This window comes from Dyadobacter sp., from assembly GCF_017744695.1.
Classification (GTDB): domain Bacteria; phylum Bacteroidota; class Bacteroidia; order Cytophagales; family Spirosomataceae; genus Dyadobacter.
In genome coordinates this window covers 1-57,671 of the sequence record NZ_JAGIAS010000002.1, presented here as the reverse complement: position 1 = coordinate 57,671, position 57,671 = coordinate 1, and the positions used below count along the sequence as shown (strand labels likewise).

42 protein-coding genes and 1 tRNA gene (1 of these 43 running past the window's edge) are annotated in these 57,671 nt (G+C 49.4%); 15 read left to right on the top strand and 28 right to left on the bottom strand.

Annotated elements, in window-relative coordinates:
• The 8 genes from J7619_RS07860 to J7619_RS07825 all read left to right on the top strand — a co-directional run.
• Positions 1-2,994 carry the 3' portion of a TonB-dependent receptor gene (locus J7619_RS07860; RefSeq protein WP_291196668.1) on the top strand. It extends 165 nt beyond the left edge of the window, so only the last 2,994 of its 3,159 coding nucleotides appear in the window; its start codon lies off the left edge, out of view; it ends in the stop codon at positions 2,992-2,994.
• 382 nt (positions 2,995-3,376) lie between these two features.
• Positions 3,377-4,009 carry a TspO/MBR family protein gene (locus tag J7619_RS07855; protein ID WP_291196666.1) on the top strand — a complete coding sequence of 211 codons (633 nt, stop codon included), beginning with the start codon at positions 3,377-3,379 and terminating at the stop codon, positions 4,007-4,009.
• Between the two features lie 400 nt (positions 4,010-4,409).
• Positions 4,410-4,826 carry a hypothetical protein gene (locus tag J7619_RS07850; RefSeq protein WP_291196664.1) on the top strand — a complete coding sequence of 139 codons (417 nt, stop codon included), beginning with the start codon at positions 4,410-4,412 and terminating at the stop codon, positions 4,824-4,826.
• A 155-nt stretch (positions 4,827-4,981) separates the two neighbouring features.
• Positions 4,982-6,067 (top strand): efflux RND transporter periplasmic adaptor subunit, encoded by a 1,086-nt coding sequence (locus J7619_RS07845; RefSeq protein ID WP_291196662.1) that lies wholly within the window; start codon positions 4,982-4,984, stop codon positions 6,065-6,067.
• 21 nt (positions 6,068-6,088) lie between these two features.
• Positions 6,089-9,295, top strand: a complete 3,207-nt coding sequence (locus J7619_RS07840; protein WP_291196660.1) for an efflux RND transporter permease subunit — start codon at positions 6,089-6,091, stop codon at positions 9,293-9,295.
• Positions 9,285-10,718 carry a TolC family protein gene (locus J7619_RS07835; protein ID WP_291196658.1) on the top strand — a complete coding sequence of 478 codons (1,434 nt, stop codon included), beginning with the start codon at positions 9,285-9,287 and terminating at the stop codon, positions 10,716-10,718. The genes J7619_RS07840 and J7619_RS07835 overlap by 11 nt, the downstream gene beginning before the upstream one ends.
• 146 nt (positions 10,719-10,864) lie before the next feature.
• The gene (locus J7619_RS07830) at positions 10,865-12,364 is read left to right on the top strand and encodes a glycoside hydrolase family 28 protein (protein WP_291196655.1); all 1,500 of its coding nucleotides are present in this window, start codon (positions 10,865-10,867) and stop codon (positions 12,362-12,364) included.
• Positions 12,361-13,218: a ThuA domain-containing protein gene (locus J7619_RS07825; protein WP_291196652.1), complete on the top strand. Its 858-nt coding sequence runs from the start codon at positions 12,361-12,363 to the stop codon at positions 13,216-13,218. Before J7619_RS07830 ends, J7619_RS07825 begins: the two co-directional genes overlap by 4 nt.
• A gap of 6 nt (positions 13,219-13,224) precedes the next feature.
• Here the strand turns inward: J7619_RS07825 and J7619_RS07820 are convergent, their stop codons facing one another.
• The 3 genes from J7619_RS07820 to J7619_RS07810 are packed head-to-tail and all read right to left on the bottom strand — an operon-like array spanning position 13,225 to position 16,852.
• Entirely contained in the window at positions 13,225-14,121 is an 897-nt protein-coding gene (locus tag J7619_RS07820) for a lysylphosphatidylglycerol synthase transmembrane domain-containing protein (protein ID WP_291196650.1), read from the bottom strand.
• A gap of 3 nt (positions 14,122-14,124) precedes the next feature.
• Positions 14,125-15,852, bottom strand: coding sequence for a glycosyltransferase family 39 protein (locus J7619_RS07815; RefSeq protein ID WP_291196647.1), 1,728 nt, complete (start codon positions 15,850-15,852; stop codon positions 14,125-14,127).
• A complete protein-coding gene (locus J7619_RS07810; protein WP_291196644.1) occupies positions 15,800-16,852 on the bottom strand; it encodes a glycosyltransferase family 2 protein in 1,053 nt (350 codons plus the stop codon). Before J7619_RS07810 ends, J7619_RS07815 begins: the two co-directional genes overlap by 53 nt.
• A 295-nt stretch (positions 16,853-17,147) precedes the next feature.
• Here J7619_RS07810 and J7619_RS07805 point away from each other — a divergent pair, with 295 nt between their 5' ends.
• A complete protein-coding gene (locus J7619_RS07805; RefSeq protein WP_291196640.1) occupies positions 17,148-21,365 on the top strand; it encodes a M4 family metallopeptidase in 4,218 nt (1,405 codons plus the stop codon).
• Positions 21,366-21,370: 5 nt separating this feature from the next.
• Here J7619_RS07805 and J7619_RS07800 read toward each other — a convergent pair whose 3' ends face one another.
• From J7619_RS07800 to J7619_RS07775, 6 genes are all read right to left on the bottom strand, one after another.
• Complete coding sequence (locus J7619_RS07800; protein WP_291196637.1) at positions 21,371-21,910, bottom strand: hypothetical protein; 540 nt, start codon at positions 21,908-21,910, stop codon at positions 21,371-21,373.
• A gap of 102 nt (positions 21,911-22,012) precedes the next feature.
• Positions 22,013-23,512, bottom strand: a complete 1,500-nt coding sequence (locus J7619_RS07795; RefSeq protein WP_291196634.1) for a RagB/SusD family nutrient uptake outer membrane protein — start codon at positions 23,510-23,512, stop codon at positions 22,013-22,015.
• 9 nt (positions 23,513-23,521) lie between these two features.
• Positions 23,522-26,626, bottom strand: coding sequence for a TonB-dependent receptor (locus J7619_RS07790; protein WP_291196631.1), 3,105 nt, complete (start codon positions 26,624-26,626; stop codon positions 23,522-23,524).
• 275 nt (positions 26,627-26,901) lie between these two features.
• Positions 26,902-27,348, bottom strand: coding sequence for a hypothetical protein (locus J7619_RS07785; RefSeq protein ID WP_291196628.1), 447 nt, complete (start codon positions 27,346-27,348; stop codon positions 26,902-26,904).
• Positions 27,349-27,453: 105 nt separating this feature from the next.
• Positions 27,454-28,062 carry an alpha-ketoglutarate-dependent dioxygenase AlkB gene (locus tag J7619_RS07780; RefSeq protein ID WP_291196625.1) on the bottom strand — a complete coding sequence of 203 codons (609 nt, stop codon included), beginning with the start codon at positions 28,060-28,062 and terminating at the stop codon, positions 27,454-27,456.
• A gap of 67 nt (positions 28,063-28,129) precedes the next feature.
• A complete protein-coding gene (locus tag J7619_RS07775; RefSeq protein ID WP_291196622.1) occupies positions 28,130-28,885 on the bottom strand; it encodes an MBL fold metallo-hydrolase in 756 nt (251 codons plus the stop codon).
• Positions 28,886-28,961: 76 nt separating this feature from the next.
• Here J7619_RS07775 and J7619_RS07770 point away from each other — a divergent pair, with 76 nt between their 5' ends.
• Positions 28,962-29,882, top strand: coding sequence for a LysR family transcriptional regulator (locus J7619_RS07770; RefSeq protein WP_291196619.1), 921 nt, complete (start codon positions 28,962-28,964; stop codon positions 29,880-29,882).
• A 2-nt stretch (positions 29,883-29,884) separates the two neighbouring features.
• Here J7619_RS07770 and J7619_RS07765 read toward each other — a convergent pair whose 3' ends face one another.
• The 6 genes from J7619_RS07765 to J7619_RS07740 all read right to left on the bottom strand — a co-directional run bounded on the left by J7619_RS07765 (position 29,885) and on the right by J7619_RS07740 (position 37,382).
• Positions 29,885-30,469, bottom strand: coding sequence for an RNA polymerase sigma factor (locus J7619_RS07765; RefSeq protein ID WP_291196616.1), 585 nt, complete (start codon positions 30,467-30,469; stop codon positions 29,885-29,887).
• Between the two features lie 155 nt (positions 30,470-30,624).
• Positions 30,625-33,045, bottom strand: coding sequence for a TonB-dependent receptor (locus J7619_RS07760; protein WP_291196613.1), 2,421 nt, complete (start codon positions 33,043-33,045; stop codon positions 30,625-30,627).
• Between the two features lie 113 nt (positions 33,046-33,158).
• A complete protein-coding gene (locus J7619_RS07755; protein ID WP_291196610.1) occupies positions 33,159-33,965 on the bottom strand; it encodes a LytTR family DNA-binding domain-containing protein in 807 nt (268 codons plus the stop codon).
• Positions 33,966-33,968: 3 nt separating this feature from the next.
• Entirely contained in the window at positions 33,969-36,998 is a 3,030-nt protein-coding gene (locus tag J7619_RS07750) for a two-component regulator propeller domain-containing protein (protein WP_291196608.1), read from the bottom strand.
• Positions 36,999-37,052: 54 nt separating this feature from the next.
• Positions 37,053-37,217, bottom strand: coding sequence for a hypothetical protein (locus tag J7619_RS07745; RefSeq protein ID WP_291196606.1), 165 nt, complete (start codon positions 37,215-37,217; stop codon positions 37,053-37,055).
• Between the two features lie 21 nt (positions 37,218-37,238).
• On the bottom strand, positions 37,239-37,382 hold the full coding sequence (locus J7619_RS07740; RefSeq protein ID WP_291196604.1) for a hypothetical protein: 144 nt from the start codon (positions 37,380-37,382) through the stop codon (positions 37,239-37,241).
• Positions 37,383-37,847: 465 nt separating this feature from the next.
• Here J7619_RS07740 and J7619_RS07735 point away from each other — a divergent pair.
• The 3 genes from J7619_RS07735 (at position 37,848) to J7619_RS07725 (ending at position 39,439) form a co-directional block, all read left to right on the top strand.
• Positions 37,848-37,920: transfer RNA gene (locus J7619_RS07735), tRNA-Lys, on the top strand.
• A gap of 227 nt (positions 37,921-38,147) precedes the next feature.
• Positions 38,148-38,345 (top strand): Arm DNA-binding domain-containing protein, encoded by a 198-nt coding sequence (locus tag J7619_RS07730; RefSeq protein ID WP_291196602.1) that lies wholly within the window; start codon positions 38,148-38,150, stop codon positions 38,343-38,345.
• Positions 38,342-39,439: a site-specific integrase gene (locus tag J7619_RS07725; RefSeq protein WP_291196600.1), complete on the top strand. Its 1,098-nt coding sequence runs from the start codon at positions 38,342-38,344 to the stop codon at positions 39,437-39,439. The genes J7619_RS07730 and J7619_RS07725 overlap by 4 nt, the downstream gene beginning before the upstream one ends.
• 335 nt (positions 39,440-39,774) lie before the next feature.
• On the opposite strand, the gene J7619_RS07720 is transcribed toward J7619_RS07725, so the two are convergent.
• Together J7619_RS07720 and J7619_RS07715 are read right to left on the bottom strand one after the other, a co-directional pair.
• Entirely contained in the window at positions 39,775-40,137 is a 363-nt protein-coding gene (locus J7619_RS07720) for a hypothetical protein (RefSeq protein ID WP_291196598.1), read from the bottom strand.
• Positions 40,138-40,986: 849 nt separating this feature from the next.
• The gene (locus tag J7619_RS07715; RefSeq protein ID WP_291196595.1) at positions 40,987-41,313 is read right to left on the bottom strand and encodes a helix-turn-helix domain-containing protein; all 327 of its coding nucleotides are present in this window, start codon (positions 41,311-41,313) and stop codon (positions 40,987-40,989) included.
• A gap of 251 nt (positions 41,314-41,564) precedes the next feature.
• Here J7619_RS07715 and J7619_RS07710 point away from each other — a divergent pair, with 251 nt between their 5' ends.
• Positions 41,565-42,572, top strand: a complete 1,008-nt coding sequence (locus tag J7619_RS07710; RefSeq protein WP_291196593.1) for a hypothetical protein — start codon at positions 41,565-41,567, stop codon at positions 42,570-42,572.
• A gap of 138 nt (positions 42,573-42,710) precedes the next feature.
• Here the strand turns inward: J7619_RS07710 and J7619_RS07705 are convergent, their stop codons facing one another.
• The 4 genes from J7619_RS07705 to J7619_RS07690 form a co-directional block, all read right to left on the bottom strand.
• Positions 42,711-43,622, bottom strand: a complete 912-nt coding sequence (locus tag J7619_RS07705; RefSeq protein ID WP_291196589.1) for a zeta toxin family protein — start codon at positions 43,620-43,622, stop codon at positions 42,711-42,713.
• Positions 43,619-43,999, bottom strand: a complete 381-nt coding sequence (locus J7619_RS07700; RefSeq protein ID WP_291196586.1) for a hypothetical protein — start codon at positions 43,997-43,999, stop codon at positions 43,619-43,621. The genes J7619_RS07705 and J7619_RS07700 overlap by 4 nt, the downstream gene beginning before the upstream one ends.
• 196 nt (positions 44,000-44,195) lie before the next feature.
• Positions 44,196-45,314 carry an AAA family ATPase gene (locus J7619_RS07695; protein WP_291196583.1) on the bottom strand — a complete coding sequence of 373 codons (1,119 nt, stop codon included), beginning with the start codon at positions 45,312-45,314 and terminating at the stop codon, positions 44,196-44,198.
• A 10-nt stretch (positions 45,315-45,324) separates the two neighbouring features.
• On the bottom strand, positions 45,325-46,011 hold the full coding sequence (locus J7619_RS07690; RefSeq protein WP_291196580.1) for an RNA ligase family protein: 687 nt from the start codon (positions 46,009-46,011) through the stop codon (positions 45,325-45,327).
• Between the two features lie 332 nt (positions 46,012-46,343).
• Here J7619_RS07690 and J7619_RS07685 point away from each other — a divergent pair, with 332 nt between their 5' ends.
• Positions 46,344-47,099, top strand: a complete 756-nt coding sequence (locus J7619_RS07685) for a hypothetical protein (RefSeq protein WP_291196577.1) — start codon at positions 46,344-46,346, stop codon at positions 47,097-47,099.
• Between the two features lie 975 nt (positions 47,100-48,074).
• On the opposite strand, the gene J7619_RS07680 is transcribed toward J7619_RS07685, so the two are convergent.
• The 7 genes from J7619_RS07680 to J7619_RS07650 all read right to left on the bottom strand — a co-directional run bounded on the left by J7619_RS07680 (position 48,075) and on the right by J7619_RS07650 (position 57,191).
• The gene (locus tag J7619_RS07680; RefSeq protein WP_291196574.1) at positions 48,075-50,486 is read right to left on the bottom strand and encodes an ABC transporter permease; all 2,412 of its coding nucleotides are present in this window, start codon (positions 50,484-50,486) and stop codon (positions 48,075-48,077) included.
• Positions 50,487-51,243: 757 nt separating this feature from the next.
• Positions 51,244-51,684, bottom strand: a complete 441-nt coding sequence (locus J7619_RS07675; protein WP_291196571.1) for a hypothetical protein — start codon at positions 51,682-51,684, stop codon at positions 51,244-51,246.
• A gap of 741 nt (positions 51,685-52,425) precedes the next feature.
• The gene (locus J7619_RS07670; protein ID WP_291196568.1) at positions 52,426-52,863 is read right to left on the bottom strand and encodes a hypothetical protein; all 438 of its coding nucleotides are present in this window, start codon (positions 52,861-52,863) and stop codon (positions 52,426-52,428) included.
• 262 nt (positions 52,864-53,125) lie between these two features.
• Entirely contained in the window at positions 53,126-54,340 is a 1,215-nt protein-coding gene (locus tag J7619_RS07665) for a PQQ-binding-like beta-propeller repeat protein (RefSeq protein WP_291196565.1), read from the bottom strand.
• Positions 54,341-54,346: 6 nt separating this feature from the next.
• Positions 54,347-55,588: a hypothetical protein gene (locus J7619_RS07660; RefSeq protein ID WP_291196561.1), complete on the bottom strand. Its 1,242-nt coding sequence runs from the start codon at positions 55,586-55,588 to the stop codon at positions 54,347-54,349.
• On the bottom strand, positions 55,563-56,159 hold the full coding sequence (locus tag J7619_RS07655; RefSeq protein WP_291196558.1) for an RNA polymerase sigma factor: 597 nt from the start codon (positions 56,157-56,159) through the stop codon (positions 55,563-55,565). The genes J7619_RS07660 and J7619_RS07655 overlap by 26 nt, the downstream gene beginning before the upstream one ends.
• Before the next feature lie 87 nt (positions 56,160-56,246).
• Positions 56,247-57,191, bottom strand: coding sequence for a hypothetical protein (locus J7619_RS07650; RefSeq protein ID WP_291196555.1), 945 nt, complete (start codon positions 57,189-57,191; stop codon positions 56,247-56,249).
• Positions 57,192-57,671: the final 480 nt, after the last annotated feature.

Below are 57,671 nucleotides of genomic sequence, written 5' to 3'. Positions count from 1 at the left end.
GGTTTCAGCACGGGTACGGTCACGGATGCCAATGGTGACTACATTATCAAACAGTTGCCGCTCGGGTCGCCTTACTCCATCACCGTTTCGTTTATCGGTTATGGTGAGCAAAAAAAGACCGGATATTCATTGAACCAGGGCGATCAGCTCCGGCTGAACTTCGCGCTGGAAGCTGCTTCGAACGAGCTTAAAGCCATCGATGTCGTCGCAAACTCACTGAAAAATACCGTAGTAACATTGGGTGCTTCTACACCCGTTACGGCACGCGACATCGCTCGCCTACCCGTGAACGGCCGAAACTTTTCGACGCTCATCGACCTTTCACCATTAAGCAACGGTAACAGCCTTGGCGGCCAGCTTGGGTCTTCAACCAATTACAGTATCGACGGGATGACCTCGCGCGGTACCATCGCGGGCGGCAGTACATCGGGTGCCTACTCGATTTCGATGGAAGCCATCCGCGAATTCAAAGTGGTAACCAACGAATATGATGTGACGATGGGCCGTGCAGGCGGCGGTACGATCAGCACCGTAACCAAGTCAGGTACCAACCAGCTTTCGGGTAGCGCATTCGCCTTCATGCGTAACGACCAGCTTTCGAGCAAATACGATCTCCGCGGTAACAAACGCACGCAGGAGTTTTCAACTTACCAGTATGGATTTTCACTCGGAGGCCCAATCATCAAGGATAAGGCGCATTTCTTCGTGGCTTGGGACCACCAGGCCGATTCCCGTCCACTTTACATTGCCAACATCCTCAGCCCTGCCGACGAGGCTGCCAACCGGGTTACCAATGCCACCCTGGAACGTTTCGTTGGCATTGCACGCGATAAATACGGTGTATCGGGCAACCCGCAGTATGGCGCATTCGACAAAGCCAAAGGTACCGACGCCATTTTTGCCCGCATCGACTGGCAGCTCAACGCCAGGAACCTCCTTACGATCCGCAATAACATGGTGATCGAAAACGACGCGCTTTCGGAAGGCGACAATTCGGGTATCAACTTCTATGAGTCGTACATCGACAGGAAAAAGTTCGACAACAGCCTCATGGCTTCGCTCCGCACGACCCTGAATCCGCGCGTGATCAATGAACTGAAAGTGCAGCATTTCTACGAGGATGTTCAGGTACTTCCCAGTTCAGAGCTTCCTTCGGCAGGTATTCCGCGTGCGATTGTCGAGAACGTAGAATCCACTTCCGGAACAGCCAATTACCTGACTTCGATCCAGATCGGCGGTCAGCGCTTCTCGCCCGAATGGTTTAAAGGAACGGTCGTTCAGGCTGTTGACAACCTGTATTACAATACCGGAAAGATCAACTTCACATTCGGTATCGACATGATGTACAACCTCATGCACTCGCGTTACGGGAGTGAAATGAACGGCCGGTTCTATTTCACGGGTATCGATAATTTCAACAACCTGAAACCTTACCGCTACGCCCGCGAGATTTATCTGAATGAAGACCAGAGCAATAAAGTAAAATCTTTGAGCACCGGTTTGTACGCACAGATGGATACCAAGCTGGGCTTCGGCCTCGACATGACGGCTGGTTTGCGCCTCGATAACACCGTGTATCTCAATCGTGCGAATTTCAGCCAGGTGGTGTTCGATGAGCTGGGTATCAAAACCAACAACCGCATTAATACCATTCAGTTACAGCCGCGCGTGCAATTTACCTGGGACGTAAACGAGCAGAGCAGGGACGTGATCCGTCTCGGTGCAGGGGTATTCGGTTCCGCATTGAACCCTTATTCGATGGTGAACAATATGCTGTTCGACGGTTCGAAAGTGGCTTCGGTAGAAATACAGGGCGACCTTGTTCCTTCGCCTAACTTCCCGCTCTACCGCCAGGACCCCAGCAAAGCACCCGGTGCAGAGTTGTTCAATATCCCGGGTATCGAGCGCCTGGTGACAATCAATACCAACAGCCCCGACGCCAAGGTTCCGGTTTTGTATAAAACCAATATCTCATACAACCACTTTTTCAGCGATCGTTTGCGTATTGGTGTGACCGGATATGCGTCATGGGCACGTAATAACTACATGTACATCGACCGCAACATGGTGGACGAGCCGTTCTTCCGCATTGCCGCCGAGGCCAACCGCGGCGTGTACGTGCCTGCCGAGAGTATCAATAAAACCAATGGTGCTACCAACTGGCTCAACAGCCGTAGGACAAAGCAAGTGGGCCGCGTGCTCGAACTCGTGAGCGACGGTAAGAAAAATCAGTATGCATTGGTGATTGACGGTACTTACAAGTATTTCAAAGACGGACAAATCACCGCATCCTACACCTGGAACGATTCGAAGGACAACACGTCCTACAACGGAAATGTAGCGAATACCGCTACCCTCGACCAGATGGTGGTAGACGATCCCCGCGACCTGAGCCGCATGAGCTATGCCAACAATCATTTCCGCAATAAAATCGTCGTGTACGGTAGCTCTCCTACCCTCTGGGGCTTCTCGCTCGGTGTACGTTACTCGGGCATTGGTGGTACCCGCTACTCGCTGGCGGTAAGCGGCAACATGAACGGTGACTTCGTTTCCTCCAACGACTTGCCATACATATATGACCACAACAGCGCAGCAACGCCGGAATACATCCGTACAGGCTTGAAAGCGATCCTCGACAACCCTGAGGCGGAAGAGAGCATCAAAGAATTTATCCGCAGGGACTCGGGCAAAATGGCCGAGCGTAATGGGGGTGTGAACGGCTTCTATGGCGTGTTCGATGTACGCCTTGGCAAGAAGTTCAAAATCTATAAGAAACACGCCATCGAGGCTTCCATCGATGTGTTCAACTTCGCCAACCTGCTCAACAAAGACTGGGGCGTGGGTACCAACCTTGGCAAGCAAAACCTGTACACAATCAGAAGCTTCGATAAGGCTAAAAACGAGTTTGTATACAATGTCAATAAAGGTGCGGGTGTATCCAGCCTGAACGGTAGCCCCTACCAGATCCAGGTCGGCCTTCGCTACTCATTCTGATCTATTTTGAATGAATACAAAAACCGGCTCCCCGCGCGTGCAAGCATCCGAATGCCGCGCTGGCGCTTGCGCCGAAACTTCTCGTCGGCCGACGGCAACGTCTACCCGGATTGCTCACCAAAGATTAGCATTTAGGTTTGTAAGATAGATAAGAAACAATCGGAAAGGGCGTCGCTGATAAGTGGCGTCCTTTTTTGTTTGCTCAAAGGCATAATTTTTGTCGGCGATAGTACAAAGCTCCGGCTTTGTACATACTATTCGCAGGCCTCTGGCCGGTCAGATGTGTACTGCCGCCTTGCGGTAAAGACCGGCCGGAGGCCTGCGAATAATAGGCACGAAGCCGGAGCTTCGCGCCATAACAATAAAAGAAACTTCAAAAACGATGAAAAGGACGTTGCAAATAGCCAACATCATTGCATTGATCGTGACCGTGGTGGTCAACTACCTCTCGAATACCGGTATTTTCAACAATAGTACCATGGCCAGCGTCTCGGCACAGTACCAGAATTTCTTCACGCCATCGGGTTATGCATTCTCCATCTGGGGCGTGATTTACCTGTTGCTGACGGCATTCGTGATTTACCAGACGCGCGGTGTTTCCGGCTACCGGGAAGCGCCTGCAGTGGTGGAAAAGATCGGCTGGCTGTTTGTGATCTCCTGTGCCGCCAACTCGGCCTGGGTACTGGCCTGGTTGTATGATTTCACCGGTTTATCGGTATTTATAATGGTCGGGCTACTCGCTTCGTTGTGGCTGATCATCGTCCATACCCGCATGGGAACGGACGTCATACCGATAAAAAAAAATCGACTAAGATGGTACGAAGGTGACCTTCGTGCGCGCTACTCGCAGGCCTCTGGCCGGCCAATTATGCGATGCAGCTTTTCGGTACTGACCGGCCAGAGGCCTGCGAATGGAGCGTGCAAAGCAGGAGCTTTGCACCGGCGTATCCGGGCTTTCCTTTTTCAGCTTCATCAAAGCCGCATTGAATTCCCGGAATTTCGTAGCAGTAAGTGAATTTTTCTGAAATGCATGGCTTGATCAGGTTGTCGTAGCTTCACACCATCCTCCCCTTCCTCCATTCTCCTTTTCCCTAAATGTAACCAATAATATAACAATTACAGGAATATTTTATCCAAAACATTCCTACCTCAACGCCGCAGAATCACGCGCGACAACTATTCCAAGATTTTAATCCCTTTTTAACCTCCTTTTAACATAGAGTTAAGGATGAAGTGCGGTTTTTGTATGCGTATAAGAGCCGCACACCTACGAAAAGAACAATTTGCAAACCCCGCGCCATATAAACAGCGCCTAAACGCATGCTCATTTTCAAAGACTTGGAATAATAACACCCATTAAGGCCGCTCCCGTGCGGCTTCAAATTATACAAAAGACTCAATAGCGACACGTTAAGATGATCAAAGAATTGCTGAAATATCTCCTGCCCCTGTGCATTCTCCTGGTGGACGGATACAGCAATATGTATGCGGGTTCGCAGGAGGCTTGCAATTCCCCTATTCAGATCCTCGCGCAATCGGAACACCCGAATTTTGTACAGGCTTTCGATGACAGCAAGCCGGCATTTCGTCTGCCGGATGCAGCCCGGAAGTTTGCCGAATTCGTTCGGACGATTTCCGAAGAAAAGGAAGAAGATTCCAGCGAGTCGTTCTCTCTGAAAAAATCACCACGCGCCGGCGGCATTCTTGCAGCCGCATTTGCTTCGCGCCAGCTTTTCCCCTTTTACAGCATCGCCACGGCCCAACCTATCCGACGGTTCGGGTCATTTAATTCCTCTCGCCGATATCTGAGGCTTCGCGTACTCAGAATTTGATCCCGCTCAACGGCAGGCTATCTACGGCCTGTCCATACGGTCGTCGTGGCGCCCATCTCCCCCGGTAGCTCACGGCTGCTTGCAATGTGCCTCAGGCACGCCCATAACGAACAGTAACTATCAAAAATTCAAATTAGCTAACTCCAAAAATCATCATGAAAAGAATTCTCATGCTCGTGAGCTTGGGTGCATTGTTGTATCAGACAGGCTGTACATCCAAACACGAAGAAGAAAAAGAAGAAGCGGTTAACTATTCAGTAACAAGCCCCTTACAAAAAGACACCACCATCACAAAAGAGTATGTGAGCCAGATCCGGGCGATCAGCCACATCGAGCTTCGTGCATTGGAAAGAGGTTATTTGCAAAAAATATATGTGGATGAAGGTCAGTTGGTGAAAAAAGGCCAGCTCATGTTCCAGATCATGCCACTGGTGTACCAGGCCGAGCAACAAAAGGCACAAGCGGAAGCCAACTTCGCCGAAATCGAATACAAAAACACCAAGGCGCTGGCCGATAGCAATGTAGTTTCCAAAAACGAGCTCGCATTGGCCAAAGCCAAACTCGACAAAGCGAAAGCGGAACTGGGACTCGCGCAAACCCACCTTGGATTTACCGAAATCCGCGCACCGTTCAGTGGTATCATGGACCATTTCCAGGTACGGCTCGGTAGCCTCGTCGACGAAGGTGATCTGCTCACAACCCTGTCCGACAACAGTGAAATGTGGGTTTACTTCAACGTTCCGGAAGCCGAATACCTGAACTACAAATCGGGTGAAGATAGCGGTAACCTGCTGAAAGTAAAACTCAAAATGGCCAACGAAAAGATCTTCGATCATACCGGAGCAGTGAAAACCATCGAGGCCGATTTCAACAACGAAACAGGTAACATCGCATTCCGTGCCACATTCCCGAATCCGAAAGGCTTGCTGCGCCACGGCGAAACAGGTAACGTACAGATCAGCGTGCCGCTTAAAAATGCGTTGCTGATCCCGCAGAAAGCGACTTTCGAGGTTTTGGAAAAGAAATACTGCTACGTGATCGACAAAGATGGCAAAGTACAGTCACGCGAGATCACGATCGGTGCCGAATTGCCGCACATTTTCGCGGTTTCTCACGGTCTTCAAAAGGACGACAAAATATTGCTGGAAGGATTGCGCCAGGTACGCGAAAACCAGAAGATCAGCTACAAGTTCCAGAAGCCCGATTCGGTTATCTCTCACCTAAGCCTGTACGCGGAATAATCAGGTCCGAAAGCAAAAGATATGTTTAATCAATTCATACGACGACCTGTATTCGCGATTGTGATATCGGTCATGATAGTCTTTATCGGTATACTGGCTATCAAGAAACTGCCTATCTCGCAGTTCCCGGACATTGCTCCTACCACTGTTAACATCTTTATCGCCTACCCGGGATCAAGTGCCGACGTGTTGGTAAAATCCACGCTCATTACCCTGGAACAGGCTATTAACGGTGTTCAGGATATGCGTTATATTGCTACCGACGCCACCAGTGCGGGAGAAGCTACACTAAGGATCATCTTCGAGCCCGGTACCGACCCTAACGACGCCGTTATCAGGGTGAAAACAAGGGTTGACCAGGTAATGCCGCTCCTCCCCGAACTCGTTCAGCGTGAAGGGGTAATTATCACGCCCATCCAGCCGAGTATGTTGATGTACGTCAACCTGTACTCCAAGACCAAGAGCATCGACGAGAAATTCCTCTTCAACTACGCTACCGTTAAAATGATCCCTGAAATCCAGCGGACCAAAGGGGTAGCGCGGGCGCAGATCCTCGGTAGCCGCCGTTACGCGATGCGCGTATGGCTCAATCCTGAGCGTATGCGTGCGTATAGCATTTCGGTAGAAGAAGTAATGAAGTCGCTGGCTGAACAAAGTATCATCGGTCGCCCGGGCCGTATCGGACAAAGCTCCGGTATCGCCGCGCAGTCATTGGAATACGTATTGACTTACAAGGGCCGGTACAGTGAACCGAAGGAGTATGAAGACATCATCATCCGCGCCAACAAGGAAGGTGAAAGCATTCACTTGAAAGATATCGCGAAAGTGGAGCTGGGTAGTGAATTCTTCGATATTTACTCCAACCTGGACGGCAAGGCCTCCGCGGCGATCGTTTTGCGCCAGAACTATGGTAGTAACGCGAGCGACGTGATCGAGGAAGTGAAGAAAAAGCTCGATGTAATGAAGGCCTCCTTCCCTCCCGGCATCGACTACAAGATCAGCTACGACGTTTCCCAGTTCCTCGACGCGTCTATCGAGCAGGTAATCGACACCCTGCGCGATGCATTTATCCTCGTGGCATTGGTAGTATTCCTCTTCCTGGGCGACTGGCGCTCAACCCTGATCCCGATCCTCGCGGTTCCGGTATCATTGGTCGGGGCATTCTTTGTAATCCAGGGTTTCGGGCTATCGATCAACCTGATCACCCTCTTTGCATTGGTATTGGCGATCGGTATTGTGGTCGATGACGCGATTGTCGTCGTCGAGGCCGTCCATGCCAAGTTTGAAGAGGAACCCGGGATAACGCCTTACAATGCCGTGAAAAAGGTATTGGCCGAAATCAGCGGTGCGATCATCGCGATCACGGCGGTAATGGTGTCGGTATTCGTTCCGATCTCGTTCATGTCGGGTCCTGTGGGTACATTCTACCGCCAGTTCTCCATTACTATGGCCAGCTCCATCGTTATCTCGGCATTGATCGCCTTGACGCTTACACCGGTATTGTGTGCGATGCTTTTGAAGAGCCACCATGGCCACCCGAGAAAGAAATCCATTATGGATAAGGGGATCGATGCATTTAACCGTGGCTTTGAGAAACTTACCGGTCGCTATGTTGCATTGCTGAACCGCATTGTAGCCCGCCGCTTAGTGACATTCCTCGTCCTGGGTCTGTTCTGTTTCGGTATTTACTGGGCCAACTCGATCGTACCGGCAGGTTTTATCCCTAACGAAGACCAGAGTACGATCTACGCGATTATCCAGACACCTCCGGGATCTACGCTGGAAAAAACCAATGAAGTATCGCGTCGTCTGCAAAAGATTTGCGAGGAAGTGGAAGGTATCGAATCGGTATCATCCCTGGCAGGTTACGAGATCATGACCGAAGGCCGCGGTTCCAATGCGGGTACCTGTTTGATCAACCTTAAACCATGGCACGAGCGCGAGCAGAATGTGAAAGAGATCATGGAAGAGCTCGAACACGCTTCCAAAGGCCTTGGCGCGACGGTCGAATTCTTCGAACCACCGGCGATTCCAGGTTTTGGTACATCCGGCGGTTTCTCGATGCGTTTGCTCGACAAAAACACCGATACCGATTACCAGGAGTTTGACAAGATCAACAAACAATTCCTCGAAGATCTCGGCAAACGCAAAGAGCTGACCGGTTTGTTCACCTTCTTCGCGGCAAACTATCCGCAGTACGAACTGGAAATCGACAACAAACTGGCCATGCAGAAAGGCGTATCGATCGGAAAAGCGATGGATAACCTCAACATCATGATCGGTAGTACTTACGAGCAGGGTTTCATCAAGTTCAACCAGTTCTTTAAAGTATACGTACAATCCGATCCGAAGTACAGAAGGCTCCCTTCCGATCTTTTGAATCTCTTCGTGAAAAACGAAGCGGGCGAAATGGTGCCTTACTCGGCATTCATGAAGCTTAAAAAAGGACAGGGACCTAACGAGATCACGCGTTTCAACCTCTATAACTCTGCGGCGATCCAGGGACTTCCTGCGAAAGGCTACACCACGGCGGAAGCCATCGCGGCGATCCGTGAAGTAGCAGGCAAAACGCTTCCAAAAGGATACGATATCGCATTTGAAGGTCTTTCTTACGACGAATCGATCCGCGGAAACGAATCGGTAGTGGTATTCGCGATCGTACTGGCGTTCGTGTACCTGGTACTGGCAGCACAGTACGAAAGCTTCATCATTCCGCTCGCGGTAGTATTGTCGCTGCCTGTCGGGGTGTTCGGATCTTTCCTGATGCTGAAACTGATGGGCCTCGAAAACAACATCTATGCGCAGATTGGTCTGATCATGCTTGTGGGTCTTCTCGGTAAGAACGCCGTATTGATCGTGGAATTCGCGGTGCAGAAGCGCGCCGAAGGAGCCACTATCCTGGCAGCTGCCATCGAAGGTGCGAGAGTACGTTTCCGTCCGATCCTGATGACGTCGTTCGCATTCGTGGCCGGTCTGATCCCGTTGATCATGGCTACCGGTGCCGGCGCGATCGGTAACCGCACCATCGGCTCCTCCGCAATGGGTGGTATGTTGTTCGGTACGGTCTTCGGGGTCATCATCATCCCGGGCTTGTATTACATATTCGCCAAACTGGCTGATGGCAGAAAACTGATCCGCGACGAAGAAGACAGCCCGCTGTCCGAAGGATTCGTTCACGCCATTGACGCTTTCCCAACATCAGAAGATAAAGACGAACATGCGAAATAAGAAAATATTGAATTGGGCAGGCATCGCGTTCATCGGGTTGACCTACCAGGCCTGTAACATCCCGACGCTGCCCCAGAAAACGGAAAACCGCGCGGTACCTGTGAGCTTCAACGGCTCACAGGATTCCACCAACACAGGTAAGGTGAGCTGGAAAACGTTTTTCACAGATCCCAACCTGAATGCGCTGATCGACACGGCATTCAAAAACAACCAGGAGCTGAATATCACCATGCAGGAAATCGCGATCTCGCAAAACGAGATCCAGGCCCGCAAAGGGGAATACCTGCCATTCATAGGCCTGCGCGGCGGTGCTGGCGTGGAGAAAGCGGCGCGCTACACCAATATCGGTGCCAGCGAAGCGACGACAGATATCAAACCAGGCAAAGAAACGCCTGATCCGCTGCCGGACGTAAACATCGCGGCAGTGGCACGCTGGGAAGTCGATATCTGGCACAAGCTGCGTAATGCGAAAAAAGCAGCTGCGACGCGGTATTTGTCTTCCATTGAAGGTAAAAACTTCATGATGACCAACCTCGCAGCTGAAATCGCGAACTCCTATTACGAACTGCTTGCGCTGGATACGCAGCTGGCCATTATCCGCCAGAACATCGACATCCAGAACAATGCGTTGAAGATCGTGCGGATGGAGAAAGAAGCAACCCGCGTGACCGAACTCGCCGTGCGCAGGTTCGAAGCGCAGGTGCTCAAAACGCAAAACCTGCAATACGGTATTCAGCAGCAGATCATCGAAACTGAAAACCGGATCAACTTCCTCGTCGGACGTTACCCGCAGCCGGTACAGCGCAGCAGCCAGGGCTTCGAAAACCTCGTTCCAAACGTGGTACAGTCCGGTATCCCTTCGCAGCTGCTTTCAAACCGGCCGGATATCAAGCAGGCAGAACTCGACCTGGAAGCTGCCAAAATCGATGTGACCGTAGCCCGTGCCAACTTCTATCCTTCATTGGGATTGTCGGCGAGCCTGGGTTTCCAGGCGTTCAGCCCGATTTACCTCGCCCGCGTACCTGAGTCGATCATGGGATCGCTCATCGGCGACCTGGCCGGGCCGGTGATCAACCGTTACGCGATCCGCGCGGGTTATGCCAATGCAAATGCACGTCAGATCCAGGCCATTTACAACTACGAGCGTACGGTTTTGAATGCGTACATCGAAGTCGTCAACCAGCTTTCGAATATCAACAACCTCGAAAAGAGCTTCGACCTGAAAACGAAAGAAGTGGAAGCGCTGAATCAGTCGACTACCATTTCAAACCGCTTGTTTGCTTCGGCCCGTGCGGATTACATGGAAGTATTGCTGACCCAGCGCGACGCACTGGAGTCGAAATTTGAACTGATCGAAACCAAAATGCGCCAAATGAATGCCATGGTGAATATTTACCGGGCACTCGGAGGCGGATGGAATTGATAGATTAACTAGGATGTGGTTTTTTGTAAAGATTCCCCTGGCCTTCGGGGGAATCTTTATTTTTTGCAGGTAATTCCACCACAAAATCAGCTTATTACGGGGATTTGAGTGAAGTAACCATTTGTACCAACCTAATCCTTTTTTCTATGAGCCTGAAAAATTACCTGACCTTTGCCCTGCTAACCCTCACCTGCCTGGAACTACAAGCAAAAGACTACCGCACTTCGCTTTTCGGCATCCATTCCGACGGAATTACCCTCAATACCCGCTCCATTCAATACGCGATCGACTTCATTTCACAGAACGGCGGCGGCAGGCTGGTGTTCAATGTGGGACGTTACCTCACCGGTTCCATCCATTTGAAATCCAATGTGACCCTGCATTTGGAAGAAGGCGCCGTGCTGCTCGGCTCGCTGAACCCGTGGGATTATGATAAAAAAGTATGGACAGCCATTGTTTTCGCACACGATCAGCAGAATATCGGCATCACCGGCCAGGGCGTGATCGAGGGGCGCGGCCGCTACATTGCCCGGAATATCGTGGATATGATCCATAAGGGACTGATCAAAGATCTCTTCCGCCAGGACCGCCCCGAAGCCGAAACCCGGCCCGTACTCGCGTACATCCGCAACTGTGAGAATGTGAATATCAAAGGCGTAACGATGCAGAACTCGTCGAGCTGGGTGCAGATTTACGACCAATGCAAAAATGTAGCCATCGATAGTATCACCGTCGACAGCAAAGCCTACTGGAACAACGACGGCATCGACATTGTCGATTGCGACGGCGTTACGATCACCAACTCATTCATCGACTCCGACGACGACGGCATTTGCCTCAAATCGCACGACGCTTCCAAAGTTTGCAAGAATGTACTGGTCAGAAATTGCACCATCCGGTCCAGTGCCAACGGGATCAAGTTCGGCACAGCCTCGTACGGTGGTTTCAGCAATGTTAAAATTTACAATGTAAAAATCTTCGATACCTACCGCTCGGCGGTGACGCTGGCGGCCGTGGACGGCGGTTTTGTCGAAAATGTAATTGTAGATAGTTTAAAGGCCTACAATACCGGTAATGCGATCTTTTTGCGCATTGGAGAAAGGATTAAAGGGAAGAAAGGGAGGATGGAGAATGTGAGTATTTCCAATATGTATGTCGAAGTACCGGCCACTAAACCGGATGCCGGCTACGAATACGAAGGGCCTGTCGAAGACATGCCGCGCAATATTTCGCCCTCCTCGATCGTGGGCATGCCAGATGCCCTCATTACGAATGTGACCCTTAAAAATATCGAGATCAAACATCCCGGCGGCGGCAATCCGATGTACGCCAAAATAGGGCTGGATGAACTGGACAAAGTGCCGGAGAAGCCCACATTCTACCCCGAGTTCTCGATGTTCGACGAGCTTCCCGCATGGGGGCTATACGTGCGCCACGCGAAGGACATCAAAATCAGCAACCTTACTTTGACCTGCGAAAAGAAAGACTACCGCACTGCCATCGTCACCGACGACCTTCACGGCGCAACTTTTGAAGGTATCAAAGTGACACAACCGGGCGTCGCTACGTCGGGCGTCGCCACGCCGGGCGTCGCTAAAAACTACGTTCACACCTACAAATCGACGGGCATCGTGCAAAAGAAATGAAACTTGCTTCGCGGGATATGCTTTTGAAAATAACAGCCTTTGTCATGATTGTCGCGGTAGGCGCGGCCGGATATGCACTCAACGCAATGCGCTGGCTGCCGTGGCAAAAGCCGGTTTTCGAAACGGCACCGCCGGCCAATTGCGTATCCGCAACGGGCAAGGCCATTTTGGTCTTTTCCAAAACAAATGGCTACCGGCACGCATCCATCGAAGCAGGTATAAAGGCGATCAAGGAGGCCGGACGGAAACGTGGCTGGGAAGTGGTAGCGACCGAAAATGGCGGGTATTTCAATGAAGTGTGCTTGAAATCCTACCGCGCCGTTGTTTTCCTCTCTCCTACCGGCGATTTCCTCACCGACGAGCAACAGCACGCATTTGAAAAATACATCGAAAACGGAGGCGGTTATGCGGGCATTCATTCCGCCTCCGATTGCGAATACGACTGGGATTGGTACGGAACGCTACTCGGTACCCGGTTCAGGAACCACACTTTTTTGCCCTACCCTATTCCAAAGGCCGAAATCGTGACCGAACCAGGATCACATCCGGCCATTGACGGTCTGCCCGCACGCTGGTCGAAAAAAGACGAATGGTACAACTTCCGCGAGAGCGTGCGCGGGAAGCCCGGTTTTCAGGTATTGCTGACGGTGGATGAAAGCAGTTATCCGGCATTCTGGCCCAAAGCCATGCGTGGCGATCATCCCATTGCCTGGGCGCGGCCTATCGGCAAAGGAAGGATGTTCTATACGGCTATCGGCCACAATGCATCCACTTACAGCGATCCCACCGCTATGAAACACATCATGGGCGGGATCGCCTGGGCGGCGGCTGTACATAACGAGTACGCGCAGTGAAGTATGTTATTTCAAAACGACTTCTCCATCCCGTTCCGCTGAACGCACGCCCGGCAAGGCGTCGGAACGCTCACCGATCACCAAGGCAGCCCCGGTAATAGCCGTAGCAGTGACGATAATATCAAACAAAACACTCACTGTTACGGCAATAGGCTCCGAGACACCCAGCAGCGCCGAGCCGCGTAGGTACACCAGCTCCCGCACGCCTATTCCGCCGATACTCAGCGGGAACACGGTGGCAATGGACGACAACAGGAATAGCAATGCATAGTCGGCCCAATGGCTGGTTTCACCCATGGAGTAAAGCAGGAAACCGGTACAGATGATCTGAAAAACCTGGGTACCAAAAGACAGCAGCAATACCCGGCCCACCACGGGGATAATGCGCGGCAGCCACTTTTTGGCACTCCACCAGAGTATTCCCGCAGCGGGTAATGCCAATGCGGGAATGGTGGCAATGAGCATATTGTCGTAAAACCGGGTCATGCCGATGATGCCGGCCAGGAGTCCCAGCATGACAAAGCCGACAATGCGGTCCCAGAGCAGTATTCGGGTGAGCAACATCGTACCTTGTGCCGGGAAATGCTGTTTCAAACGAAGGAGCTTGTAGGCATCCCCGCCAAGCCCGCCAGGCAGAAACATACCGTAAAACATGCTGATCCAATGCAAATGCAACCCGCCGTAATGCGACAGCCCTACCGCGTGCGCTTGCAGGATGGTAGTGAGCCGCACTGCTGCGGTAATGCGGGAAGCCAGGTAAGGCACAAACGCCAAGACCAGCAGCAATTTATCGGCCTTGTCAATGGCATGCGATACACTTTCCAGGTCGATGCGGCTAAAAACCCACCCAAGGAGCGCTACCGTGATGGAAAATTTCAGCAGCCATTTCAGGTATTTCATCATGCGTCAGTCTCTTTTCAAATGCACAAGACCGATTTTTCTACATGCTTCCAGGCGGGTTTGGGGATTGATAAAACCGGTTTTCAATTTGGTTGTGTCAAAATCGAGGTAATGGTACGCCTCACGCGCATGTAACCCTCCCGCTTGTTGCAATGCAAATATCTCGTCGATTGGCCCCACTACCCAGAAATCCTTCCGGGATACCAGCGCCGCCGAATCGGCCTCGGTGTAAAAATACCCGGAATAGTAATTCAGCGTGGGACTTTCCCAGTTCATGACGTAAATATTGTTTTCTTCCAGCCCGATGTCCTTGATTTTACCGGCAATATGTTGGCCAGCCTGGTACCTTTGCAGCTCATAATAGAAGCTGCCGTTCATGAGCACGTTCACCAGCACCGAAGCACTCAGCGAAATGCCGATCAGGCGATACGGCCAGCCTTTGGTCACACGCCATTCGTAGAATACCAGGTACAGCGCCGGCACGACAAGCAAAACAATCGCATAGGCTTTTACCGGAAACAAGTACAGGTTGATCAAAAGCCCCAGCAGGATCATCACCACTGCCACGAACTTCTGCATGCCATTGAGCACCTTACTTTCCGTACTTTCGGCCTTCACTTTTTCCAACTCGCCGGCAATGAGGATCGCGAAGAACGGGAACAGGATATTGAGATAATGCGGTAAGCGGAAATTGGAAGCCGAGAGAATACTGAACATCACCACGATCGTAGTCCAGCTGAGTATCTCGCCATTTTTTTCAGGAGAAAACCTTCTTTTAACCAACTCAAACCCTCTTCTGAAAACGGCCCAGTAACCGAGCAAACACCAGGGCAAAAGCGCCCACAGCAGGGAATGAAAGAAAAGGAAGGGGTCGTTGCCGCCGGAGCTGCCCCAGTTTACGCCATTGAGCCGCTCGGTATTTTGGTGAAAAAGGATAAATGCGACGCCGGAAGTGCGGCTTATTCCACGAATGACTTTCCCGGGGTGAAGGTCGTACTGCAAATAGTAGGAATACAACACCGGGCTGATAAACACGAAGAAAAGCGGTATCGCCCAGATCCATTTCAGCGAAAACAGGAACCGCCAGTTGCGGGTATAAAGCAGCTGCGAACCAACGGCAATCACCGGCACCGCCGCCCCGGACATGCCCTTCGTCGAAAACGACAATGCCAGCACGGCCGTTCCGGCGATCAGCATTACCGGTTTTAGTGTTACAGTGTATTCGTAAAGCAGCCAGGTGGCCGTAATGATGAACGAAAGCAGCAATGCGTCCATCCGCACATCGTTATGGGCGAGAATGTAGGCCTGGGTGGATACCAGGATCAGCACCGCATGCATTCCCGCCTGCCGGCCGTAAAGCCTCGCAGCCAGCCGGAATGTGGCGTAAATGCCCGGGATCGCCAGCAACAGGCTCGGCAACTTGTACGACAATGTGCCTATCCCAAGGAGCATGTCCCCCAATGCGGAAAGCCAGAAAAGCATATGCGGCTTGTCGAGATAGTCGCGGCCGCGGTCGATGAGGCTCACGTAATCGCCTGTAAGGTGCATATGCATACCTATGAGCGCGTGGTGCGCGCTGTCGTTGTCGAAAAGTGGCAGCAGCAGCCCCAGGATGTAAATCGAAAGGATAAGTCCGGCATAGAGGTACCGGATGTAAAGCGGATGTGTTTGCATAAAAATCTCAGGATCTAACAGGTTCGCCCGTTCTGCGCTCCTGTTTGGGTGTGTGCCCATTCCGGGTAGCTGGTTCGGCCGGCCTTTCGATTATCTCCCGGATGGTATAAGGTGTTTTGCCGGAGCCCTCATAGTAGCTGCGCATGAGCATTTCGGCGATCAGCCCCATCAGCACAATCACGACGCCGGTCAGCGCCAGCGCTATGCCCGCCAGCGTTCCGGTGGTTCCAGAAAACAGGTGCACCACCTGCCAGAGCAACAACAATATCCCGGCGGCCAGGAAAGCGCCGCCCAGCGCCCCGAAAAGGTGCATCGGCTTCCTCATCCACCGCTGCATGTAAACCATCAGGAGTAAATCGCCCAGTACCCGCGTGGTGCGGCCGAGGCCATACTTGGATTTCCCGAAGCGCCGCTTGTGGTGACGTACAGGCACTTCCGTCATGCGGGCGCCGGTGATATTGCCCAATACGGGAATAAACCGGTGCAGTTCTCCGTATAGCCCGAGGCGTTCGGCCGCTTCCCGTCGGAACACTTTCAGCGTACAGCCGTAGTCGCGCAGATGTACGCCGGTAAGGTTGCGGATCATGGCATTGGCCATTCGGCTGGGCAGTTTGCGAAGCAGCCATCCATCAAGGCGGTTGGCGCGATAGCCGGCAACAATGTCCCAATGGCCGCTGCGGGCGTGTTCGAGCATGAGGGGAATATCCGCCGGGTCGTTCTGAAGGTCGCCGTCGAGGGTAACGATATATTCCCCCGAAGCGTGGGCAATGCCTGCGGCCATGGCGTTGGTCTGCCCGAAGTTGCGTGTCATGACAATGACCTTTAAACGCTCGTCGCTGGCCTGCTTCAACATTTTTACGGTATTGTCCGTGGAGCCATCGTCGACCGCAACGACCTCGTAATCGAAGTTTTTCAGGGTATCATGCACCGCTACGAGCAGATGGGGCACGTTTTCCTGCTCATTATAAAGTGGAATGACTACTGAAATCTGGTAAGCGTGTTTCTTCCGTATTTCAGGAAACAAATCATACGATGCGTGTAAATCGAAAAATCCTTCCATTCTAATCGAAACGATGTGGTTGTTGATGTGAACGGACGTCGGGGTCCTGTCCCCGGAAACAAAGGATTCTCTACGATTGGTTTACACTAATAACACTCCTAATAATTTGATAACAAACAACTTATATATGATGTGAATATTTTCTATTTCATTACATTAAGGAAACATTTTGCTAAAAAACCGATACCCGGAGATGAAAATAGTCGGCACCATTCAGCGTCATCGATTAATGCAAGATTTGAATCAATAATTTCAGTAAATTCGACACAAGTCACCTCGTTATTCTACATACTTTATGAAACACCGTTTACTCATTATCCCCCTGCTATTGCTCTATGCCCATGTATCCCTTTCGCAGACGAAGGGGGCCATTGATGCATTTGCAGCCAGCACCGGCGCGCTACCTACGATCGACCCTGCCACAGGGTCTCTGAGTTTCCTCCGTTTTCCCGCCCAAAGGGCTTTACAGGTCAACGGCGGCGACGCTCAGCAGAAGTCGATGAATTTTATTTCACAGTATAAAACCCTTTTCGCGCTCCGCGACGGTGAGGACGAATTCCGCCTCAGGGAGCAAAAGACAGACAATTACGGCCTGCAAAACGTCACTTTGCAGCAAACTTACAAAGGTGTGCCGGTATACGACGGTCAGATGAAATTCCATTACAACGGCGCACAAGGCCTCACCGCGCTGAACGGCAATTTTATTTCCGAAATCAAAGTCAATGTCGTCCCTACCCTGGCTCAGCATGAGGCCGAATCGATCGCTGTCGGGCTTGTAACAACACAGCAACTGGGCAAATCCTCCGTTCCGGTGAAAGCTAACAAAAGCTCGCTTTACATTTTCCAGAAGGGACTCGCCCAGGGGTACAACGGCTCGAAGTTCCTCGTGTATGAAGTGGAAGTACGGAACGACGCCGATGTGCGCGAGTTTCTGTTCATCGACGCGCACAACGGCCAGCTCGTGGAGCAATTCAAAGGAATGCACAACATTACACGACAACTCTATGAAACTTCCGCCACCCCGCCCAATTTAAAATGGAAAGAAGGCGATCCTTTTCCGGGCACGCTCGATCAATGGCAGCAATCCGAAGTGGAAAGCTCGGGATTCATTTACAACCTGATGAAAAATGCATTCGGATATGTCTCATTCAACGGCGGGGATGCGGTGATGGTGACGATCAACAATAACCCCAACATTAATTGCCCGAATGCCAACTGGAACGGCTCCACCGCCAACTATTGCACAGGAACAGCCACCGACGACGTGGTGGCGCACGAATGGGGCCACGCCTACACCGAATACACCAGCGGGCTGATTTACCAATGGCAGCCCGGCGCATTGAACGAGGCCTATTCGGACATCTGGGGTGAAACAGTGGACCAGCTCGACGGCTACATGGACAGCGGCGAATCCAACGCCAACCGGACCGGTTGCGCAAGCTCCGACCGCTGGCAAGTGGGCGAAAAAGCGACTGCATTCGGCGGCGCGCTCCGAGATATGTGGGACCCGACTTGTAAAGGAGACCCGGGCAAAGTATCCGACCCGCAGTACTGGTGTGCCAATAGCGACGAAGGGGGCGTGCATACCAACAGCGGCGTGCTTAATCACGCTTACGCATTGCTGGTCGACGGCGGTACTTACAATGGACAGACCATCACGGGCATCGGCCTCACCAAGGCTGCCCACATTTTCTGGCGGGCGCAGTCGACCTACATGACCGCCACAACGGACTTTGCCGCGCAAGCCGATATCCTGGAAGCTTCCGCAAACGACCTGATCGGCATTAACCTGATGGGCTTGTCGACAGGCACTTCTGCACCAGGTGCCTCCGGACAGACCATCACGGCGGGCGATGTAGCCCAGCTGGTGAAAGTAATTACCGCCGTAGAGCTGCGCTCAACAACTCACTGCGGCTTCATAGCCACGCTCGCACCGGCACCTGCACTATGCGAGGGCGCCAACGCCGGGCTCGCGATCTTCTACGAAGGTTTCGAATCGGGCCTCGGCGGATTCACGCCGTCGTTCACGACCACCTCGGCCGGCTGGGTAAATCGCCAATGGCAACAAGTGGTATCCCCCGGCGGACGCCCGGGCCATGCAGCATTCGGGGTTGACTACCAGGGTGGAAATTGCGATCCGGCCACCAACCAGTCGGGTATTATTCGTATTGAAAGCCCTGTCATTGCCATTCCAGCAGGGACTACCGGTAACCTGGTGCTGGCTTTTGACCACTACATTGCCATAGAAGACACCTGGGATGGCGGGAATATCAAGTTCAGTATCAATGGCCAGTCCTGGGCGGAAATCCCTCCTGCTGCGTTTATAGCCAATGGCTACAACAATACCCTTAATTCGAGCAGCGCGGGCAATTCCAATCCGATGGCCGGCCAGTTCGCATTTACGGGCACGGATCAGGGATCGGTAACCGGCTCGTGGGGCCAAAGCCAGATTAACCTGAGCGCTGCCGGCATTGGCCTCGTTGCCGGTAACACCATCCAGCTCCGTTTTGAAATGGGTACCGATATTTGCGGTGGTGTCGAGGGATGGTATGTGGATGATATCCGGGTGTTCACCTGCGCCGTTACGCCGGCGGTTCACTTTGTCGCGGCAAGCGCCAGCATCAACGAGGGCGAAGCGACCACGGTGGATCCTTCGACTTGTCTCAAATATGTCGATAAAGTTGTAACAGTGGGGATCGACAAGGTGCCGAGCCAGCCGGTAACGCTGACATTCAATGCACCCACGGGAACGGCCAAACTGGGAGCAAACGGCGATTACACCATTTCACCTGCCTCCGTCACACTCGATGCGGGATCACTCAGCAAGAACGTTACGATACGGGTTTTGAACGATGCCTATGTGGAGGGTCCCGAAACCATCAACCTGTCGTATGCGCTGAATGCAAATGGCGGAAATGGTTACGCGGCGGGCACGATGCAAAACTTCGAGCTGACCATTAACGACGACGATCTCGCCCCCGGCAATTACACCGAGGAACTTCTGAATTCCAACTTTAACAATGGCATGCAGGGTTGGAAACCGATTAATGGCGGTAATTCCTATCATACATGGGAAATAGCGCAGTACGGCAACGCAGGTTTCGAAGACGGATCGCCGTTCTTCTTTATGAACAGCGCCATTAACAACGCCTACACGCTGGATGAAATCCTGGAATCGCCCGTTATCAACACCTCCGGCAGAAAAAACCTGACGCTGACTTTCAAACAGGTCTGGGAAAGGCAGCTCGGCGACTTCCCCGAAGTAGGCACCCTCGAAGTATGGGATGGCACGACATGGCAGCTGTTGCTCACGCAAAACGAAGCTACCGGCAACCTCGGCAACCTCCACGGCTACACCTCGACGCCTACGACGGTTAATATTCCGGATGCTTATGCGAACGTGAATATGAAATTCCGGTTCCGTTATGTGTCCCGGTCGGAAATATGGTGGGCGATCGACGATGTGAAACTGACGGCCGCCCATTCGAATCAGATCCTATCGACAGTCAATACGGGCAGTGCGGCGCAGCAATACCTCGGGCCGAATGAAACGGCGGTTTTCTACGATCCTTCAACCGGCAATCTCATGGCTAAAATCAAGAACCTGAGCGCGCATGACTATGGCTGCACCACCGTGGAAATCGACCGTTCGGGGGCCAATGGAACCTCGTGGGTAGGAAGCTACCAGGTTACCAACAAAACCTTCAAAGTAACGCCTACGAACAACAACCCGACCGGCCAGTACGAAATCACGCTCTACTACAAAGGTTCAGAGCTGACCACTTTCACACCGGGCAACATCAAGTCGATGGGTAAGAGCCCTGTCAGCATCGCCGCCAGCCAACCATCGAACTCCACGACGGTCGGGGTAGCATCGGCGCCTATACTGGGCACCGATTATGCATTTACAGCCACATTCAGTACCGGCTTCTCCGGGTTTGGCCTATCCGATGCCCCTCCGGGCGCTCCGTTGCCTGTAACGCTGGTGAGTTTCGATGGTAAAAACACATCGGAAGGCAATGTGCTCCAATGGACAACCAGCTCGGAAAGCCGCAACGATTATTTCGCTATTGAGGAAAGTAGCAATGGCAAAAACTTCATCGAAACCGGACGTGTGAAGGGCATCGGCGATGCGTCTGTTGCGAATCATTACAGCTTCACGGACGTGGATTTCAATAAGGGCATTACCTATTATCGCCTCAAACAGGTAGATTTTGACGGCAAGTACGCATACAGCCGCATGATTGCGATCGATGCGCCGTCGGCGGGGCACCTCCGCTTCTACCCTAACCCGGTACAGTCGGCGCTTAGCATCGAGCTGCCCAACCTGCAAGGTAACTGGGTGAATGCACGGGTGATCAACGCCTCGGGACAGGAGGTACTTGTGAAGGAGAAAGCTGTCATTCAAAATGGCAGGTTGCACCTCCAATTGGGCAAATTACCGTCGGGAATTTACCAGGTACTGCTCACCAACGACGCGGTCAATTACCGGTTGTCGGTGTTCAAACCCTGACGGGGTTAATAAACCTCGTCCATCACTTTCGTCAGCCAGTCGGCAAGTTCCGCGGCATTGGCGTCCTGGTTTTGGATGATGACATTACCTGTTTGCCGGAGCAATACGGCGGTGTAGGTTTTCTGGTCGGCATTATAAGTGTAGCTGTAAAGGCGCACAAGACCGAGATCTGCACCGCCATTGGCCGGCTTCGAGAAGCTGTCGCTATTGACTTTGCGGGAGATTGCGATGTACTTGTCGAGCTCGCTGGCGGCAATTTGGGTTGAAGAAACGGTTGTCTGGCCTATATTGGCGTCCATATTTTCCTTTGAAAGCGTCAAGGCGCCGTCAATATCTTTCCAGCTGGCGGGCTTATCGTAAGTTCTCACCAGCCCCTGTTTGTCGATCAGAAAACCTTTAAACTGGTTACCCCAGGCCTGGTTGGTATAGTGTACTTCAAAATAAATCTCCTGCTCGCCGGTCAATGCCACATCGTCGGAACATGAAACAAACAGCAACGCCCACGTGCTGAAAACCAAGATCGGGATAATAGATAGCGCTTTCATCTTTCAAATAGCTGAATGACCTAAAATTAATCATTTTACACCGAACAAAAATGCCCCGCCAGATGACGGGGCATTTTTTGTGTATCGGTTGAACGGTACCCGCTATTCCGGATTCTGCACCAGTGAAGGGTTTAGTACCGTTTCCGCTTCCGGAAAGAAATGCACCACCCGTGGGTGCGTATACGGAATCTCCTGCTTCACAGCGCCCGCGAGCAAATGCGTACCCGGGTAGTTGCGCTCCATGGTCCGCTTGTTGCGGAAAACATCATGTTTCCGCAAGCCTTCCCAGGCAAATTCGAGGTGCGATTCTTCGAGCACCACATCCAGCACGCTGGCATAGCCCATCATATTGGCGGCGGAGAAAAGCTCGGTTCCCGATAAACCGGCCCGTTTGCGGATCAGGTTCACGTCTTCCAGCACTTCCGCATTTTTACCCAGCTTGGCATTCGCTTCCGCACGGATCAGGTACATTTCGGCCAAACGGAAAAATACCGGCGAGCTCAGCATCGGATAACCTTCCTGGTACGAGAATTTGCTGATGTAATACTTCGGATAGCCGTTACGGGTAGCCAGCACCTTGTTCCCGGCAGCGTCGGTCTTGATAGAGCCGTCCGCATTCTTCTCATAAACCGGAATAATGTAATCCCGACGCCTGTCGTTCGGGAACTTGTCGATAAGCTTGCGGTATTTCTCCGAAGCATACATTTCACCCCAGCCTTCACCGTCCGACAAATACATGGCGCCGATCGCCGAATAGCCTCGGTTGTCCTTCACCGTATGGCGAACGGCAAAAATCGTCTCCGTGTTCGATTCGGGCACGGTGGTGTAGTATTTAGGCAAATTGGCCGTCGCAACGAGCGCATAGCGGTTCGAACTGATCACCTTGTTGGCATACTCGATCGCCTTCTCGTTGTTTTCCATATACAGGTAAACGCGGCTCAGCATCGCGTAGGCCACTTCTTTGGAAGCAAAGTTGTTGTTCTTCGCGACGGTCATCAGGCTAATCGATTTTTCGAGGTCCTGGATCACGGCCGCATATACTTCCTTCACCGTCCCGCGGGTTGGCTTCTGAGCGGGCTGCTCGGTGGATTTCACCACGATCACGCCCGGTGACGCGCCTGCGTCGGGGGCATACGGGCGTGCGAACACATTGGCAAGGTGGAAATGCAGCAATGCCCGCAGGAAATAGTTCTCCCCCAAAACCTGATCGAGCTCCGCCGATTGCCCTTCCTTCAAAAGTCCGATAATCACATTGGTGCCATAAACGGCCTGGTACGACTTGGTATAAAAGTTCGTGGCCAATGCACTGGTTTTGATATGATTGTAATTGTATGAAAAATACAGCGGGTCGGACGTGGTACCGCTCAGCGAGACATTGTCCGAGGGGAATTCCGACATCATATGGTACGAACGGATGTAGTTTCCGTCCTTCAAAATGGCGTAGTTTCCGAGGGTAGCCGCTTTAAGGCCTTCGGGCGTATTCACGACCTGCGTCGAAGTGAGGCCGTCGTAAGGCGTAATGGTGAGCTCCTCGGAGCAACCGGTCAGCAGCACACCGCCCAACATGGCGGCCAATGCGGTTGATTTGATATGACGTTTCATCGTAATGGCTTAGAAATTAAGGTTTACACCGAACATGAGCTTCTTGCTGCTCGGATAACGCGAGCTATTGGTACCATTGCTGAGATCGACCTCCGGATCGACGCCCGAAAACTTGGTCCAGGTAATGAGGTTATCGCCGCTGGCAAACACCGACAACCCGCTGATATGCAGCCGCTCGGTGAACACTTTGGGGATTTCGTAACTCAGGCGCACGTTACGCAAGCGAAGGTAGCTGCCGTCTTCGAGGTACCGCGACGACGTTTTGTTCGAATTCTTGTTGCCATTCACCACCGCCTTGGGGTGCGTGGCAACGTCGCCTTCTTTCTCCCAACGTGTCCATCCGTCCTGCAAACGCATTTTGTTGTAGGTAGGATACGCGCCGTCGTCGTCAAACAGCTCCCGGTTGTAGATGTACACCTTGTTACCCGACACGAACGTGAAGAATGCAGAAAGCGTCACGCCGCCGTATTTGAATGTGTTGGTAATACCTCCCGTAAACTTCGGATTTCTTGAACCCACAAAAACACGTGTTGCGCTGTTGTAGACATTGGTCGTCGATTCCTTGATATTACCCGAGGCATCTTTGGTTTGCAGCAGCCACAACGGGTCCCCGTTCGTTGGGTCTACGCCCATCCATTTCCGCATGTACCACGATCCCAGCTCCCGGCCTACCTCGATGCGCTGGTTACCACTCTCGATCGGCTCGTTTTTGTTCAATGCCAGCACTTTGTTACGATTGACAGAGAAATTAAAGCTCGTCTCCCAGTTGAATGCGCCGCGGATGTTTTTCGAAGTAATTTCCAGGTCGATACCGCGGTTACGCACCGATCCGATATTCTGGATCTGGGTCGTAAAACCGGTTGTCGCTTCCAGCGGCACATTCTGCAACACGTCCTTATTGAGGCGATTGTAAAGGTCTATCACGAGGTCGATCCGGTTGAAGAAGCCGATGTTGATACCCGCATCGTAAGTATAAGCTTTTTCCCAGGTCAGGTTAGGATTTGCCTTACGCGCCGGAAAGCCAGCCGGCAGCCCGCCATATTGGGCATTGAAATCGTAAAGATCCTGGGCCACGAAATCGCCGATGTTGGCATTACCCGTCGTCCCGTAGCTCGTGCGTACTTTAAACAAGTGAATTTTGTCTTTCAAAGAACCAAAAAACTCCTCGCTCGAAATATTCCAGGCTGCACCGACGGAATAGAAATTACCATAACGGTTATCCTTGCCGAAACGCGACGAACCGTCGCGGCGGAATGAAACGGTAGCGAAGTACTTGTTATACAGGTCATAATCGACATTGATGAAGGCGGATGCAAATGCATTCTTGGTTTTATAGCCGGTAAGCGACGTCGGGGTAGCGGTTACGTTCAGGATGTCCAGCGAAGGGAAAATACCCTGCCCGGTACCACCCATTCCATCAGTTTTATTGCCCTGGAACTCCGCCCCCAGGATCGCATTGAAGGTGTGCGCGCCAAATGATTTGTTGGCGTTCAGCAGGTTGGAGGTAATGAAGCTACCGGTGTATTCGTAGCTGTTCGAAAGCGAGCCGTTATACGACTTGCCCGTCGGCGTACGCGCATCCACGTTCGACTCTGTGCGGGTGTTAGTCACCGCGTACCGGTTCGAAGTCGAAAAGGTCAGCCAATCAAGGATATTGTATTCCAGTTTTACATCCCCCTGAATACCCGAGCCGCGGTTCTGGTTGAAATTATACTGGTTGTTAAAAAGAAAATTATTACGGTCGCGGCCATACCAGTCGGTCGTGTTGGCATCCACGTACCGGTATGAACCATCAGCACTATACGGGTTATCCCACGGCAGGTTGATATAGCCCTGGTACAAATAGCCCTGGTCGTTCTGGCGGTTATTGAAAAAGGTATTCACACGGGCCGTCAGCTTCACTTTGTCATTAAGGTTGTGCTCAATATTGGCACGGAAGTTGACGTTTTCATAGCCCGTTTTCAGGATCACCCCTTCTTCTTTATAATAGTTCGCCCCGAAATGAAAACGTGTGCGATCGTTTCCGCCCGACATCGACAATGCGTGGTTATGCGTGATACCGGTGCGAAACGTTTTGTCGAGCCAATCGGTGTTGCCGGGCGTCGCGGGGAGGAAACGGCTCTGGTAACCTGCGTAAGCCGTCGGAAAATTGTTGGCTGTCAGGTATGCATTAATCTGCGCGTCGGTCGGGTTCGGCGTGGTGGCGCTAAGCTGGGCGATGTAGTTGGCGCGTTTCGCATCATAGTCGTTCTGGTACATCTTGTTGGTGAAGTCATAAAGTTCCTGACCATTCATGACTTCAAAATTGCCGCGCAATACCTTGCTGAAACCCACCGAGCCGTTGTAGTTGATCTGCGTTTTGCCCGATTTGCCGGTCTTGGTCGTAATCACGACCACCCCGTTGGAGGCGCGCGAACCGTACAAACCGGTAGCTGCCGCATCTTTCAGAATGGAGATCGAGGCAATATCGTTGGGGTTCGCGGTACCGCCGATCAGCCCGTCGATGACGTACAGCGGTTCGGCGCCGGCTGTAATGGAACCCGTCCCGCGTACGCGTACGCTCGGCTCCGTGCCCGGCGCACCGCTCGCACTCGACACCACTACGCCTGCCACGCGGCCTTGCAGCATGGTGGCGGTATTGTTGCTGGTGACCGTTTGCAGCTCCGAGCCCTTGATCACCGATACGGAACTCACCAGTTCCGATTTCGACCGGCTCGAATAACCCGTCACAATCACCTCGTCGAGGCTGGAAACATCTTCCACCAGCGTGATATCGATCACCGAGCGGTTCTGCACCGGAATGCTCTGACTTTTAAAACCGATAAAACTGGCCACGAGCACATCATTGGGACTATTGGAATGGAGGGTGAATTGCCCGTCCACGTCGGTCTGCGTTCCGACCGTGGTTCCCTGAATCACGATGTTGACACCCGTAAGCGGTACGCCCTTGCTGTCAACCACCTTTCCCTTCACGGGACCGGCATTCAACCGGGCCGCGTAAGGTGTAATCCGCCCCAGCGGCCGCGCGCCGGAATCCAGCGGGATCATCAGCGGCATGGCGAGCCCGGCCATGGCGGCTGTCCGAAACAGAATTTGGGTAAATCTCGGTTTCATAGATTTAAGAATTGGTTAAAGAGTTATGAGTAGAATAAATTCGTTAGAATTCTAACCACACCAAAATTAACCGTGTAACCGAGATTAACAAGAAAAAATACTAAAATGTGTCCGCACACACCGGCACTTTCGCCATTCAAACTAGTCTTTTACATTCCTGGATCAACACCAGAATTTGTTTTACAAAATGCCGGCAAAAAAAATGGGCTGGAAAATCCAGCCCATTTCAACTATAAAAACATAAAAACAATATGGCGCGGCCAGGTAAACTTGGTTTACTCGACGGCGATATATTTGCCGGAGCAGGCCTCAATGCAGCCATAACCGAGCGTCAGCTTGCTCGTCGACAAATCCGAATAATACCAGATATGCGACGGCGCGGTTTTATCGATCGGGATTAGTTCAATCCGCTTGTCGTCGAGCACTTTGTATGCATTAAACAAAGGTACCGAAGATTGTCCCTGCGCCTTTTTCTCTACAAATTCTCCATTTTCCTTAAACTCGATGATGTGCGCGACGTCGTCGGTCACTGCCTGGTAGGTTCCGCTGCCGTCACCCGGATCGGCGAGGTATTCGACGATCTTCCACTTGCCGACCAGGCCGTTGTTTTCTTTCATGGCTCTTTTGGCCCCGTCGTCGACCGGATCGGCGGTATCATTCTTGCAGGCGACTATTACCGTCCAGAGGAGCATCAGCGAAAGGAGTAAGCGGGTAGTTTTCATGGGCTAAGAAATAAATTGGTTTCGGTTACATAGATTCAGCCTATTCTCCTTTCGTTGGAAAAGCCGGAAAATTTTGTAACCCAAACCATGCATTTCTCCCGGTCGCTACCTACGGATCGTCCGGAACGTCAGATTGATCCGCGGGCCATTCTGCGTTTTCGATTTCGGGATGCGATGCTCCCAGGTATGCTGCAAATCCCCCTTCATGATCAATAGCGAGCCGTTTTCCAGCGTCAGGCCATATTTTCTGGAATGGTCGGGCCGGTATCGGAACTCGAAACGCCGCTCTTGTCCCAGGCTTACCGACGCAATCACGGGATTGCGGCCGAGTTCATCCTCGTTGTCTCCGTGCCACGCCACGGAATCGTTGCCATCGCGGTAATAATTGAGCAATACGCTGTTGAATGCAAAACCCGTCTTCTGCTCGATCCGCTGTTTGAGATTGGCGAGTTCGGGCGTCCACGCATACGGCTCAAACCGTGTGCCGGAGAACGTATACGATTTATCGGTATCGCCGTACCAGGCCATCAGCCTCGGGGCGGTCACTTCTTTACCGTACATTTGCATGACCTGCTGGCGCCACGGCACTTCCGCGACCCACCGGCGCATTAACCCGGTGCATTCTGTCACCGGAACGAAACCGGGATAGTATTCGAGCAGATCCTCGGGGAATTGGAGCGCCTCCTCAGCGCCGAACAGACTTAGTTGTTTCATCAAGTTTGCTGATCAGTGTTTGAGAACCATAACAACAAGCTATACAAAAAAGTCTAAGGACAGCGCATTAAACCTGCTCTTCCGGCACCGGCCGGGCCACTACATCGCCCTGTTCCACCCATTGCACCTTCACGTTTTGCACTTCCGCCTGAGTGGCCAGTTCGGCCTCCATCTGCGGGAACTGATGATACATGCCCTCCTTGTGAAAGCCATAATGAATGGGTACCAACACATCGGCATGCAGCAGGCGTGTCACCGTAATCGCCTGGACGGGCGTAAGCGTAATGGGTACAGGGCTGGGTTCCACGCGCGGAATGTTCACCACCGCTCCGTTCACGGGCAGGAACACGGCATCGAAATGCTGCCAGGTTTTGCCCAGCTGCCAGAACTGGTTATGCCACATCGTATCGCCCCCGTGCAGAATGCGCTGACCATCCGCCTCGATCACCCATGAAACCTGCTTGTCGCCGACACCGTCCATTGCAAACACGGCTGTGACCGTGAAGTTTCCGATTTGCTGCGGCGTATTCAGCGCCAGTGCCAGTGGTGAGAAACCGTCGTTGGTTACCTCGGCGGCGATTTGCTCGGAAACGACGAAGCGGCCTTCCGGTTTCAATACGGCGCGTATCGCGCCGGGGTCGTAGTGATCCGAATGCAAATGCGTGATCAGCACCACATCCGCGGCCGTATCTCCTACAAATTCAAACGGTTCTTTCGGCCCGATGGATGCGCCGCGTTGGTAATTCTGTACGGCATCTATGAGTAATATCTGGCCATTGGATTCCACTTTCAGGCCTGCCCAGGATAATCTTTGAAGTTTCATGTGCTGTTGTTTTTAGTACATGACAAAAGTATTGGTTTTAGATATATGAGAAAAATGATTTATTTTTATCAAATCAATGAACGATACTCATGTCATGCTAACGCTGCAACACCTCTATATTATTGAGAAAATCACGAGCGAAGGATCGGTGACCAAAGCCGCCGAGAAACTGAACCTCACCCAATCGGCCCTGAGCCACCAGATCCGCGACCTGGAAGCGGCCAGCGGCATAAAGCTCTTCAACAGGATCGGGAAGAAGCTTGTACTGAACGAAGCCGGCCAGCGTGTGGTGACCAGCTCTCAGAAAGTGCTGCCGGTGATCCGCGAACTGGAAGCGGAACTGAAAGAAATGCGCGAAGGAAAGAAACAAACGATCCGCATCAGCACCGAATGCTACACCTGCTACCACTGGCTGCCACGGCTGCTCACCGGTTTTCACCAGGAATATCCCGGCACCGACATCCAGATCATTGCCGAAGCGACCCGCCGCCCGATGGAGTACCTCGAAGCCGGAAAGCTCGAACTGGCATTGGTAAACGGGACCAACAACAATAGCAGCCTGCATTTCGAACCGCTTTTCGAGGACCGGATGGTGGCATTACTTTCGGATAAGCACCCGCTGGCAGTACGCAATATGCCGCTCGAATTTTCGGATATGCATTCTGAAACATTGGTTGCATTCCAGATCAGCAGCCATAGCAACCTGCTTTCACCCGACCTGGTTTCCAGTCTTTCTCCCCAAAAAATCATCTACATCCCGATGACCGAAGCCATTGTGGAAATGGTCAGGTTTGGCATGGGTATTACCGTCATGGCCGAATGGGCTGCCCGCCAGTATCTGAGCACCGGCGGACTTATGACCCTGCCCTTTCGTTCGGAGGTCGGTACACGTCACTGGTACGCATGCACGCATAAGAACCGTAGCGACGCGCTGAGCGGGCTGGTGAGCATGATACAATCGGCCTTGCTCGGAACCGAAAACCCGGTGCTGGCCTGAGGTCAGGGCATTTCATAACCTGTAATGCCCTGTTTTCTCAACTTTTTCATGAGCAGGTTACGGCCGCGCAGGAGCTGGGAGCGTGAGGTACTGTCGGTAATGGAAAGCGCCCTGGCAATTTCGATGTGGGAATAGCCGTCGATCAGGCTCAGGCTGATGATCCGCTTGTAACCCTCCGGCAACTGTGCGATCATTTCGTCGACGATCCCGACACCCAGCCGGTCGATCATACAGGTGTGATCATTGGATTCAAAATCGAGCGGCGACATGTCCATCGAGTGGTTTTTTGCTTCTTTTTTCGTGACACGGTGGTAATAATTAATGGCCGTCCGGGTCACTACTGCACGCATCCAGGATTCGGTCGACTCGATGTTCTGTACCTCATTGAGATGCCTGAAAATCTTCACAAATGATTCCTGGTAGATATCCTCCGCCTCCATGCGCGTCCGGGCAAAACGCACACAGATGCGCATGAGCTCGGTGCGGAAGCGGTTATAGAAGATTGTCTGCGCGCGCTGGTCGTTTTGCTGGCAAGCCCTGACGAGGTCGGTCAGCGTGCGGTAATTCTTTTTGGTTGATGCTTTCATGAGCTGTAAAGGAAGTTGGGTAGTGACAAACTGGTAATCGATGTCTGTTTATACCGCCCGGCGTCCGACCTTATCAGCAGATAGCAGGAATTTTAAAAAATAGAAAGGCCGGAAGCAAAAACGCTGCTTCCGGCCTCTGTACTTCATTCATTTACTTAAAATTTATAGGCCACGCTTAACGTCGAGTTCCTCGGCTTCTGCGGGTTCACCGACCAGTACCCAATATAGTACTGCTTATCGGTAATATTATTGACATTCACTGAAATACGAAAATGACTGGCATTGTAAAACACGCTGGCATTCAGCAGCGTATAGCCCGGCAGGATGAATACGCCGGTCTTGCTGTTATCGATTACCTTGTATTCTCCGGCATAATTTCCGCCGATACCGAAGCCGGCGTTTTTCAGTGTGCCGCTGCTGATGCGATAGGTGGCCCAGAAGTTGGCGAGGTTCTGCGGCCCTTGCCCGCCGATGGCACGGCCCGGCTCGCTGTAAAAGTCTTCCGGGTCGCCCGAGATCACCTTGGTTTTGTTGTGACTGAAACCGGCGATCAGGTTCAGGCCGGTAAGCGGGTTCGCCACGATGTCGAGTTCGAAACCTTTGCTTCCTACTTTTCCGCCTTGGGTATAGTCGAGAATATTGGCCGGATTCGTCATCACGCGATCGGACACCTTGATGTCGTACACCGAGAGTGTAGCAGCCAACTTGTCGGAAAACAGGTTGGTTTTAATACCATACTCCCATTGATCGGCATGTTCGGGCCGGAACGATTTGACCCGTGGATTCGCGCCGTCGGCATCGGTAACCCTGCGCGGCGCGACATTGATGAATGCATTCATGTAATTCGCAAAAAGCGAAACTTTGTCTATCACCGGTTGGTACACGATCCCGAACTTCGGCGACAGCGCCCATTGGTCGTAGTCGTCATCGGAAGTGGTCCGGTCGCCCTTTGAATCAAAACGATCGGCACGCAAGCTGATCATCGCGCTCAGTTTCGGGGTCAGATTCAGGACATTGGAAGCATAAAAACCCAGGGACGAGTTGCTGATATTGCTCGCTCCGCCTTCGGTGCCTGCCAGCAGGTTATCTACCGACGCCTGTGTGAGATACACCGGTGCAAGCGTGTCGCCCGAATAGGGATCGACATAATTCACATCCCCCTGCGGCGTTACATTACGTGCCCGGCCCCAGCCGGAGCCATTATCGATCACATTCCTTTTGAAATAATCCACCCCTACCAAAAGGCGGTTCCGCATGTTACCGAGCTTAAAATCGCCATTGAAATTCTGCTGGATATCGGTGGTATTGGTCGTCTGCTGCTCGTTGTGAAAGTATTGGCTGAACCAGTTATCCCCCGAAACATCGTCCCAGATGTAGGTGTAAATACCATTCGATTTCACTGTTCCTCTCGAAAACACGGTCTGCGAGGTCCATTGATTCGAGAGCTTGTAAACCGCCTGCGCCTGCAAGTTGAAGCGCGGGTTACGGATCGACAGATCATTGGAAGTAAACGACAGGCGCGGATCCAGGTTCAATTCCGCGAGGTTCCTGAATGGCAACGGGCTCGAACGGTCGGAATGGAAGAATACCGGCGCCACGGCCCTTTCTTCTTGGAGGATTTCGGTCAGGAAATGGAATGTCAGCCTGTCGTTCACCTCATACATCAGCGCAGGCGCGATGAAAAACGACTTCTTGAACCCTGCATCCTGGAAACTGTTTTCGGAGTGGTAGGCGGTGTTGACGCGTAATGCGATCTTGTCGGTCTTACTGAGGGGCGTGTTAATGTCGGCGGCAACCCGGTTCAGCCCGAAGCTTCCCGCATTATAACCGATTTCGCCGCCAAACTGATGGTAGGGCTTCTTGGTGATGGTGTTGATGATGCCGCCATACCCATAAAACGAGCCGCCGAACAATGTGCTCGAAGGCCCTTTAATCACCTGGATCTCCTCGACATTGGAAGGATCGAGGTTCCCGCTGGTGATACCCGGAAGGCCGTTGTAGAGCAATGGTTGTGCTTCGAAGCCACGCAGTGCAAAATAGGCAGCGCCGTCTCCTCCCCTGCCCGTCGATTCCCAGGTACGCGAAATGCCCGGCACATTACGCAGGGCGTCGTCGTAGCTGGTAATGCCCTGCTGCTTCATGATTTCCGAGGAAACTGTGCTATAAACCTGCGGGTTTTCCAGCTTTTTCAGCGGTATTTTGGCCACGATTACATTCTCGCGGTTCAGGTTTCGGGCCGATACGATCACCTCCTGCAACTGTGAAGAATTTTCTTTCAGTGTAAAATCCAGCGAGATAATGCCACCGGCCGTCACCTCGACCGTCTGTTCCTGTTTTTCCAGGCCAATAAACGACGCTACCAGCCTGTGCAATCCGGGGTGAATATTCCTGATCTGGTACTTACCATTGCGGTCGGTTAATGCGCCCTTGGTCGTACCTTTCACATTGACGGCTACGAGCTCCACCGGCTCGCCGTCGGACGTACGCACCGATCCGCTGATGGTACCGCTTTGTGCAGATGCCCTTGCAGCAGCAAAACAGAAGGTTAATGCGAGTAGAAATAGCTTTTTTGTCATAGCATAAGTTTAGATTTCGCACAAACATATTATTTAAACTAAATCTAAACAACAAAAAATGACAAAGAAAAACCCTGTCCGTTTCGCGTATCAGGGCTGTATCGTGGCTCGCTCTATTTGAGCTTACCCGAATTCACATAAAAATCAGACAAAAGCGCCAGGAACTCGTCCTTACGCCGCCGCGACACTTCGATTTCGGTGTTATCGCTCATCCACACCTGGCCACCGTCGCCTTTGACGTACCGTTTGATGTGTTCGAGGTTAATGATGTTGGATTGATGTACGCGGAAGAAATAGTAGTTATCCAGGATCTCCTCATACTCTTTCAAAAGCCGCGAAACGACTATCGAAGGGCCTTTCACCAGGTGGAATTTGGTGTAGGAGCCCAGCGATTCGCACTGGATAATGTCGGTCATTTGTACGAAATGAATGCCTTCCGCGGTTGGCAGCGCGATGCGCTGGTTGTCGTTGCGCTTCCGCTCGATGAGCCTTGGCGTACGAACGGGATCCAGCTGCTCCTGTAAAATCTGAAGCTGCTCGGGGTTTACACTGCCTACCCGGTCCCGGAACTTCTCAACGGCCGTTTGCAGCTCGTCCGGATCAATGGGTTTGAGCAAATAGTCGATGGCACTGAAACGGAACGCTCGAATGGCATATTCCTGGTAGGCCGTCGTGAATATGACCCCAAAATCGATCTTTTCAAAGCTGGAAAGCAAGTCGAAACCGCTTTTGCCCGGCATTTGAATGTCCAGGAAAATAAGGTGCGGCCGTATTTTCCAAATCAGCTCGATACCTGCATCGGCGTTCCGCGCCTGCCCGCATACATCGACTTCCGGGCTCACGATCCGGAGCAGATTGGTGAGCGCCTCCCGGGCATTGGTTTCGTCGTCGATGATGACGGCGCGTAATGATGGGTTCATAAACTATACGTTTTCAATCGGAATGATCATTCTTACCAGCGTTCCGGCCGGTTTCTTCTCATTGTCAAAAAGGTCTATCATTTCAATGCGCGCCTGGCCATCTTTCTGCCGCAGTGCCTCGAAAATACCCCGTGTCATTTCCTGCCCTCTCGAAATATGGCCCTCGGTACGCGGTGCAAAATCGCGGCCTACCCCATTGTCCTCGATCGTGCAGACAATGTGACGGTCGCCGAGCCGTGCCTTGATCGTCAACTTCTTTTCCCCTTCTTTGGGCATCAGCCCATGCCAGATCGCATTTTCCACATAAGGCTGCAAAAGCATGGGCGGCAGTTGCGCATCCAGGAGCACGTCATTTTCTTCAATATCAAATGAATAGGTAAACTCATGATTGAACCGGAACGACTCAATCTCGACGTACATCCTCAGCGTGTCAATGATCTTTTCGAACGACAGATACTGATGATTGGAATTCTCCATAATACGTCGCACCAGTTTCGAAAACTTGGAAAGATATTTAGCCCCTTCTACCCCTCGATTCGTAAGCAGGTAGTTCTGAACCGAATTGAGGGAATTGAACAGGAAATGCGGGTTCATTTGCGCTTGCAATGCTTTGAGCCGCCATTCGGTGATCTGATGGTCGAGACGGTTACGCTCCGCGAGCGTGTTTACCCGCCAGCGCATCATCGCAACGATCAGGCCGGCGATCGTCAAGCCTATAAGCACCCTGAAAAACAAAGTGCTGGTGAAATATGGCCGGATCGTAAGCCGGATGACCAACGGCTCCCTGCTTGCGGCGCCCGATGCATTGCTGCTTCGCACACGTAATGTGTAGGAGCGCGCGGGCAGGTTCGAGAATGAAACCGTATGCTCATTACCGAGGTCAATCCATTCGCTATCATACCCTTCCAATTGATAATTGAAACGATTCTGCGAAGCAGGTTCGAAATTCAGCGGCGTAAAACTGAAAGAGACCGTATTCTCATCCGGTTGAAGGACTATTTCTTTCGTCTCCGCCTGAAATACCTTTTTTCCCTTCACTTCCACGGTAGCCAGCACAATCTCCGGCGAACGGACGTTGGCGCTGAGCCGCTTCATATCGAGGACATTCAATGCATTAATATGGCCCAATAGCAGTTCACCAGGCGTATTAAAATAAAAACCCACCGGCGCGTTGCTGCGAAGGCCCTCAATCGTCGTCAGGTAACGAACCGAGCGTGTTTGAGGATCAGCAATGTGGATACCTTCATTGGTACTAAACCACAGCTTGCCATCGGCTGTCTCCGCAATATTGGAACAGTAGGTATCTTTTAAAGTACCGGATTTAAAATCGAACGAATCTCTGATCAAACCGTCGGGTGTGACTCTGGAAACACCGCCCCAACTGGCTACCAGGATGGAACCATCAGGCGCTACCTGAATGGCATTGATGCAGTCACCGCCCAATCGCCGGTTTTTATTGATAGCCAACTCCCGGATATTGGTAAAAACAGCCTTTTTCTCATCAAAAAAGAACAATCCTCTCGAACAGGTAGCAATCCAGATCCTTCCGTCGGGTGTTTCGCGCATCGCTTTGATATAACTCTGATGAACCAGCTTCCTACCCTGCTCCGGCGCCCACAAATGCAGTTCCCGGTTCGTGACGGGATCGAGTACTTTCAGGCCTTCATTCAGGTTGGCGATCCAAAGGCGCCCCTTGCGGTCTATCAGCCCGTCCCGGAAATCGGTATTGCGGAATAGTCCCGTACCCGCCTGCCAGGGTTGAAAACCGTCCGATGCAGCATCTCCCCTGAAAATGCCTTTGTCTGTAAATGCAAAAGCCTTTCCGCCGATGCTTCTGACCTTATCCGCAAATGCCTCCTCCTGTGCATACCCGTGCAGTTTAAACCGGTTGGTTGCCGGCTGCCAATGCAGCACGCCCGAATGCGACAAACCGAGCCAGTAACTGCCTTCCCGCGCCGGCTGGATGCTCGTCACCTGTACGGGCAGGCGCACAACAGACGCGGGTATCGTCACCGTGCGGACGCCGATGTTCCGATAGCGGTATTTAAAAATGCCGTTGCTCGTGCCCATCCACAGAATGCCGTTGGCTACATCGTCATACATATCTTTGATCCGGATACCCTGGTTGTAGAATTCGGGAAGATGGTAGAGCTCGTCCCGCCCGGGATAATACACGCTCACGCCGTCGTTTGTCCCTACAAACAGTGCTTTACCGCCGTTCTCATCCTGCGATTCCCGGACACAGACGACATTGTTTTGTTCAAAACCAGCCTTACGGATTGAAAAACGGTGGTCCGACGGCGAATACTTTACCAACCCGTATTCATAACCTCCAATCCAGAGGTTCCCCGCTGAATCCTGCGAACCACGGCTTAACCGGATCGTGATGCGGTTTTCAGGATAAACTGCGGCGGGCCCCAGCACGCACACGAGCTTGTCGCGCTGCCGGTCGTAATAATACAACCCCAGCTCTGAAACGATCCACAATACACGTTGGCGATCCTCGAAAAAGCTGGCATACTGATAGACGTCGCCCCCTTTGTCCGAAGGCGCAAAAGTGTAACGAAACAGCTTCTTTCGGGCGATGTCGTACCGCTGTACAGAAGTATAATCACAAACCCACATCTGATCGTACGAATCCACCATACCCTGCTCGTGCAGGTCGTTGCCGGTATCTTCGTCGTCGTAATTATTTGCCACCAATGTACTCACTTCCATCGCATTGTGATCAATGCGGGCAATGCCGCGGGTATCCACCGACGTGTATAAATCGCCCCTGGAATCCGTCGACACGCCTGAGCAATAGCCAAGCTGCAAACTATCCAGCCGCAGGAACGAATAACCGTCGTAACGGCAGAGGTTCCGCCCCGTGCCAATCCAGAGAAACCCGCGGTGGTCCTTATTGATACACCAGATGTCGTTCGACGGCAAGCCCTCCTTGGTCGTGAGGTGTTCGAGCGAAAGGACGGGCATCTGGGCGCAGACATTCGCGCCAAGCAGAAAAACGAGCTTTAAAACAACGACAATCCGCATTCGGGTCAAAGAAAGCTGGGCCAATAATATCTTTAAGCGAAAGCGCCGGGCTTCTTACTCTCGCAACTGCGCCACCGTTGCATGCTGCATTGGTCGGTTCGGCGAATGCCCTCTGCTCTCGCCGCGCGCCTGGCTTCTGGCAACTTCGGCATTCATCCGCTCGACATAACACAGCGCGAGCAGGGCCGCAAAGGTAAGATAAGCTAAAAATGTCTTCATAAGTACATGTGTGACCGGCGCTCAAAAGAATACGAGGCTTAACAGGATCATTGCTGCGATCAGCAGCAAGGCAATCCAGTCGAACTCCCGCTCAAAAAATTTCCTGACCGCCCCTTTAACCAACCTCCTCCCCTCTTTTTTTGCCGGGTTACCTCCTCTTTCCATACGCCTGTTGTTGATTTTTGATTGATATGTCCTAAAAATCGCTAGAATCGACACCGGAATGGCCGCAGCTTCAAATCCGGCACCCGTCAACGCATAGCCGGCAGAAAGCACCTGATATCCGGAAACCGGTTCCCCTCCTCATTTTTCCCTGCCCCGTCGTAACCTTGTACAATCAATGAAATCCCTCCTCCCACCCGACCTGAATATTACCGGGATGTGAAATCAAAAAATTTAAATTTTTTTAGGCATTTAAATTTCTAAATCTGAGCCAATTGCGAAATTTCATGCATTTCCGCTCAAAAAATAGTGCTCTCAAAATTTGTTTGATAAAATCCCAATTGTACTTTTGCACCACGATACGGCGCTGCGGCAGACAGATCGAAACGAAAAAAGGCCTGAATGTTAAGTTTTCATCAAGGACAAAGTTTCGAAAGAGTCAGAAAAAGCGCCACTAACATATAGATCGATTCCGTAGCTCAGCTGGTAGAGCAATACACTTTTAATGTATGGGTCCTGGGTTCGAATCCCAGCGGGATCACAGAAGGCACACGAAAGTGTGCCTTTTTTTGTTTAAAATGCATTGATAATCAGCACATTTCACAAAAAGGCAGGTCAGTCTGAATCATAACGAACCAATCCATTCGGTCACCTATTCGGTCACCTGTTGGATTCGGTAAATTAGGTGACCGAATCAGATGTTTGATTGAGGCGGTTTTGATTTAGGGTTCTCCACGGACACAATTACCAACCTTAAAATGTGCGAGCATGAAGTTCAAACAAAATCTGTCATTGCTATTCTGGCTGTACCGGGGCAAGGCCTCCAAAGACGGAAAAGCACCCATCTATGTCAGGATTACCATCGACGGAACCGACACGGACATTTCTCTTGGCAAAAAGATCCATCCCGACTTCTGGAACAGCGATACCAAGCTGGTGACCGCTACGCAGCGGAAGCCAAGATGATCAACTTGAAAATCGTTCAGGCGCAGGCTGAGATCGAGAAGCATTTCCTGGTACTGCAATCCCAGGTTAACCATGTAACACCTGCAATGCTAAAAAACGCCTATCTAGGCTTGCCGTTGTCTCATTCCAAAGCAAAGCCCGAGAAGGCCGCAGGGCTAAGCCAAACGCTATTAGCTGCCTTCGATGAATTCATCGCTATTTTCGAAAAGAAAGCCAAGAAAGGAATCCGCTCGGAAGGGACGCTTCGCCACTGGCGCTCGACCAAACGGAAGGTGGAAGCATTTATCCGCTTCCGGTATCAGCGGAAGGATATCGAAATGATCGATATCGATCAGTGTTTTGCCGAAGAGTTTTACGATTATTTAACCCTTCACCTGGATGAGCCGCTTTCCGAGGTCACAGCCAAGAAGCTGGTGAAATGGACAAGGCAGATCGTCAAAATAGGCGTCAAAAAGAAAGTAATTGCCGCAAACCCTTTGGAAGGATTTGTTTGCTCGGGCGGAAACAAAGAAGTAATGCCATTGGAGCTATTTGAAGTGGAGGCTATCCATAAAAAAGAAATAGACATTGATCGGATCAGTGAAGTGCGGGATGCCTTCATTTTCCAATGCTTTACGGGATTTGCCTACCAGGATATGTACAACCTTTCGCCTGAGAATGTTGTGAAAGTTGGTAGATCGGGCGAAAAATGGCTGATCAAAGACAGAGGCAAGACTGAGGTGACCGAAATGGTGCCGATTCTTCCGGTTGTGCAGGAGCTGATCGACAAATACAAGAACCATCCCTATTGCAAAGTCAATAACCGGCTGATACCGGTCAACAGTAATTTCCGGTACAATGTCTACCTAAAAGAACTTGCGGTGATTTGTGGGATAAAGAGGCCGCTTAATACGCACCTTGCCCGTCATACGTTCGCGGACATGATGCTCAACAATGGCGTGCCCTTGGAAGATGTCGGTAAAATGCTTGGACATCAGAACATTCGTACGACCCAGCGCTATGCTCGGGTGAGGAAGCAGCGGATTAGTGATCATATGGCCTTTTTAAAGCAGAAGTTGTTCACGGATTCTGGAAAATTGAGGTCAGTGATGTAGAAATAAGAAAGCTACCGACTGGTCCACGGTAGCTTTCCTGTCCTACCAATTCAAAGAATCTGATCATCGGCCGCCGCGGGAAGTGCGGCGGAATGTGGATCGGCGGCCACTATTCGTCAGCGTGGCTACCGAGTGTTGGTCTGCCTTTATCTTTTCACATTTCAAGTATCTATCATTCAGGGAGACTATAAAGCGATGCCCAAAAGTCCACCATCAATCCCATTAAACAATTTGGTGGCAAATTTAACTCAGACATTATTGTCGAAAATATTGCCTCTAAGTTCAATACCGATTTAATAGCCGCTTTCGACGTAGGTTTGCGTCCAGAAACAAAATTAAGCAAGTGGTTCGCTTAATCCCCTTTTTGTTGCAGAGAGTTTACCGGAGGCGATTGTCTGGAAGAGATTTTGAACTGTCACCCTTAGACTATCTTGGTTGCAATAATATTCTTCTATTATGCCGAATGTGTGGTAATTAGAAATATTGAAGCCATCTTCGATATCATTGTACCAAACAACGTTTGTACCGCAAACTGCAACGGCCCAGAAGCCGTTTCCTTCGTTTCCATAGGCTTCTTCGATCCATTTAACTGGATCAATTTTTATAAGCTTCCAAAAATTTGAAAGTTCTTCCTCCCATCCCGATGTGAGCAGCAGACACTCCAGCTCAGCCAGCGATATTGGTTTCCATTTTGACATATCCTTATGTAGGTTCAACCTTTAATGGCAAGATGTGAAAATTGCAAGTAACCTGCAATCAGGCTGGCCAAGTGATAACCCATCGATTGGTAGACCAATGGTTTTGACGATAGTATCTCAACGGCCACGAATGCTTTGACAGGAAAAAGTAGATCAAAACTTGATCCGGGTTTACCGGCATCACTCATTTGGTTACGCTGTCAGATATCGTCCAAAAGAGAGCCAAATACTAAGGAACAGTAGAAAGACTATTCCTAGCCGCATAAGATTAAGTTGCAGGGGAGTTAACCTATAAAAAAGCTTTCTCCTGCGCTCTCCAAGCTTTATTCGACAGAAACAGGCGGAAATTGATGATCCATAATACGGCCAAAAAGCCAATGCCCAACGTCAGACCTTTACTTGAATCTGGTATGCTGTATTGAATTAAGTAGGGCATTAGCAGTCCCCCCAAAATTCCTACTTATATAACCAGGAGTATTCCAACCGCCCTGATCTCCCGAAGATCGTCAAACGAATACCCCAGCAAGTCCTTTATTGTCAGAAATAAGTAGATGTATACTCGTTGAATTTGATGCATACAAGATATAAGATTAGAAAAAGCCTCCTATTCTGTCAGATTAGTAGGCCATTTGGATAATTGTTAGTTTCTATTCCAGATCCATTGCCAGGCCAGTCGCTTCCAGTCTTGAATGACTTTCCCAGTCGCTGCACGCCAGTATCGTCGTGAGTAATGCCGATAGAATTCACTGGCCGCCTCTTTACTCATCTTACATTGAAGAAAGTAAATGTCCACATGGCTTGGATCGGGTGGTATATCACAGCCACGCCCAGAGGTTTGATTCGCGGAATTCATGCCTTTCCGATCAATGTTGGAGTTCTAGCTTTTTGAATCATAGCTTCAATGTCTTCCCTGTCGTAATAGATTACCCCTCCCAATCTAACAAATGCGAGCTGACGACTAGCTCTGAGGGCTAGCAACTTGCCTGGTGAAATATTAAGCAGTTTTCTAACCTCAGACGATTTGAGCCATTTCTTTGCAGTATCCGGCGAAGATTCCCTCGTTCTGGTAATCGCTGCCAATAGCTCGTCCCGAACGCTTCTCAGGTCTGCAAGCGTGACTAATTGATCTAGCGACAGGCTGCTTTTGGCCTCGTCCCTTCCCCTCATCCTTTCCATTGTTTTTTGTTTTAGCATTGCCAACAAAGCAAAGCTAAGATTCGCTATGTGTGATTCCTAAACCCATTCGATTTTCAAATAGGTAAAGCTGTTCTGGATTGTTGACTTTGCTTAAATCCGAGCATCTTACCTGCATTACCGCTACATCGCAATTAACACAAATGGATACGGGTGCGTAATGTTTAGCGGCGACTGTATTTTTTGTCACTGAAATTAAACCCAGTCGGTATTCAACGATAAAGCTTCACACCATGGACATCTTCCAGATTGCGATAGGGTTGATAATATTGACAACACCCGTTTGCTTTGCTGAGCGACCGGTAGATTGCTCATATGAAGTGTTATCAGAAAAGGAGTATGGGGAGTATCACTCAGCGATCGGCTATGCGGAAGACCTAATTGCAGCGGAAAAATGGGAGGATGCAGTACTGGTGTACAAGCAGCTATTTGAGCGATACGACTTTGTTTTTCTTCGCGATTGCAAAATAGCTGCTCAAGTCGCTGCGTATGCCTATAAAAATGATGACGCGATCGCTTTTGTCAAAGAGGGAATCAAAAATGGCTGGGCATTGAAGTCTGTTCGAAAACACAAGATCCTGAAAAGCCAAATTCATCCCTCAAAATGGCTTGAAATAACCGCGGTTTCCGACTCGCTTAGCGACATCTTCAAGTCACGTTTGGATCCAGTAACAAGATATGTTATCAAGAAAATGTACCACAGAGATCAGCGAATGGCTTTGGGTGCATTGCTCACTTTCAGCTCTAACGGGCAAGATCGGTATGCAAAAAAGAAATTTGCCCCACATAGCGAGAAGCAACTTGGAAAGCTGGGCATCATCATCGACTCACTGGGTTATCCAGGGGAGAAATTGATTGGTAACGAATCATGGGCCTCAATTATCCTGCTCCACCATAACTCTATAAGCCAGAATTATGTTTTACAGGATTCGCTATACCCCAGGTTGAGGCCCACATTGCTATTAGCCTTGCAACAGGGGCAAATACACCCTTACCGATTTGCATTGATTCAGGATTGGTACGTTGCCGTGAAAAGCGCCCATACTCAAACTGCCTACGGGTGTTTGCAAATCGAACTTACCCGAGATCAATTGACTCATGTAAATAAACTAAGAAAGGAAATCGGTCTTCACAGTATCGAAACCAGAAACAGATTAATAAAGCTTCAAAAGCGGACGGGAATCGATTTTAATTTGTCAGAAGGGCAACAGGCCCTGGCAGAAACGCGAATACTGAATTAACAGGTTTGTGATCAGAATTTCTCAGAATTCCAGTTTGCGTTTACGCCTGTTTTATGCGGTGCCGATGTACACCAAGATTTCTGAATTTCAAATCCGTAACAAGTCTTACGCAGTTGTAACTATTTATGTGCGAAACGTTTACAAGCCCAGTTTCCGTCTTTTTCCCTGTCTTTGAGATCTTTCTAAGCCCAACGCTTCCTTGAAATGCGCCACTTCCTCCTGCTGCGCATTACGCTTTGCCATGAGCGATAGCACCTCGTCCACCTTTTTCTGAAAGTACACAGTCATTTCCTCTGACCAGGAACGATCAATCTCGGCTTGGTAAGCAGAAAATATGTTTGGCGGATTGATCGCAACACAAATTACACCTTCGGTTGCCCCGTGTTCGTCAGCAGCCATGCGCCTTGCGTACAAACTAATGTTGTCGAATAAGGGTGTCTGGACGATACTTGTAATGGTCTTTGGGATCGATTCAAACCTGATGTCATGCGAAATTTGAGATACATGGCGGCCGGTCCCAAAATTTGCAACACTGTGTTCGTATCGGAGGTAGGTACCCAGAAGACTGAGCTTAGGATTAACTGCAAGGAGCATTATGTCCACCTGGTAGCCAGCCTCTTTGAAAGAATGGATTGTCTGGTTTAGTCTGCTGCGGGAGGAAAAGGTTGTTTCCAAAATAAAGTCAAACTTGTTGTCGAGGCAATGCTTGACCAATGAGTCATTCCAGCGTTGGGCCAACTGGACGGTGATATCCGGGTAAAAGCCAGGATAGTCCTTTTTTATTTCAGACGCCAGAGGATGGTAATCGCGAAAATTGTCGGCGTTGCAGATCACCGCGTTACGATTCAATTGCAATTCAGCTTCCTTCTGAAGCTCTGTCTTGCCCGCACCGGGCTGAGCACCCAGGATAACAACTGTTGGTTTCGACGATGTTGCTTTTTTGTAGGTAGTATCCCGAATGATGTCCAGAAGAATTTCCTGATAATCGGGCTCAGATAGCTGATACTTCGCGATCAGCTCCTGTAACAACGGAATCTCCGCTCGATTCATGCAGCGCTATTAATCGCATTCAATTTGGGACCATATTGGCCGATAATCGCTTCCATCCTGCCGATACTTTTGAAATTTTCAGGGTCTGAGTTGATGGTATGGACTTCCTCAAATAGCTCTTGGAGCTCCTGGATCTTGCGATGATCGGGAATAGCTCGCTTCATTTCCTTTCTGCGCTCCCTTGAAGAATAGGCGATCAATTCATTCAAAAGTGAATTCGTAGTTTCCGTCAAAATATACCAGTCCAACGGGTTGGCCGGCGCAGCGAAATCAAGCTCTTTCCCTACCAAAAGCTGTTCGATCCTTAGCCACTCCTGGTAGTCGATGAGTACCGAAACTGGTTTGCCATTCCCGTCATTAATCACTTGTCTGGACATACTTCCTCGTTTTTTGCCTTGATCCCAATGATTCAAATTTAGCGATATTTGAATTGACCGGCAAGATGTTTTGCTGGTGAACGGGTCATTTCAGACCTGTTACCTGCACAAACGGAAGGCCAACGTTTGACCTTCAATCCCATTCAAAACTCGACACGGTCATATGTTAAATCTAAACGACCGTGTCTTTTAACGTCTATCGGGTAGCCCTTGCCGCCACTACATATTTCAGTGAATGCGCTTCGTGCAGCTTAGGGACTTCCCATTTGGCCAGCATCCTCTCTAAGACTTTGACAGGCACCATTTCTTCTCTCGACCCGTTTTGAAACTTCCATTGCTTATACGGCTGCTCGATGTAAACGATCCTTACGCGGGCGCGGTAAGACGCGAATAATTCGATGAGCTGGCCCCTCATCTGCTTTGACACGTTGGTCGCATTCCAGACAAAATCAGTCTGTGCACGCAGATATACCCGCGCCTGTTCCTTCGCTTGCTGGGCCACCCAGCCATTAGCAGAGGTGTCCTCGGGTTTAATCTTATGGGCCTGACGGATTTGATCCAAACTGATTACGGGAAGACCCTGCAAATGCTGGCTGATATAGCTGTCTTTCCCCATCCCAGGCAAGCCGCTCATCAACGTTACTTCGCAGGTCGTGTCATCGAACGGAATGTAATCTACCGGAGCTGATTCAGCATGGAAATAGTGAAAGCGGGATAAGTCTGTGGCAAATGGATAAGGCTGACCATCACATCGCTGCTCTGTGCAATACTCCTCAAAAAGGCCTATCCTGTCAAGAAGTTCCTGCCGGTCGCTGCAAATACGACCAAGCACATCCGCTTTGGCCAGGATTGCCAGTAGCTTCGTATTTGCTTCCAGCGATGCCTGCAAAAGCGCTTTCTGCGGATCGGGCTTATGAAACACCCAAAGCGGCAAACCATGGTGCCTGACAAGCCCCACAATCTGTTCCCGGGTTTCAAACGGAACGTCAAATTGTTTGAATAAAATTTGCCGTGCAGTCATCGCCCCCTTCTTCGCATGACCCGGCGAAACAATGCTTCCGTCCGTTTCCTGATAGGTCGTGCTGCGCTTCTCTACATCATGCAGCAAAGCGGCAATCCACAATACTGCTTTTTCCTGTTCAGGCAAGTCTTTAAATTCTTCCAGGCTCACCAATGCTTCGAGTACCATTTGCGTATGTATTGCCACATCTCCCTCCGCATGATGGACCGCATCCTGCGGCACACCGTGCATGTCAGCAATCCAGTCGTAGCGGCCGGCCAGCTCTTTCCAGTTTTTAAATAATATTTCTTGCATCTCCTTTTTTCTAATAATGATTAATAAGCCTGGCGGGTCGCCAGTTGCGCGTCCAGTGCTCGGTGGTTTGTACATGGTCCTTGCGAACGTATTTCAATACATGTGTCGATAGCTGCCCGACTGGAAAGGCGCGAAAGTCTCGTATGACTACACCTTCCCGGCTGCAAGGCAATCCGCTATTCGCATCGGTCGACCCAAACACGCTTTCAGGGCTGGCAAACCTCAGTACCATCTTTTTGAATGTTTGCTCATCCGCAGGTACAGGCAAAACGCCCAGAACCGGCACGACCGGTAAGCCCAGTGCATCTGCATAAAAGCATACCTCCTCCCAACACAGCCATTGATCCAGGTACCGGGCTGCGAACACAAAGAAATAGTCTTCGAGTCGCGTATATTCAATGGAGTGCAGGGCATACACATTCTCTCCGAATATTTCCAGCTCACCCAGATCGCTTTTGACAAGCGCCCACCTTTCCCGCAGCCGCGCAGTCCAGGGAGAAGCCGTAGGCGCAGCATGTGAGCGGGCAAAAACGCCATGACGGCTCAGGCAGTTGTTTTCCCCGTCGAGCTTTTCGGTAAAAACAATTTGGTTCATCCTGTTCAAATATTGCCAGTAATCCGTTTGAACTTTGTCGTCGCTGGTTCTGCCCGGCGACCAGGGTAAATGATATGTCCTTTCGTATTTTCTTGATTCCATAGCATAACGCGTTTGGCCCAAAGCAATTTGCGTTGGGAAAGCCGACAACAGTCAGATAGGCATAGCAATACTAGCCTACAAGTTGTCTGCGTTCTTGATTGAATTAAACAATTGTAAGTGAGCTGTCGGTTGACAGCTGGGTTGGCAATATGTTAGAAGGTCACAGGCACGTAACGCGGTGCATTTATGGAGTTTATCAAGAATTTCGGATGCAAAGGTAATTCTTATTTGAAATAAAAGAGTGATAGCTCAAAACACTCTAAGAATTTCGCATCAGTCGGCGCAATGTTAGTTGCTGATTTAAAGTTTAATAAGTCAAATCATCCCAGGCCATGTTCGTTCATACCAATAGGCTTTTTCTCGCGATTACCTATCAAACATTACTAGTGATAATCGTGTCGGCTGGCAATCCGGTTTTTGCACAGCGAGCAGTCAAGATTGACCTATTTTACCTCGAACCACAGCTCGATAAAACTGCACACCCAGACGAGCCTGACTCGATAACTATTTATGTCAAGGAGCCTTTTCAACCGGTACGGGAATATGCCGACGCTGATCTGGGGTATTCAACGACTTTCGAGATAATGGTAGGCGAATACTGCCCTGTCGAAGTGTGTAAAAACAATCAGTGCTTCTATATTTTCATTGATTCGGATTATATACAGATATCGATCGATTCACAAAACTTTCGACAAAGCAAAGCTGTGAATTCGCCATTGAGTCTTCGATATACCTCGATATTGTCTGAAATACTGGATCTCAGTGACAAACGCTCGGATTCGTTTGTGTCGCTAATGGACAATCGTAGCGATTCCGGCGGGATTTCATCCATGTTTGAACATTACAATAACCTTATCAGTCAATTCATCAGAAAGCAGGTTGTGCAAAACAGTGACAACGCCGTGGGATGGACCTTGCTTATACGCAATCCTGAGGAATTTACAGACCTCGAAATTGTCCAAATGAGCGACCGTTTCAATGCCGTTCTGGCATTTCCATCGACCGCATTAATTCAAGACCGGTTAAAGAAATATCGCAATCAGCCCAACCCGGAAAAGACCATCTACGAACTCTTTCAATCATTCTGACAGGTCAACCAAAGGCATTTGCATTTCTCCGGCATAGTTGCTCGCAACCAAGGTTCCTATTCCGACACTTTTATCTCTTTAAATTTTTTCTTACAACCCCTCCGTAATTGTGAGAGGGGCTTGCAAGAAAAAATTTGGTTAACTCTATGGACAATGATCAATAAGTTTCGAGATAGAAATCTGACCACCCATCTCATCGATGCATAACTACTCCCGAGTGAAAAGGCAGCTTTTGAGGCAAAAACGTCTTGATCGAGCAAAAAGTGGTCCAGAAAGCGTCAAAAAAAGCATTTTTGTTCCAAAACGATCTCGAAGACGCATTTGTGACTAAATTTTCTTTTTCCCGCCCAATTTGGCTCAATAGCGACGATTCGGGCCCGAACATCTGCTTCCATATCTGGAATTTCACTCAGTGCAGACCTTCAAAAATTTGATGTTACCACCTGTCTTTCCGTGGTAGGCCAGATGTACAAATGTATCACGCGGCCCCGCCGCGCGCTTCATTTGGATCTGGCTCTGCGAGGCCGCCTCACTCGGAACTCGTTCGGCTTGTTTACATAATATTAGAATGTCGCTGCTGCTTCATCAAAAGTGAGCTACACAATCAGGTTTGTCACCATTGAGATCGCACGGATTTCCACAAGGGGGATATCCAAGCATGACTGAAAGCGCAGGTTACACCTGGCATCAACCCGTTCCAATATGAATCATCGGGTATAAGCGTATGGCATTTTAAGGTGGATCGGAAGGCCGTATTAAACATGGTATTTATAATCCTAATGGATTGTATCTGAGATTCTGCGCCTTTCACTTTTTTGAACTGTGATTTGCTGCCCTTCCACTTTTTCAATTCAGCTCGGATGTATTTGACATCATGGAGCGTCACACCTGGATTGAGAGTTTCTCCTAAGCTCGATAATCAGACTATTCGCCCTTGAGCCGATAGCAGCTCAGTTTTAAAGGCAAAATGGATTGCTATTCGGTTTTCAAACTTTTAACCGGATCCAGTTTCGCAGCGGAAATTACTTGTAGCTCTACTGTGAGCATACCTACTGACACCGTCAAGATAGCGGCGATAGCAAAGGTGACCCATCCCATGTCAATCCTAAACGGATAATCCTGAAGCCAATGTTTCATGGCAAAATAAGCGACAGGAAAAGCGATGATCAATGCTGTGGCAATCAAGATCAAAAAATCGCCGGAGATCATAATCGCGATATTTGAAACCGAAGCACCCATTACTTTCCGAATACCAATTTCCTTATTTCGCTGTTTCACAACTAACGAAGCAAGACAATAAAGCCCAATCGCCGAAATAATAATGGCAATCGATGCAAAGTAGGTGAAAATCTGGGTTTGTCGCCGTTCGGAGTCGTATAAGCTATTCAGTTTGTCGTCTGCAAATGTGTAAGTGAAAGTCTCGTTTGGAAAAAATGTTTTCCAGGTATTTTCAATATGGCTTATTGTCTCGGGCAAGTTGCTGTCTTTTATACGGATGTACGTATAAGCAAATGAGCTTTTGGGTAAGAGGTCGTATATCAATAAAGGGCTTGTTTCTTTTAAGGTAGTCAATTGGAAATCTTTAAGTACGCCAATGATGGTTCCAGAAGGTGATCCCTCGTGCAAGACATGGTTAATCGGGTCGGCGATATTAAGCGCTTTTACCAGTGATTCCGAAACAATTATGGGCCGCGTGGAATATACATTTGGGTCCTTGCTCTTTTTTGCAAGCGAATCAAAATTGATCGCGTCCCGGGTGATGGTTTCTGAAAATAGCCGGCCTTCTTTCAGTTTTATTTTCCAAGTTTTTACAAAATCATAATCTGCACTAATGTATGCAAAATCTAAGCGTTTGGCTGTGTCGGATGGATTCGTATTGCTCGAATAAGCGCCGAAACCACCACCTACCTGAATATTTGAGAAGCTGACATTCTCTACATTTGGATAGTCAATAAGCGCTTTTTTGAAGGTGTATTGATGTTTTTCAATATCGGCCTTAGGAAGAAACAATAAATGGTCCTTAGCGAAACCCAGGGGGCTGTTTCTAAGGTATTTGAATTGATCCCATATTACCAATGTACAAATAATCAAAATAGTCGATAAGGCAAATTGTGTCACAATCAAAACCCTTCTTAATCTAAAATTTAGAAGGAAGCTCCGTGGTTCCTTTTTCAATATGCCCGCGGACTGAGCTCCGCTTACAAGAAGAGAAGGATAAACCCCTGAGAGAATGCCTGAAAGCAAACCTGCTGCGACTAGAAGTAAGATGTTTGGAATGCTGAAAAGATAGGACAATGGCAATTGGATATTTAACATAGAAATAAAAAACGGCCATACTAAGGAACTCAGCAGCATCGCTAATGCAAGGGCGACTGCAAAGAATAAGAAGGATTCGCCGATGAACTGGAACGCCAGCTGCTTTCTACTACTCCCCAAAGTTTTACGAATACCCACTTCTTTAATTCTTTGCAGAGATCGTGCGGTTGTTAGGTTGATATAGTTGATACACGCGATGATCAGAATTAGCGCGCACACCCCGGAGAGGATATATATGTATTTGATATTGACCGTATTGTCGAGTTCGGCGTTAATATCAGATGCTCTCAGGTGTATGTCGGTAAGTTTGATAAAGCCTATGTCTTGCTTTTGATTCGTCTTATATTTTTTCAGAAACCCACCTATCTTTTGCTGCAATTTATCAATGTCGCCTCCTGGCTTTAAAAGAATATACTGAGTTCCGAAAGCGCTGTAAGATGTAAAGTCTAATGTATTGGGCGCATTATCTTTATTGAGTTCAAAAATAATATCTGCTTTGAACACTGTATTAGGAGGAACATTGCGGATCAAGCCCGTCACTGTGTATACCGGGGACGATTTTTTTGAGAGTTTAATGCTTTTTCCGATAGGGCTTTCTCCCGGAAATAGCTCGTCTGCGGCTTTTTGATTTAGAACTACCGACTCCGGCTGAGAAAAACAGGTGGATGCATTCCCGTAAACAAAAGGAAAATTAAATACTTCTAAAAAATTGCTGGCTCCTATTACGGAATTTAGCGTGTGTGGCTTATCATTGACCCAAACGGTACGTTCGAAATCCGAGAAGGCAGTATGAGCTTCTATTTCCGGAAATTCGGCATGAAGCGTAGCCCCAAGCACGTCTGGAACCTCGGCGGTTTTAATAAACGGTTCTGTTCCCTTTTCCTCGCTGATGATCTGATAAATTCTGTCGGAGTTGGAATAATGCGTGTCAAACGACAGTTCAAAGGTGAGATATGAAATGATCAAAAATACACTCATCAGGCCGACACTCAATCCGGCAAGATTTACGAAGGTGTATTGCAGGTTCCCCCGAAAGCTTCGGATTGCTATGGAAAAATAATTTTTGATCATATAGTTTGTCGCGAAGTGCAAATTTAGCTAAGCTGATCCAAGATAGGCAGGTGCTTTTAAACGAGCAAATTGATTTTTGAGGATATCGTAAACGCTTGTGATTTCTTGGATAGGTTGAATCACAGTACTTAAGAAAGCCCCACCATTCACACATGGGTACTGAAGAACGTGTTAACTCTCTGAGCTTGCAAAATGAACGCCGCTCGATCAGGTCTACGTAACAGTACAGCTGACATTCAATCACTTTCGTCAACATTTTGCAATCCCATCCGAGACCATAACAAAAACTGCTAGTTGGCCTCTCTACGTGAAATCTGGGTTAATCAATATTCTAACTCATCCGCAAGCTATGAGCCAGGAGGCGAATAGCAGGGGTCCAGGGGTTTTCCCATGGCCAGCTCCCGCCGGGGAGTCGCTTTTTGCGACGTACCGGCGATAGCTGGCTAAGGAGAAAACCACCGTGCAGGATCTTTCCTGACCGTTTCTGGCTCAATTTTTCCTTTAATTGATTTTTCTGGATTCCTTTTTGACTCTTTGGAGCGCTTTCTGACTCCAAATACCCATAATTGACCCTTTGGGCGCACATTAAGACCTTTCTGTAACGTTTTTGGATCAATTTTTCCTCTGCAAGGGCCTTTGACCAATTTTCGTCGCGAGTCGAATTCATAGGACTTTCCGAATACATATTTGCCGCGTTTCGACGGCGAGAGAATGAGATACTCGACGCCACCCGACGTTTCCGTCCCACCTTCTCGAATCAAAACGTCTTGCTTCTTTTTACAGTTACACTGACTATCTCTTGTACGACAAATACTGAATTGTTATGTCCCAGGTGACCATATTCCTTTTCCTGATCGGAGTAAGTCCCAATGACTTCAATAAGAAGGTAGCTGTTCATATAGTTATTATGTACCCGATTGGATTTACGGTCAAACCCTAGCTTGGCATACTTCATCTCTTGCAGGTTCAATTCTACATCCAACTTATCGGGACATCCGTTTACACTTGTAGTTTTAAATGACCAATATTCTTCAACACCAGAATACCTCCCTTTGACACACACCAAATCACCTTTATGCTTCGGCAATTCGCAGAAATCTATGCTCTTAAACGATTTTGAGTCTGTTCTAGGGAGAAGAACCCGCATAGGAGAACAGCCAAGAGTAAGTAAGCAAGCAAAGTACATTGCCTTTTTCATCAGAAGTCAAACACAAAAAATGGTGAGAACTTACAAAATACTTGGACGCCTTTTTGTTGCGTCAAGTGCAAAACTTCATCCTACCACAATTTTTTGCCCCACAGAAGCGCAAATCTATGGAATACAGGCTTACAAGCGGTCGCCCCTAACGTGGGACAATTACCTTTGACACTAGGCATTTTACTCAAAGTCCAGCTCATTTTCATCAAACACATCCAAAATGGGGTAATTGAAGTCAGGCGAGGTGAATTCCCATCGTTTTTCACCGGATTTTTTATCGAGCACTAAGAGCGTTTTCTCGCCAATCAAAATGTACACGAAATTGCTTCTTACCATCACTTTTCTGGGATACTCTCAAATTCCGTCTCCTGTCCTTACTTTCCACGAAAGGACGCTGGTCTCTCTATCAAGTGCATACACCTGACCAACGAATCGGCTCGGGAACGACATTGTTCCTTCTTTTACATGAAAAAACCAGGGACGACAGGGAAGGGAAAGAATCACCTGTTGCCATTTGGGTAAGACGCTCATAGAAATTAGCCTTGGTTAAGTAGCATATTGAAATTTAGTTCGCATAGACCTGGTAGTCAGCCATCCCGCTGCATCACACTATCCTAATGAGGTAATTGCGATAAGCCTCGCTTTCCTCATCGGCGGCGGACTCCTACCCTCAGAGATCTAGCTATGATCGCTGAGGATGCACTAAAGTACCAGTGCCTGGAACTACTGCGACTCAATAAGCTATTTATGGAATACTGTAGTTTTGGACCATGTAGATCCATCGATGCCACTCGTTTCTTGAATTTTGGCGATTAACTTACCGTCGACAATGCTTGCCGTTCCCGCATACGTAAAAATTGTGCTAGGGCTGGCTCTTGAATAATTTAGTATCATGTCGTCGGATTCGTCTATTCTTACGTTATACACCTGTCTTTCAACCGCAAAAGAAGGAATAAAGTCTTCCATTCTAGACACGACGCTATCTGTGGTGGCGATTTTTACCATATTCGGACCACTTCGTTCGATTTTCCAAAATGTCTGAAAAGTAACAAAACTAGAGTCTGCAAGCTCTGTTCTCCAACTTCCGATAAATGGTGTCGCCCGGTCCGGCTTAGGGTCTTTTGAGCATGCAGCTAACAATAATACGCATGCAATAAGGGAGACAATTTGTTGTTTCATGAATTGGTGTTTGATGGTACTGCATGAATGTTATTTGGCTTTTTAGAAAAGCGTATGGAAGGCCCGAAAATTGTTATAGAATTAGCTAAATATTGAGCCTGCACCAGATCCCGTATTAATCCCAGGTTAAACAGCACATAAGTACTTGTTCTACACATATACTAACCCACCGCGTATGGACACCATTAACAACTTTCTAAGTCCAATTGAAATCTTGGGCCTTTCGAGCTATATTCCAAAGTTAACTACCTGAATCTTCACCTTAAAAATCCAACTCTATTTTGTCAAAGATCCAGAAATTAACGACCCCGTAATATTGTGGTGTGGTAAAATTGAAATCCCATTTCTTTTTACCCGTCTTAGCATCCAGACAGAAAAGTCTTTTCCCGGAAATACTTGTGAAGATTCGGCCGTTTTTGATAGTCAGACGAGACGGATACTCCCATATCCCGTCTCCAACCCACGCCCGCCATTTAAGTTGACCAGTCTCGGAATCCAGGGCATATATCCTTCCTTCCCGCGCCGGGAAAATGACCATGCCTTCCCAAAATCGCCCTTCGCCTATAAAGTCCTGTCGATCGGTTTTGAATTCCCATTTTTTGACGCCTGTCTTTTTGTCTACACCATAGATCATTCCCCAATCGGTTCCGTAATACACACCATTATCCCCCGCCACAAACGAACCGTTCGAGGCTGGCCCACCATTCTCGTCGTGGAACTCCCATTTGACTTCCTTAGATATTTCATCTATTGCAATCAAAGTTTCGGCATTTTTTATGCTAAAAAAATATCCGCCGGAAATCATATGCGGTGAATCCGAGCTATACTTCTGTATTTCCTTACCCGTTTGTACATCTAAAAAATAGCATTCATGGCTAAATGGAGCATCCACCTGTATTTTGCCATTGATCAGGGACGGATAAACCATATCTTCAATCAGGACCACCCATTTGATCTTTTCCGCCGTCAAATCATAGGCGTAAATGGCTTTCGAATGGTTATACTCAACCGCATCGGTGCGTTTTGAATGGAATAATGCAATATCTCCTGCAATGCCAATAAGTTCGCTTTGCTCTGAGGGTGTACAGCAAACGTGGACGAAATTGGGCCTTAACAGTGTATTTTTAGCCCAAATCGCTTTCCCGTTGAACCCATCCAGAATAAACAGGTTTTTCATTGTATCTGGCATTGCGTAGAGCGCCGTAGTATCATTTGGGTTGTTAAGCCTGTAACGATCGCCGGCTTCCATGTAAAGCTTTCTGTTCCCCACTCCGAACTTCCCGACCTTGTTGATTTCCCATTTAATAGTTCCCGTTCGCCCATCCAAGGACAAAGTCTTGTTGTTTAAAGCTACGATGACCATACTCTCCATTTCGTCTTCATTAGGAGATACATCACTCTTTTTCTTATCACAGCCGTATAGAATGACTACCGACATCATGATTAAAAACGTTGAAATTTTATAAATTCTGGACATACTGGCTTACTTGTTGGTTTTTAGATGATTTAGTTTGTTCATTAAAGAAACACCGAATTGATATGGTCGATATTGCCAGTCTAGCCCACTAATACGCTGTCTGTTGAGACCGTATTCAATAAACGGCCCGATTGAAATAACACTCCGGTCGCCGATCCTAATTTGTCTACTCAGTGATGCATTTACGGATAGAAAATGTTGTGAGTCCTTATGAAGCGTTGTCTGGTACTGAATGCCGGTAATTGCTTCATAATCTCTGAAAAAACCTGTTTTAAAGTGGGTAACCTTATTTATCCCTACCCCCGCAGTATGAATTGCTTCATCATACATTTGTGCCATACCTTTGCGTCGAACCTGGTAGCCATTCTTGCCATCAGGCCGGATATCAAATTCCTCGGTACCTAATTCATAATAAATCCAGTTCCGGCGATAAGTGTATCCTGCAAGTATCTGAATATCATTTTTCTCAATTCCGGCAGCGATTCTCACCGCCTTGGATTTAGCCGACCAAATAGGAGCAAAGCGAAAATTTTGATATAATCCCTGGCTTGGGCGGGCATCAAGCGTCAGAAAAGTTTGAGACGAATTCGCCAGAAAAATCCATTTGATATCGCCTTGCGTATAAGTGTTTCCCCGAAATCCCGTATCTGCAACCACAAACACAGAAGGGAGTTTTAGCAAAACTGGATAAGGTTTGATACCGACTGGATGTAACGATGCGATTCCTAGTATAGCAGGCTCTCTTATAATTTCATCGGATTGAGCAGGGCCTTCCGGCATATCTGGTACCAGGAGCTGTTCAATCGCCTCTGCTTCGATAAGGTCAGATCCAAGCTCCCGTGAATTACCCTGGTGGACATCAGGCCGAGGATGTTTCGGATATACAAAATGCTGTTGATTTGCTTCGGACCGCAGCGTTGCATGTAAACTACTATCAGGTAATACGTTGCGTTCCGCGCTTTCAATTATCCCCGTTTGCTTCATCGGAGAAACACTTGCTTGCTTGTCGAGCTGTTGCGCAGAAGGTCTGAGCACTGCCCGATACTTTCTGGTAATTGATCCTCCAACAACCCAGGCAATCAGCAAAACTGCTCCCAGCAAATACCAAACAGCCGTATTTTTATCAGGATGCAGACGATCATAAATACTTTTGTAGAGCCCAGGTTTGACTTCCGCTTCTTCTTTGTCAAACCGCGACTGAAGTCCCCTTCGAAGGATGTCATCAAGATTTTCTTCCGAGTCTGTCATGTTCGATAATTCCTTGTTCTTCCAATTTTCTTAATAAGAGGTTGCGACCACGTACCGTTTGGGATTTGGAGGTGCCTGGACTAATCGAAAGCATTTCGCCAATTTCCTCGTGTGTATAACCATCGATATGATGTAAGTTAATCACGGTGCGATAGCCATTAGGCAGACTTCTTATTATCTCCAACAATTTTTGCATATCAATATCCGATAGGATCCTTTTGTAGTCCTCCGATTCCAACGAAATCTCCGTACTTTCCATCGGTGCCAGCATAAGTTGCTGCTTAGTAGTACGATTATAGTAGTCAATGGCCGTCCGGATGACGATCATTTTTATCCAACCATCGACCGCTGATATATTTCTTAATTCTCCTATATTCTTAAAAACTTTCACAAACGCGTCCTGAAAAATCTCATCACCCTCCATTGACGTCCTGGCGTACCGTTGGCAAATGCTCATCATTCGCTTTTTGTACATTTCATAAAGCATACTTTGTGCACTGGCTTCCGACTTCTGACAGCCTATGACCAACTCCTCGATTGATTGATATCTTTTCTTTTTTCTAAAAAGCATTCAGTTTGCTTCGTTTCGCCGTAATGTGAAGGGGTAAGTCCATTACGACAGATTGATAGAAGAATTTGGTGATGTTCAAGCCGGTATCTACTGCCTAAAAAGCGCCGTAAAATAGGTTTCGACCAGATTGCCGTCCTTGTCAAAATACAGATTTACTTCTTGCCTGCTTAACATGACCTGGGCCGGTGTAAGGTCCACCCGATACCCACCGAATGGCCCGTCTTCAAAGCGCAAACCGTAGCGATAAACCATCGGCGCGTAGGCGGTATTATTTTTGATATAGTCTCGAATCTTTTTAGGGAATTCGTCAAGTGCGTTATAGTATTCAATGTTGCCCATCATGGAAAAAAATACTTTCCCTGTATCGTCGATGAGCATGTCATTATAGGAGAGAGAAGTCGTTAGTCCACCCACTGCGAATACGGATGGAGTACCGTTTCGCACATAGACTTTCGCGCCACCAGGCTGAAAGTACCGAGGTATGAGCAAACTTTGTATTTTATCGGGGAGTTCTTCGTAGGAGGAATAGTAGGTCAGTTCCGTTTCCGGGAACATGTAAATAGCCTTATCAAGGCTCGACCAATCATCAACTGAATTGACCCAACGAATGGTGAAGTTCTGATTGTTCCAACGGTATTCCGCACAAAACTGCTGAGGATATCCAGGCGAGGAATCATCTTCCCTAAAATTTGTATACGTGCCGCCTTGAATCAATTGGCTGTCCGCAATCCGACGAAGTGTCTCCGGAACCTGCTCATCTAACAGTTTAGCATGCGCCAAGCGCTGAGTCTTATTTAACACGGAAACGAATTGTGAGTGATCTTGCTTGAAATTCACTTTCCAGACTTTATCACGGATAAATGTCCTGGCCACCAATTCGGTCGCACCAGGAAAAAGGTTGTAAACATTTGAAGCCACCTCTTGCGGGATTTCCTCAGATTGAGGACCAGGTTGGGGCTCTTTTACGGAGTTACATCCGCTTAAAAGCACTGCAATTAACAAATAGCAAGTAGAGACATGTCTGTTAATCATTTCATACAAAGCCTAAATTCAAAAGATAGGTGACGATTTACTAACAAGACGGCTTGCTGAGGTTGTGCGGTAGCATGTATATGTGTTTTTTTTGAAATTGGTTATTCTCAAAGTTCCGTAGCAATAACCAGGGCACAGCCGGTTATTGCTACAAATAGCCAACTCGGTCGAGCGGGACACTGACGAGGGAAGCACTAAATTACAATCGCTTGCATCAGGCTATTACATGCTTTTATATTGGAACCCGGAAACGGGTACGGTGGTTTTACGAATGAAGGGGTGGTCAGTTTTGCCTCGGTACCCACAGAGCAATTTCATCCGAATCAAGCGGTCAATTTGGTCCGCAATATCCACCTGACCAGCAGCTGTTTAAGTGTATCCCCATTGGCGAGAATCTCAGGCTGGTAAACCAAGCCGGATTGCCTGGCGTCTTCAATAGCCTGATTTTCTTGATCCAGCGCCTGCCAACGGTGTTGAATC

Bases quoted from the DNA above. Each gene is read 5' to 3' on its own strand.
- J7619_RS07655 (WP_291196558.1), bottom strand. From the start codon at position 56,159: ATGCTTTTTAGAAAAAAGAAAAGATATCAATCAATCGAGGAGTTGGTC.
- J7619_RS07710 (WP_291196593.1), top strand. From the start codon at position 41,565: ATGGACATCTTCCAGATTGCGATAGGGTTGATAATATTGACAACACCC.
- J7619_RS07760 (WP_291196613.1), bottom strand. From the start codon at position 33,045: ATGACAAAAAAGCTATTTCTACTCGCATTAACCTTCTGTTTTGCTGCT.
- J7619_RS07720 (WP_291196598.1), bottom strand. From the start codon at position 40,137: ATGTCAAAATGGAAACCAATATCGCTGGCTGAGCTGGAGTGTCTGCTG.
- J7619_RS07675 (WP_291196571.1), bottom strand. From the start codon at position 51,684: ATGAAAAAGGCAATGTACTTTGCTTGCTTACTTACTCTTGGCTGTTCT.
- J7619_RS07835 (WP_291196658.1), top strand. From the start codon at position 9,285: ATGCGAAATAAGAAAATATTGAATTGGGCAGGCATCGCGTTCATCGGG.
- J7619_RS07825 (WP_291196652.1), top strand. From the start codon at position 12,361: ATGAAACTTGCTTCGCGGGATATGCTTTTGAAAATAACAGCCTTTGTC.
- J7619_RS07725 (WP_291196600.1), top strand. From the start codon at position 38,342: ATGATCAACTTGAAAATCGTTCAGGCGCAGGCTGAGATCGAGAAGCAT.
- J7619_RS07705 (WP_291196589.1), bottom strand. From the start codon at position 43,622: ATGAATCGAGCGGAGATTCCGTTGTTACAGGAGCTGATCGCGAAGTAT.
- J7619_RS07840 (WP_291196660.1), top strand. From the start codon at position 6,089: ATGTTTAATCAATTCATACGACGACCTGTATTCGCGATTGTGATATCG.
- J7619_RS07685 (WP_291196577.1), top strand. From the start codon at position 46,344: ATGTTCGTTCATACCAATAGGCTTTTTCTCGCGATTACCTATCAAACA.
- J7619_RS07800 (WP_291196637.1), bottom strand. From the start codon at position 21,910: ATGAAAGCGCTATCTATTATCCCGATCTTGGTTTTCAGCACGTGGGCG.
- J7619_RS07695 (WP_291196583.1), bottom strand. From the start codon at position 45,314: ATGCAAGAAATATTATTTAAAAACTGGAAAGAGCTGGCCGGCCGCTAC.
- J7619_RS07845 (WP_291196662.1), top strand. From the start codon at position 4,982: ATGAAAAGAATTCTCATGCTCGTGAGCTTGGGTGCATTGTTGTATCAG.
- J7619_RS07820 (WP_291196650.1), bottom strand. From the start codon at position 14,121: ATGATGAAATACCTGAAATGGCTGCTGAAATTTTCCATCACGGTAGCG.
- J7619_RS07830 (WP_291196655.1), top strand. From the start codon at position 10,865: ATGAGCCTGAAAAATTACCTGACCTTTGCCCTGCTAACCCTCACCTGC.
- J7619_RS07780 (WP_291196625.1), bottom strand. From the start codon at position 28,062: ATGAAACAACTAAGTCTGTTCGGCGCTGAGGAGGCGCTCCAATTCCCC.
- J7619_RS07660 (WP_291196561.1), bottom strand. From the start codon at position 55,588: ATGACAGACTCGGAAGAAAATCTTGATGACATCCTTCGAAGGGGACTT.
- J7619_RS07715 (WP_291196595.1), bottom strand. From the start codon at position 41,313: ATGGAAAGGATGAGGGGAAGGGACGAGGCCAAAAGCAGCCTGTCGCTA.
- J7619_RS07740 (WP_291196604.1), bottom strand. From the start codon at position 37,382: ATGGAAAGAGGAGGTAACCCGGCAAAAAAAGAGGGGAGGAGGTTGGTT.
- J7619_RS07810 (WP_291196644.1), bottom strand. From the start codon at position 16,852: ATGGAAGGATTTTTCGATTTACACGCATCGTATGATTTGTTTCCTGAA.
- J7619_RS07750 (WP_291196608.1), bottom strand. From the start codon at position 36,998: ATGCGGATTGTCGTTGTTTTAAAGCTCGTTTTTCTGCTTGGCGCGAAT.
- J7619_RS07805 (WP_291196640.1), top strand. From the start codon at position 17,148: ATGAAACACCGTTTACTCATTATCCCCCTGCTATTGCTCTATGCCCAT.
- J7619_RS07785 (WP_291196628.1), bottom strand. From the start codon at position 27,348: ATGAAAACTACCCGCTTACTCCTTTCGCTGATGCTCCTCTGGACGGTA.
- J7619_RS07650 (WP_291196555.1), bottom strand. From the start codon at position 57,191: ATGATTAACAGACATGTCTCTACTTGCTATTTGTTAATTGCAGTGCTT.
- J7619_RS07855 (WP_291196666.1), top strand. From the start codon at position 3,377: ATGAAAAGGACGTTGCAAATAGCCAACATCATTGCATTGATCGTGACC.
- J7619_RS07770 (WP_291196619.1), top strand. From the start codon at position 28,962: ATGAACGATACTCATGTCATGCTAACGCTGCAACACCTCTATATTATT.
- J7619_RS07690 (WP_291196580.1), bottom strand. From the start codon at position 46,011: ATGGAATCAAGAAAATACGAAAGGACATATCATTTACCCTGGTCGCCG.
- J7619_RS07790 (WP_291196631.1), bottom strand. From the start codon at position 26,626: ATGAAACCGAGATTTACCCAAATTCTGTTTCGGACAGCCGCCATGGCC.
- J7619_RS07765 (WP_291196616.1), bottom strand. From the start codon at position 30,469: ATGAAAGCATCAACCAAAAAGAATTACCGCACGCTGACCGACCTCGTC.
- J7619_RS07745 (WP_291196606.1), bottom strand. From the start codon at position 37,217: ATGAAGACATTTTTAGCTTATCTTACCTTTGCGGCCCTGCTCGCGCTG.
- J7619_RS07755 (WP_291196610.1), bottom strand. From the start codon at position 33,965: ATGAACCCATCATTACGCGCCGTCATCATCGACGACGAAACCAATGCC.
- J7619_RS07665 (WP_291196565.1), bottom strand. From the start codon at position 54,340: ATGTCCAGAATTTATAAAATTTCAACGTTTTTAATCATGATGTCGGTA.
- J7619_RS07775 (WP_291196622.1), bottom strand. From the start codon at position 28,885: ATGAAACTTCAAAGATTATCCTGGGCAGGCCTGAAAGTGGAATCCAAT.
- J7619_RS07670 (WP_291196568.1), bottom strand. From the start codon at position 52,863: ATGAAACAACAAATTGTCTCCCTTATTGCATGCGTATTATTGTTAGCT.
- J7619_RS07850 (WP_291196664.1), top strand. From the start codon at position 4,410: ATGATCAAAGAATTGCTGAAATATCTCCTGCCCCTGTGCATTCTCCTG.
- J7619_RS07815 (WP_291196647.1), bottom strand. From the start codon at position 15,852: ATGGGCACACACCCAAACAGGAGCGCAGAACGGGCGAACCTGTTAGAT.
- J7619_RS07795 (WP_291196634.1), bottom strand. From the start codon at position 23,512: ATGAAACGTCATATCAAATCAACCGCATTGGCCGCCATGTTGGGCGGT.
- J7619_RS07700 (WP_291196586.1), bottom strand. From the start codon at position 43,999: ATGTCCAGACAAGTGATTAATGACGGGAATGGCAAACCAGTTTCGGTA.
- J7619_RS07680 (WP_291196574.1), bottom strand. From the start codon at position 50,486: ATGATCAAAAATTATTTTTCCATAGCAATCCGAAGCTTTCGGGGGAAC.
- J7619_RS07730 (WP_291196602.1), top strand. From the start codon at position 38,148: ATGAAGTTCAAACAAAATCTGTCATTGCTATTCTGGCTGTACCGGGGC.